The 57,671-nt window shown below is 59.1% G+C and carries 43 protein-coding genes (1 of these 43 running past the window's edge); 23 read left to right on the top strand and 20 right to left on the bottom strand.

Translation table 11 applies throughout. The annotated features are described in order from the left end of the window. The 4 genes in view from WKV53_RS27295 to WKV53_RS27280 are tightly spaced (at most 9 nt apart) and all read left to right on the top strand, a layout consistent with a single transcriptional unit that may run on beyond the window. On the top strand, positions 1–426 hold the 3' portion of the coding sequence (locus WKV53_RS27295) for a hypothetical protein (RefSeq protein ID WP_341408020.1). The gene continues 192 nt to the left of window position 1, outside the view; 426 of the gene's 618 nt are visible here — the last part of the coding sequence; its start codon lies beyond the left edge, outside the window; its stop codon occupies positions 424–426. A gap of 8 nt (positions 427–434) precedes the next feature. Next, on the top strand, positions 435–1,208 hold the full coding sequence (locus WKV53_RS27290; RefSeq protein ID WP_341408019.1) for a hypothetical protein: 774 nt from the start codon (positions 435–437) through the stop codon (positions 1,206–1,208). A 9-nt stretch (positions 1,209–1,217) separates the two neighbouring features. After that, a complete protein-coding gene (locus WKV53_RS27285) occupies positions 1,218–2,186 on the top strand; it encodes a CsgG/HfaB family protein (RefSeq protein WP_341408018.1) in 969 nt (322 codons plus the stop codon). 5 nt (positions 2,187–2,191) lie between these two features. After that, entirely contained in the window at positions 2,192–6,775 is a 4,584-nt protein-coding gene (locus WKV53_RS27280) for an ankyrin repeat domain-containing protein (protein ID WP_341408017.1), read from the top strand. A 22-nt stretch (positions 6,776–6,797) separates the two neighbouring features. Here WKV53_RS27280 and WKV53_RS27275 read toward each other — a convergent pair whose 3' ends face one another. The 4 genes from WKV53_RS27275 to WKV53_RS27260 form a co-directional block, all read right to left on the bottom strand. Beyond that, entirely contained in the window at positions 6,798–9,233 is a 2,436-nt protein-coding gene (locus WKV53_RS27275) for an endonuclease (protein ID WP_341408016.1), read from the bottom strand. A gap of 248 nt (positions 9,234–9,481) precedes the next feature. Continuing rightward, entirely contained in the window at positions 9,482–10,942 is a 1,461-nt protein-coding gene (locus WKV53_RS27270) for a DUF1501 domain-containing protein (protein ID WP_341408015.1), read from the bottom strand. A gap of 4 nt (positions 10,943–10,946) precedes the next feature. Further along, positions 10,947–14,465: a PSD1 and planctomycete cytochrome C domain-containing protein gene (locus WKV53_RS27265; RefSeq protein ID WP_341408014.1), complete on the bottom strand. Its 3,519-nt coding sequence runs from the start codon at positions 14,463–14,465 to the stop codon at positions 10,947–10,949. A gap of 401 nt (positions 14,466–14,866) precedes the next feature. Further along, on the bottom strand, positions 14,867–15,466 hold the full coding sequence (locus WKV53_RS27260) for a GAF domain-containing protein (protein ID WP_341408013.1): 600 nt from the start codon (positions 15,464–15,466) through the stop codon (positions 14,867–14,869). Positions 15,467–15,689: 223 nt separating this feature from the next. On the opposite strand from WKV53_RS27260, the gene WKV53_RS27255 reads away from it, so the two are divergent. Next, on the top strand, positions 15,690–18,359 hold the full coding sequence (locus WKV53_RS27255; protein ID WP_341408012.1) for a bifunctional YncE family protein/alkaline phosphatase family protein: 2,670 nt from the start codon (positions 15,690–15,692) through the stop codon (positions 18,357–18,359). A gap of 125 nt (positions 18,360–18,484) precedes the next feature. After that, positions 18,485–19,741, top strand: a complete 1,257-nt coding sequence (locus tag WKV53_RS27250) for an oligogalacturonate lyase family protein (protein ID WP_341408011.1) — start codon at positions 18,485–18,487, stop codon at positions 19,739–19,741. Between the two features lie 21 nt (positions 19,742–19,762). Here the strand turns inward: WKV53_RS27250 and WKV53_RS27245 are convergent, their stop codons facing one another. From WKV53_RS27245 to WKV53_RS27235, 3 genes are read right to left on the bottom strand one after another with little or no spacing between them, the layout of a single operon-like run. Continuing rightward, positions 19,763–20,398 (bottom strand): flavodoxin family protein, encoded by a 636-nt coding sequence (locus WKV53_RS27245; protein WP_341408010.1) that lies wholly within the window; start codon positions 20,396–20,398, stop codon positions 19,763–19,765. Next, positions 20,395–20,823 carry a GNAT family N-acetyltransferase gene (locus tag WKV53_RS27240; RefSeq protein ID WP_341408009.1) on the bottom strand — a complete coding sequence of 143 codons (429 nt, stop codon included), beginning with the start codon at positions 20,821–20,823 and terminating at the stop codon, positions 20,395–20,397. The genes WKV53_RS27245 and WKV53_RS27240 overlap by 4 nt, the downstream gene beginning before the upstream one ends. A 26-nt stretch (positions 20,824–20,849) precedes the next feature. Then, positions 20,850–21,299: a hypothetical protein gene (locus tag WKV53_RS27235; RefSeq protein WP_341408008.1), complete on the bottom strand. Its 450-nt coding sequence runs from the start codon at positions 21,297–21,299 to the stop codon at positions 20,850–20,852. 98 nt (positions 21,300–21,397) lie between these two features. On the opposite strand from WKV53_RS27235, the gene pdxR reads away from it, so the two are divergent. The 6 genes from pdxR to WKV53_RS27205 all read left to right on the top strand — a co-directional run bounded on the left by pdxR (position 21,398) and on the right by WKV53_RS27205 (position 28,272). Next, the gene (gene pdxR / locus WKV53_RS27230; RefSeq protein WP_341408007.1) at positions 21,398–22,891 is read left to right on the top strand and encodes a MocR-like pyridoxine biosynthesis transcription factor PdxR; all 1,494 of its coding nucleotides are present in this window, start codon (positions 21,398–21,400) and stop codon (positions 22,889–22,891) included. A 169-nt stretch (positions 22,892–23,060) separates the two neighbouring features. Continuing rightward, the gene (locus WKV53_RS27225; RefSeq protein ID WP_341408006.1) at positions 23,061–23,960 is read left to right on the top strand and encodes a hypothetical protein; all 900 of its coding nucleotides are present in this window, start codon (positions 23,061–23,063) and stop codon (positions 23,958–23,960) included. 19 nt (positions 23,961–23,979) lie between these two features. Next, positions 23,980–24,507 (top strand): type VI secretion system tube protein TssD, encoded by a 528-nt coding sequence (gene tssD / locus WKV53_RS27220; RefSeq protein ID WP_341408005.1) that lies wholly within the window; start codon positions 23,980–23,982, stop codon positions 24,505–24,507. Between the two features lie 135 nt (positions 24,508–24,642). Further along, positions 24,643–25,734 carry a YifB family Mg chelatase-like AAA ATPase gene (locus WKV53_RS27215; protein WP_341408004.1) on the top strand — a complete coding sequence of 364 codons (1,092 nt, stop codon included), beginning with the start codon at positions 24,643–24,645 and terminating at the stop codon, positions 25,732–25,734. A 166-nt stretch (positions 25,735–25,900) separates the two neighbouring features. Then, complete coding sequence (locus tag WKV53_RS27210; RefSeq protein ID WP_341408003.1) at positions 25,901–26,641, top strand: SDR family NAD(P)-dependent oxidoreductase; 741 nt, start codon at positions 25,901–25,903, stop codon at positions 26,639–26,641. 143 nt (positions 26,642–26,784) lie between these two features. Further along, entirely contained in the window at positions 26,785–28,272 is a 1,488-nt protein-coding gene (locus WKV53_RS27205) for an esterase/lipase family protein (RefSeq protein WP_341408002.1), read from the top strand. Positions 28,273–28,384: 112 nt separating this feature from the next. Here the strand turns inward: WKV53_RS27205 and WKV53_RS27200 are convergent, their stop codons facing one another. From WKV53_RS27200 to WKV53_RS27180, 5 genes are all read right to left on the bottom strand, one after another. Beyond that, the gene (locus WKV53_RS27200) at positions 28,385–28,828 is read right to left on the bottom strand and encodes a hypothetical protein (RefSeq protein ID WP_341408001.1); all 444 of its coding nucleotides are present in this window, start codon (positions 28,826–28,828) and stop codon (positions 28,385–28,387) included. A gap of 25 nt (positions 28,829–28,853) precedes the next feature. After that, positions 28,854–30,056: an amino acid ABC transporter substrate-binding protein gene (locus WKV53_RS27195; RefSeq protein WP_341408000.1), complete on the bottom strand. Its 1,203-nt coding sequence runs from the start codon at positions 30,054–30,056 to the stop codon at positions 28,854–28,856. A 25-nt stretch (positions 30,057–30,081) separates the two neighbouring features. Then, a complete protein-coding gene (locus WKV53_RS27190) occupies positions 30,082–30,471 on the bottom strand; it encodes a nuclear transport factor 2 family protein (protein WP_341407999.1) in 390 nt (129 codons plus the stop codon). A gap of 70 nt (positions 30,472–30,541) precedes the next feature. Beyond that, positions 30,542–31,363: an alpha/beta fold hydrolase gene (locus tag WKV53_RS27185; protein ID WP_345789692.1), complete on the bottom strand. Its 822-nt coding sequence runs from the start codon at positions 31,361–31,363 to the stop codon at positions 30,542–30,544. Between the two features lie 188 nt (positions 31,364–31,551). Then, positions 31,552–32,205, bottom strand: a complete 654-nt coding sequence (locus WKV53_RS27180) for a hydrolase (protein ID WP_345789691.1) — start codon at positions 32,203–32,205, stop codon at positions 31,552–31,554. 376 nt (positions 32,206–32,581) lie between these two features. Here WKV53_RS27180 and WKV53_RS27175 point away from each other — a divergent pair, with 376 nt between their 5' ends. Continuing rightward, on the top strand, positions 32,582–33,811 hold the full coding sequence (locus WKV53_RS27175; RefSeq protein ID WP_341407996.1) for an alginate export family protein: 1,230 nt from the start codon (positions 32,582–32,584) through the stop codon (positions 33,809–33,811). A gap of 87 nt (positions 33,812–33,898) precedes the next feature. Here the strand turns inward: WKV53_RS27175 and WKV53_RS27170 are convergent, their stop codons facing one another. Together WKV53_RS27170 and WKV53_RS27165 are read right to left on the bottom strand one after the other, a co-directional pair. Beyond that, the gene (locus tag WKV53_RS27170; RefSeq protein WP_341407995.1) at positions 33,899–34,921 is read right to left on the bottom strand and encodes an LLM class flavin-dependent oxidoreductase; all 1,023 of its coding nucleotides are present in this window, start codon (positions 34,919–34,921) and stop codon (positions 33,899–33,901) included. Positions 34,922–35,040: 119 nt separating this feature from the next. Next, the gene (locus WKV53_RS27165) at positions 35,041–35,763 is read right to left on the bottom strand and encodes a nuclear transport factor 2 family protein (RefSeq protein WP_341407994.1); all 723 of its coding nucleotides are present in this window, start codon (positions 35,761–35,763) and stop codon (positions 35,041–35,043) included. 226 nt (positions 35,764–35,989) lie between these two features. Between WKV53_RS27165 and WKV53_RS27160 the strand changes: the two genes are divergently transcribed. Beyond that, positions 35,990–36,883 carry a LysR family transcriptional regulator gene (locus WKV53_RS27160; RefSeq protein ID WP_341407993.1) on the top strand — a complete coding sequence of 298 codons (894 nt, stop codon included), beginning with the start codon at positions 35,990–35,992 and terminating at the stop codon, positions 36,881–36,883. 763 nt (positions 36,884–37,646) lie between these two features. Beyond that, positions 37,647–38,639 carry a hypothetical protein gene (locus tag WKV53_RS27155; protein ID WP_341407992.1) on the top strand — a complete coding sequence of 331 codons (993 nt, stop codon included), beginning with the start codon at positions 37,647–37,649 and terminating at the stop codon, positions 38,637–38,639. Positions 38,640–39,230: 591 nt separating this feature from the next. Here the strand turns inward: WKV53_RS27155 and WKV53_RS27150 are convergent. Beyond that, entirely contained in the window at positions 39,231–39,452 is a 222-nt protein-coding gene (locus tag WKV53_RS27150; RefSeq protein WP_341407991.1) for a hypothetical protein, read from the bottom strand. Between the two features lie 560 nt (positions 39,453–40,012). Between WKV53_RS27150 and WKV53_RS27145 the strand changes: the two genes are divergently transcribed. Beyond that, positions 40,013–40,342, top strand: a complete 330-nt coding sequence (locus WKV53_RS27145; protein WP_341407990.1) for an integrase core domain-containing protein — start codon at positions 40,013–40,015, stop codon at positions 40,340–40,342. Positions 40,343–40,489: 147 nt separating this feature from the next. On the opposite strand, the gene tyrS is transcribed toward WKV53_RS27145, so the two are convergent. Genes tyrS through WKV53_RS27130 form a run of 3 tightly spaced genes read right to left on the bottom strand, consistent with a single transcriptional unit; the run spans position 40,490 to position 44,599 of the window. Continuing rightward, the gene (tyrS, locus tag WKV53_RS27140) at positions 40,490–41,791 is read right to left on the bottom strand and encodes a tyrosine--tRNA ligase (RefSeq protein WP_341407989.1); all 1,302 of its coding nucleotides are present in this window, start codon (positions 41,789–41,791) and stop codon (positions 40,490–40,492) included. A 25-nt stretch (positions 41,792–41,816) separates the two neighbouring features. After that, positions 41,817–43,625, bottom strand: coding sequence for a radical SAM protein (locus WKV53_RS27135; RefSeq protein ID WP_341407988.1), 1,809 nt, complete (start codon positions 43,623–43,625; stop codon positions 41,817–41,819). Beyond that, positions 43,622–44,599, bottom strand: a complete 978-nt coding sequence (locus WKV53_RS27130) for a radical SAM protein (RefSeq protein ID WP_341407987.1) — start codon at positions 44,597–44,599, stop codon at positions 43,622–43,624. Before WKV53_RS27130 ends, WKV53_RS27135 begins: the two co-directional genes overlap by 4 nt. Positions 44,600–45,878: 1,279 nt before the next feature. Here WKV53_RS27130 and WKV53_RS27125 point away from each other — a divergent pair. From WKV53_RS27125 to WKV53_RS27110, 4 genes are all read left to right on the top strand, one after another. Beyond that, positions 45,879–46,685, top strand: coding sequence for a hypothetical protein (locus tag WKV53_RS27125; RefSeq protein ID WP_341407986.1), 807 nt, complete (start codon positions 45,879–45,881; stop codon positions 46,683–46,685). Positions 46,686–46,697: 12 nt separating this feature from the next. Next, entirely contained in the window at positions 46,698–47,396 is a 699-nt protein-coding gene (locus WKV53_RS27120) for a hypothetical protein (protein ID WP_341407985.1), read from the top strand. 163 nt (positions 47,397–47,559) lie between these two features. Next, on the top strand, positions 47,560–48,603 hold the full coding sequence (locus WKV53_RS27115; protein ID WP_341407984.1) for a hypothetical protein: 1,044 nt from the start codon (positions 47,560–47,562) through the stop codon (positions 48,601–48,603). Between the two features lie 103 nt (positions 48,604–48,706). Further along, the gene (locus tag WKV53_RS27110; RefSeq protein WP_341407983.1) at positions 48,707–49,987 is read left to right on the top strand and encodes a hypothetical protein; all 1,281 of its coding nucleotides are present in this window, start codon (positions 48,707–48,709) and stop codon (positions 49,985–49,987) included. 201 nt (positions 49,988–50,188) lie between these two features. Here the strand turns inward: WKV53_RS27110 and WKV53_RS27105 are convergent, their stop codons facing one another. After that, positions 50,189–51,448 (bottom strand): DUF707 domain-containing protein, encoded by a 1,260-nt coding sequence (locus WKV53_RS27105; protein WP_341407982.1) that lies wholly within the window; start codon positions 51,446–51,448, stop codon positions 50,189–50,191. Next, positions 51,429–51,665, bottom strand: a complete 237-nt coding sequence (locus WKV53_RS27100) for a hypothetical protein (protein ID WP_341407981.1) — start codon at positions 51,663–51,665, stop codon at positions 51,429–51,431. The genes WKV53_RS27105 and WKV53_RS27100 overlap by 20 nt, the downstream gene beginning before the upstream one ends. A 913-nt stretch (positions 51,666–52,578) precedes the next feature. Here WKV53_RS27100 and WKV53_RS27095 point away from each other — a divergent pair. The 3 genes from WKV53_RS27095 to WKV53_RS27085 all read left to right on the top strand — a co-directional run bounded on the left by WKV53_RS27095 (position 52,579) and on the right by WKV53_RS27085 (position 56,901). Then, positions 52,579–54,825 carry a hypothetical protein gene (locus WKV53_RS27095; RefSeq protein WP_341407980.1) on the top strand — a complete coding sequence of 749 codons (2,247 nt, stop codon included), beginning with the start codon at positions 52,579–52,581 and terminating at the stop codon, positions 54,823–54,825. Between the two features lie 318 nt (positions 54,826–55,143). Then, a complete protein-coding gene (locus tag WKV53_RS27090; protein WP_341407979.1) occupies positions 55,144–55,950 on the top strand; it encodes a hypothetical protein in 807 nt (268 codons plus the stop codon). Between the two features lie 225 nt (positions 55,951–56,175). After that, positions 56,176–56,901 (top strand): hypothetical protein, encoded by a 726-nt coding sequence (locus WKV53_RS27085; protein WP_341407978.1) that lies wholly within the window; start codon positions 56,176–56,178, stop codon positions 56,899–56,901. Positions 56,902–57,671 lie beyond the last annotated feature (770 nt).

Below are 57,671 nucleotides of genomic sequence, written 5' to 3'. Positions count from 1 at the left end.
GCCTGTGTTTCGTTGTGGGTGGTGCTTCATCGCAACGCACCGGTCAAAGCGCCGCGTGCGGTGGTTTATACCAATGCCGATCTCAGCGACTTCTTCGTCCAGGGGCGTTCTTTGTTCGGCGAGCGACTGACGGCTGTCACGGTGATCAATGGCGAGCCGACATGGCAGCTATCCGAGCCAGGTGAGGCGCAGGTCCGGCAGCCGGTGGTTGCCATCGTCCGCATCACCGACTCGAGAGGATCGCAGGTTCAAGTGGCGGCCTTGCCAGGCATGCCGGTGAACATTCCCTTCGATGGAAAGGATCTGCAGATCGAGTTCCTGCCCACGGGGAACGATCAACTGCTGGTCACGGGGCCTTCGCTGGTGTGGTCGAGTGAGCAGGGGGCCAGTCCGCTTTCTTCCTCTGCGATCGCACCCCTGCCATAATGATGAAAATGAAAACGTTATCGCCGCTGTTGGGACTGGTCGCCTTGTTTGCCCTGCTGGCAGCGGCGACCGCGGGTCCATCGCTTTCGCTGGTGAAAACGGGCGAGGAAGAAGTGGCACCGCTGGGGCCGATCCATGTGGCCGGGCCCGGCCCACATGCCATTCCCATCGCGGTCCGTGGGGTGCCGGGAGCGACCTTTTCATTGAAGGGCGAGCTGTTTCGCCGGCTCAGCGCGACGGTGGCTCCGGTGGCCGTGTTCGATTGGAAGAAGGAGGCTGCGATTCCTTCTTCCGGCGAACTCATCGTCCGGCCCGAGTTCTCCTTTGAGGCGTCCAAGACCTCGACCTCTTACCTTGCTCGGTTTCATCAGCCCGGGTTTCCGGCGCTTGCCATCATCGCGCATCCTGCGGATTTCCTGGAGCCCTTGCAGACGCTGGCACAAGGCCGGCCGCTCCAACTGGCGGGTGCTTCCGATGACCTGCGGAGAGTGCTGCAAGATGCGGGAGTGCGAACGGAGGCGGTCTGCTCCGATGCCGTTTCTTTCGAAGAGAAGTCCATCATTCTCTGGTGCAGCGAACCGGGTCCCGCTTTCGCGCCTCCGAAGGAAAGTCGCCTGATCATCACCGATCTCCTGGAACCGGGCCGTGAAGTCTGGAAGCGCTCGGCCGAGGGTGGCTGGGTCATTCACCTACATCCCTCCGCCCTCACGTCCACGCGCCTCGCGACCACCACCGGGCTGGCCCACTTGTTAGAACTCACCACTCGCGAACCGATCCCCTGATTTGCCATCATGAAACTCTCTCCATTTCTCGCCATCGGCTGGACCCTGGCTGCGACTGTCCTGGGGCAGCAGCCGGCCACGCCTGCGGCTCCCGCATCGACGGAGCAGCAAAAAAAGGAGCCCATCCCACTCAATGCCGCGGTCTTCGATTTCACTGAAGGGTCCGACAAGGTCAAAGGACTCGGTGAATCGGTGGGCAAGCTGTTGAATGCCGAGCTCTCCGCTCAGCCCGGCATGTTCCTCGTCGAGCGCGCGGAGATCGACAAGGTCCTCTCCGAGCACGAGATCACTCTTTCGGGTGCAGCGGAGGCCGGAAGCGCGGTCAAGGTCGGCCAGTTGACGGGTGCGCAAGTGCTCGTCACCGGCCGGGTGTTCAACGTCAACAACGATACCTATCTGGTGGCGAAGGTCATTTCCGCGGAGACCAGCCGCGTCTATGGCGCGACCTCGAAATACGGAGCCGGGGGTGATCCGGCCGTGGCTTCGAATGAGCTGGCAGGGAAGATCGCCGAGCTGGTCACTGCCAAGGGCGATACCCTCGTCGCGAAGGCGATGAGCTTCGAGGACCGGGTGGCCGGTCTCAAGAAGGTGGTGGCGGATGTTCAGGAACTCCCGGCTATCTACGTTCAGGTCAGCGAGACTCACTTGCGGCAGCAAGTGCCGGATCCTGCCTGCGAGACCGAGATCCAGAAGCTGCTGGAGGCTGTTGGCTTCCGCATCGTGAAGAACCGGGCCGAGGCGAAGTTCGCCATCACCGGCGAGGCCTTCAGCCAGTTTGCGAGCCGGCGAGGCAACCTCGTCTGCTGCCGAGCCCGGGCCGAGATCAAGATCGAGAACGTCGCGACCCATCAGCTCGTGAGGCCTGACCGGCGCACGGTCGGCGCGATCGATCTGGCGGAGGAAGTGGCCGGCAAGTCGGCGCTGCAAAAGGCCGGACTCGAACTTGCCGATGCGTTCATCCGCAACCTTCCCCGCTGACTATCATGAAACGCACCTCCCTGGCGTTGGCACTGGCCTACTTGATTTCGTCCATGGCTTTCGCCCGGATGTGGACGGATACCCAAGGCAGGAAGATCGAAGGGGATTTCGTCCGGATGGCGGATGAGGCTCATGTGGTCGTTCGCAAGGAGGGGAAGGAATTGAACCTGGAGGTGGCGCAGCTCGGTGATGAGGATCGCGAGTGGCTGGAGAGCCAAGGTGCGGTGATCGCGAAGCGGCCGGCTACCACGGCGCTCACGCTTGCGATCCGGGTGGAGGACATGGCTACGGCGCAGCGGAGCATTACTCCGGAGCTGGTGAATCAGCCTGATCTGGGTGGCTATCATCCGCTGACCTATGCGGCCTACACGGGCAAGCCGGAGTTGGTCGAAGCACTGCTCAAGGGAGGAGCGAATCCCAACGTGGTGGAGCAAGATGGCACGACGGCGTTCTTCGTTGCCGCGATGCTGGATCAGCCGGAAATGATCCGCGCACTGAAGAAGCATGGCGCAGTCTATCCGGCCAAGGATCTTCACCGGCAACCGGCAGGGGCGGCAGTCCGAGCGGAGGCATTGGCGAGCTTGAAGGTTCTATTCGAGCTTTATCCCGATCTTGATCCGAATGCCGGATGGCCGTGGCCGGAAGCGTTCTGGGGTGGGAAGTACGTCTCTCCCGGTGACCAGATCAATCCCTACTATGCCCGTAGTGCCCTACTCTTCGCCACCTATGTCGGCTACGACAAGATTGCCGGGGAACTGCTCGCCCATGGGGCCGATGTTCAAACGCGGACGACAACGGGCCAGGGGCCGCTGCATCGTGCTGCGGCGAATCCGCGAATCTCGACCGAAGTCGTGGCCGCACTTCTCAGCCGCGGGGCAGATCCCTTTCAGCTCTGCTCTGCGCCCCACTTCAGCCCTCGCACCCCGCTGGATTTCGCGGCCGCGGCCGGCTCGATGGAGAAGGTCCGTCTTTTGACCAAAGTCCAGGATGCGGGGAAGCACGTCCCTGAGTATCGATGGGCGGCGATGCTTGCCGCTGCGGCGGGCAAGCGGGACATCATGAACTTCCTGTTCCGCGAAATCCGTGAGGCGCCTCCGACGCTGGAGCAACTCACCGCCCGATTCACCGCAGCGCGTCAGGCGGGGCCGGAAGAGCATCAAACGATGGTGCCGGTGAACATCGTCGATGAGCCGCTTCCTGCGATCCACCCCGATGGCAAGGACAAGCCCGCTGCTCCCGGATCGGTCGCCGTGGTCGCGTCCCGCTCGCTTGCCAATCATGTCGCCCTGCTCACGAGCGAGCTTTCCTCGATCGAAGGAGTGACGCTGTTAGAGCGGGATCAACTCGGCGAGGTGGCCAGTGAGAAGTTGCTTCAAAAGCTGTCCGGCCAGAACAACGAAGCGGAAGGCCTGGATCTCGGACTCATTCCTGCGGATCAACTGGTATTCCTCTGGGAAATGAAGGTCGCGGACCGGCGCTTCATCAAGGTCACGGTCCTCTCGGCGGCGACGCGAGCCACGGTGCTCCGCCAAATCGTGGAATACTCGGAGCCGAGCGAGGAGTGGGTGAAGAATCGCCTGGCACCGGTGCTGGACGCGGTCCGCCGGGGGAAGATCGCCACGGAGCAGAAGGGGACCGCGGTTTCCCTGATTCCGCTCACACCGGTGAATCGCACCCGCGAGTGCCTGGAGCTGGTTCGATACGTGAATCTGATGCTGCCCGGCCGGGTCATGCGTGAGCCCGGAGTGAGCTTGCTGACGCTGCGGCAGATGCAGCCGCTGGAGGCCGAGAATGCCCTCACCGGCCAAGACTCCTACTGGAAGGCCGCGTGGGTGATCGAAGGAAGCATGTCCACTGAAGCGGCCGGTGACGTTTCGCTGGTGCTCTCGGCGTCGTCACCGGCGCAGGCGCGGCGTGAAGATGTGACGGTGCGCGGGAAGACCGGCGAGCTGGCAAGCTTGACCGAGAGAGCTTGGAAGGAATTGGCAACGAAGCTCGATCTCAAGGCGGGTGATCCGGTGCCAACCGCGGGCGGAACAGGAGCTTCACCTGATGAAGGAAAGTCCGTGGCACAACAGGCGGGATGGTTCCTGGAAGCGAAGTACCCACGCGATGCCTTCGATCTTGCCAATGCCTCCTACATCCTCGGCTACCGCGATCAGGAGCTGCTCCGGACGATGACCGAGGCGGCGATCGACCGGCTGCCGATCCAGCAGAAATACGGCTGCGATCATGTGAGGAAGGATCCGCGGGTGATCGATCCTGGGGTGCGTCTCAGCTATGCCTCCGCGCTGCCCGAGTTCCTGGCGTTGTGCGATTGCGCGAGGCTGTATGTGGCCGGACTTGACCGGCAACTGGTCAGTCAGGTGCGGCCTTGGGGCGGGGCAAGGTCGACGGTCTACAATGAGATCATCGCGCAGGCGCTGGCGGAGCTGAAGTTCTACCGCCTGATGATGGAAGATTGCCTGGCTGAAGACCGCTATGGGCGCGAGTTCGAGCAACTCGATCAGGAGATCATCCAGCTCACCCGCGAGTATTTGAAGCGTTGCAAGGGCCACGCCAGTGAAATGGACACACTGCGGAGTCTTCTGGCCCGGGGCTCCGGCGACAGCTTCTACGTCCGCCATGCAGCCGGGCTATTGGAAGAGATCTTCGGCCGTCTCACGGAGATCGCCGGGCAAAAGCCAGCGCATGATGACTTTCGCCATCTGCTCAACTGGCTTGGCGAACGCTGCGGCGATCCGGAGCGAGACTGCGGCCCGGAAGATCCCTTCCGCGTCTTTGCCATGAAGCTCGCTGGAATGGATGGCATCGCGAAGGCGTGGCCGCTGGAAGTCGCCGGGGTGCAGGCAGCCTGTGCGACCGAAAGGGCTCTGCGGGTTCAGTCTCTCCGGCGGATGCTGGCGGTCTCCACGGATCCCGAACGATCGAAATCCCCTCTGGACGATTCTCGGCGCGAGTGGGGTCGTTTTTTCGGCTGCATGGAAGCGCCCGGATGGGAATCCGTGTTCAACAAAGGCTATCTGCTCGGGCCCGGCGGGATCGATCGCCTGATCGCGAAACCATCCGGCGACTTTACGAGCACCGGTGAATTCGCCCGCATGGCGGCGTGGTATCATGACCTGCTGCGATGGCCGCGCATGGAAGCGTCCGCGCGGGAGAAATTCCTGCTGGAGAGGATCGACCATGCTGCAGCGCGTGAAGGAAAGGAACACCTGACGCCGGCGCAATTTGCTGCGATCTGGGATCACCTCCGGGAGCAAAACCTGCTGACTCCCAAGGAAGCCGAGGCTTTCGCGAAGCTGGTGCCGGCTGAAGCCAAGTCCGGCCCCGCTCCTGCGGATGATGGCCCGCTGCCACTCACGCATTTGCTCACGCTGCCGGAAGCAGGGAACATGGCTCAATTCGCGCGCACCACCCAGGCTGCGCTTGACCACGACCAGCTGTGGTTACCCGCGACCTACTACGAAGCTGGCGGCGATGTGCGCAACAAGCAGACTCCGCCGAGCTGCCGTCATGTCATTCACGTGATCCAGCTGGCGGACCGGATGGTGCGAACCATCGAGCTACCGAAGGAGAATGACTTGGACAGCGAGTGGGCAGCCCCCACCCAAATTGCGCCGATCGATCCCTCGCTGGTCCGGCCGGTGTTGCTTGGGGAAAAGCACGCGTACTTTCTCAAGTGTCCGCGCCCGGGCCGGTTGTATGCGATCGACCGGCAGAGCCTGAGGGTTTCCACCGTGGAGCTGCCGCTGCCGAATGTGATCGCGATGGGTTTCCGGACTCGGGGAGATGTGCTCTATCTTTCCGTGGCTGACCAGTGGCAGCCGCAAATCGGCAATGTGCGATTCGACGCCAGCTCCGTGGTCGCCGTCACGGGAGAAAAGATCACCGACACGCTGGTTTCCACCCAGCGCAAGCCGGCGCAGATGCCTCTCGATCATCCGCATACCTGGATCGACCAGATTGACGTGGGGGACCAACGGCTGGTTCTCATTTCGGGCATCGAAGCCGACTACATCGATCCCACCTTGAGCAAGGCAGCCGCTTTCTCGTGGGACTCTAACAGCTGGGCGGCCCTGACCGCCTCCGAAAGGGGCAAGGCCCGGAATGAATGGTATGGCCATTACCATCCGCTATTCCTCACGCACCGGAATTTGACCGCGGGTAGCAACAAGGTCTTCATCACCGAGGATCCGTTCGACGGCGAGGTGCCGGCGGCGATTGCGCTGGTGAAGGATGCGAATGCGGCCATGGACTTCCGCGCGGCATGGCTGACCCAGCCGAGCAGGACGGGAAAATTCCGCACGGTGCCAGTGGTCGCCACGCCGGTCGAAGATCCGCTGATGAATCGCAAGATGTTCGCGCTCCGGGTTCCTCCCGAGCAAAGGAAGTCGGGAGAGAAATACCGTTATCCGACCGCGAACGAGGTGATCAAGGAGGGCAGCTACAACGTGCGGGTGCTTGGGAAGTGGAAGGACCAGTATCTCGTTTTTCTTGCCGGGGAGAAGACGGTGACGATGCCTGCGATCTGGATGGTGCCGGAGGCCGCACTTCAGCAGAGGGTGAGCAAGCTGCCCCCGTGGTGACAGGGGCAGCACGCCGGTCCTGCTAGTTCGCGAGTTCGACGCGGAGGCGGATGAAGCGCCGCGCCGCGCCAGTGGTCGCGATCCGGTATTGGCGGCGCTCACAGCCGGAGGGGACACCGCTTTGAGACACGCCGGCAGTCGTGGGGCTGACGATGGTGATCAAGCCCGGAGTGCTGAAGTTGGCGAGATGGGTGACCGCTTCTCCGATCACGCTCAAGTGAGGATCATCCACGCGCACGATCGCGGTGAGCACGAGATCGCCGGAGTCGGTCGTCAGGACCGGGGAGACGCTGCTGGCCTGCGGACTGGATGCTCCGCCGACGCCATAGGCGAGGATCAGATCATCGGTGGGTGTCGCACCTCCACTCCAGCTGGCAAAGGTAGTGCCTGCGCTGTTGAAGGTGAGCACCAGCGTCTTCACGTCCACGCCACCGTCGTTGCCGGCGAGGATGTCGACCTCGTGAACTCCGGCTTCGGTGGGAGTGCCGGAGATGACGCCGGTCGAGCCATTCAGCGAGAGGCCATCAGGCAGTGACTCGGTCTCGAAGAAGGTCGGGCTCTGGCTGGCGGTGATGGTGTAGCTGAAGGGGGTGCCGACTTGGCCGGAGGCGGCGAGCGTGCTGGTGATGACCGGTGGTGGAGGGAGCTGCCAATCGAGGCGGAAGTCGTCGATGGCGAGGCCGTGGTCCGTACTGGCGTGGTCGATATCGCGCCAGCGGAAGGTGATCCATTCACCAGGGGCGAGCTGGAGGTTCACGTTGGATGACAGGTGGACCGAGTTGGCAGCGGCATTGCCATCCAGGGCGGTGCCGGCTCCTGAATTGATGGGCGAGGTGAAGGTGAGGGCACTGAGTGAAGTCCAGCCGGTGTCGCTGGTGGGAGTCAGGCTCGTGACTGCCGTTGAGCCTTTCTGGTAGGAGAAGGTGATGGCCTGGGCGGCGCCGGCGCCACCGTTTCGCCACTGTTCGCCGGTGTAGGCGAGCGTGGTTAGCGTGACGGTGGAACTGGTCCCATTCCGGAAGGTGACGCCCCAGGCGAAGCTGCCGGCTGCGGCATTGGCGGATCCGAGAGAACCCAGGGCGCGGTCGGCGGCCGAGGTGCCATAGCTGTAGAGAGCGCCCGCCGTGCCCGAGCCGCTATTCGCGACGATGGTGGTGCCATTGCCGGAGCGCTGGGCATACCAGCTTTCGATGGTTTGGTTGTCCGTCCATGTGGGCGAACCGGTGTCGGGCAGTGAATTGAAGTTCTGCTCGTAGTGTCCGGGACCGGTGATGAGCGTGGAGGACGAGCCACCTCCCGATGGCGGATCCACATTCACGATGGTCACCGCGGTCAGGCCGGTATCGTAGCCTGCGGCCTCTGCTTTCACGGAAACCGACTTGTCGCTGTCGAACACTCCATCGATGAGCGCGTTTGCCGTGAAGCCGATGGAAGTGAGGCCGGTGGGAATCGTGACCGAAGGTGGAATGGAGAGCTCGGTATTGGTGGCATCACCGATCTTTGAAAGCGTCACGATGACGGGTGAGCCAACCGCAGCGGGAATGCTCACGGTGCCGGAGCCAGTGGCTCCTTCGTTCAAGGACGGAGGCGTCATGGTGATGGTGAGCACCGGCGATACGGGCGCCGAGCCGAAGACCTGGGCGACCATTTCAGGGTGATCGATGAAGGGGTTCCGGTTGTGCTGGAACTGGGTGTAGATGAGATGATTTCTGCGGCGCTCCGTTTCGCTGACGGGGTCTGCCTGATTCCACGTGATGAGGGTGGCGAGATTGCCGAAAACGCCGTTGTTCACGTTCGCGATGTTGGCGAGCTCCAGATCAACCGTGCCGGTGTCGCGGCCATCGTAGCGGACGGCCATGTAGAAGATGGCGCGTGCGAGGTCGCCCTTTTCCGAAGGGCGCGGCGTCCAGATTTCGCCTTGGGTTCCATCGGGATCGTAGAGGCACTCCGGGCAATTCGGTGGAGCGGTGGAGCCGGGATTGGCTTGATCGTAGATCCGGTTGCCACGCGATGCGTTCACCGAGCGGCGGCAGGAGCGGAGATTGAAGAGGTCGGAGGTATCGGGGCCGGTGTCCTCGACGCCGAAGGACTTCGGCCAGCAGTGCTCGCGTTCCCATGAGGCGCTGGTGCCGGTGTTGCCGTCGCCATTGGTGTCGGACTTCGGCCAGCTCGCGCCGCTGTAGACCAGGATGACGTTCGAGCTGTTGTTCGGATCCTCGTCGAGGACCTTGAGCGCGTCCCACACATCGGTGCCGGAACCGGTGTAGGGGATCACCGTGTGGGAGCGGATGATTTGATTCAGCTCCGACTTCAGTGCCGTGCCGGTCAGGCCGGTTGTGGAGGAGTAGTAGCCGGCAGGGGGATTATAGGCGGGATCCTGTGAGAGGGCGATTCCGGTCAGCCAGACAAGGAGGAGGCCGATGAAGCGAAGGCGGTGCGGGAGGCTGGATAGCGACACGATGCGGCGAGGTTCGAAGATTCGAGAACCCGCTCCCCGCATCGGGGGCCCAAGGACGTGCTTGGGGGAGAAACGGCAATGGCTGAGGTCGCGTTCCTGACGACGGGGGCCGCCCTGAAACGAGACCGGTGGACCATGCAGGTCCGGCACGCGAGAAGCAAGGCGCGCGCCAGTCCCGGGCGTGACAAATCACTCACGCTCATGGTGTTCGGGTGAATACCGGATGCCTGCAAGGAGGCGAATCCGCATCACGCCATCAGGTCCTTCACCACGTGGCCATGGACATCCGTGAGGCGGAAGTGGCGGCCGGCGTAGAAGTAGGTGAGGCGCTCATGATCGATGCCGAGGCAGTGGAGCATGGTGGCCTGCAGGTCGTGGACGTGGACGGGCTTGTCGACGACCTGGTAGCCGAGGTCATCGGTCTCTCCGTAGCTGAGGCCGGGCTTGATGCCGCCACCGGCCATCCAGACGGTGAAGGCGGAGGGGTGGTGGTCGCGGCCGAGGGCGCGACCTAGAGTAGGATTGGTCTCGACCATCGGGGTGCGGCCGAATTCACCACCCCAGACGACGAGGGTTTCGTCTAACAGGCCGCGTTGCTTGAGATCGGTGACGAGGGCGGCGCTGGCCTGGTCGGTGGCCTTGCACATGCTGCCGTGATTGCCCGCGAGGTCGGAGTGGGCGTCCCAGCCCTCGTGGTAGATATTGATGAAGCGCACGCCGCGCTCGACCATGCGGCGTGCGAGCAGGCAGGCGCGTGCGTAGGATGGCTTCTTGATGTCATCGATGCCGTAGAGCTTCAGCGTGGCCTCGCTCTCGCCGGAGAGATCGGTGAGTTCCGGGGCGCTGTGTTGGAGACGGAAAGCCATCTCGTGCGCGGCGATGCGGGTGGAGATCTCGGGATCACTGACGCTGGCGAGTTGCAGGCGATTGAGCTGTGAGACGACGTCGATGGTGTCGCGCTGGAGCTTGTCATCCACGCCGCGGGGGCTGGCGGTATTGAGGATCGGGTCGCCGGAATTGCGAAAGCGCACGCCCGAGTAGACGGTGGGCAGGAAGCCGCTGGACCAATTCGCCGCGCCACCGCTGACACCTGCGCCGGTGCTGAGGACGACGAAGGCGGGCAGGTTGTTGTTCATCGAGCCGAGGCCGTAGGTGACCCATGAGCCGATGCTGGGGCGGCCGGGCTGGAGGAAGCCGGTATTGAAGAAGATCTGCGCGGGGGCGTGGTTGAATTGGTCGGTCTTGACCGATTTCACGAAGCAGAGGTCATCGGCGATCTTCGCGGTGTAGGGGAGCAGCTCGCTGATCCATGCGCCGCTCTGGCCGTGCTGGGCGAACTTGAAGCGCGATGACATGACCGCGGCATCCGGGCGGATGAAGGCGAGGCGCTGGCCGCTGGTGACGGAGGGCGGGAGGGGCTTGCCATCGAGCTTCGCGAGCTCTGGCTTCGGGTCGAAGAGATCGAGCTGGGATGGCGCGCCGGCCATGAAGAGGTGGATCACCGACTTGGCCTTGCCGGGGTAGTTCGCGCCGATGGGTGAGGTGGCTGCAGTGGTGGCGGCTGCGGCGCTTTGGAAGAGTGCGTCGCCTAACAGCGAGGCGAGGCCGATCTTGCCGACGCCGAGGCCGCATTCCCTGAGGAACCAACGGCGGCTGACGTCATTGCCCGGGAGATGCTGTCTCGCGAAGAGGGAATTGTGGCAGTTCATCGGATCAGTTCCGGGTGATGGTTTCGTCGAGATTGAGGAGGATGCGGGCGGTCATCATCCATGCGGCTTCGTCGTCGGTGGAGCCGGCGGGCATGAGTTCGGCGGTCTTCAGTTCGCCTTTCTTCAAGCGTTCGACTTGGCCGTTGTAGAAGGTGACGAGCATGTCCGTCTCGCTGGCCTCGGGCGGGCGGGTGAGGCAGCGCTCGAAGATGTAGGTGACCTTGTCCGCATGCGTGCCCTGGAGTGCGGCGACTTTCTTGCCGAGCACTTGGGCGGCTTCGTAGAAGACCTCGTCATTGAGGAGCACCAGTGACTGTAGCGGGCTATTCGCCATTTCGCGGCGGGCGATGCAGGCTTCGCCGGTGGGGGCGTCGAAGGTGATGGAGGTGGCGAAGGGAGCCGAGCGCTTCGCGAAGGTGTAGAGCGCGCGGCGGTAGCGATCCTCGCCCTGGCTGACGTCCCAGGACATGCCGCCGTAGGCGCCTTCGGTGACGCTATTCGGCTGGGGTGGCCGGACGGAGGGGCCATACATCTTGTGAGAAAGCAGGTCGGCGGAGCTGAGGACGATGTCCCGCACCATCTCAGCCTCCACCCGGGTGCGCGGGCCGCGGGCGAGCAGGCGGTTCTGTGGGTCCTTTTCTAACAGCTCGGGTGTGACCTTGGAGCTTTGCTTGTAAGTCGCGCTGGTGACGATCTGGCGGTGGAGCCGTTTCATGGACCAGCCGTTTTCCATGAAGTCCACGGCGAGCCAATCGAGCAGCTCCTGATTGCTAGGCATCTCTCCCTGGAAGCCGAAGTCCTCGAGGGTCTTCACGAGACCGATGCCGAAGAATGCCTGCCACTGGCGATTCACGGTGACGCGCGCGGTGAGCGGATGGCCCCGGGAGACCAGCCAGCGGGCGAAGCCGAGGCGGTTCTTCGGCTCCTTCGGGTCCATAGGTGGGAGGAAGGCGGGCACGTTCGGCGAGACGGGTTCCGCGGGCTGGGTGAACTCGCCGCGATTGTGGCGGAAGGTCTTGCGCGGGTGCTGTGGATCGCGCTCGGCCATCGCGAGGGTGGAGGTGGTGGAGAGCGGCTTCAGCAGCTCGCGGATGGCGTTGGTTTCGTTTGTCAGCTCCGGTGCATTGAGCAGGAACTGGCGGAAGAGCTCGGGGCGTGCGGCATCGATCTTGCGCTTGTCGCCGGTGACGAGGACTTCTTCCAGATCGTGGGGGAGGACTTGGGAGGGCGCCTTGGCTGGTTCATCGGTGGCGGAGAGGCGGAACTTGCCGAGGGTGGCGGCGTAGTGGCGGCCCATCCGCAACTCCACGGTGAGTTCGCGGGCACGGGGCAGGGGCTCGGCGAGATTGAAGACGGCCTGGCAATTCTCGCCGAAGCGGCCGGCGGGTCCCCAGCCGGTGAGGTCGTCTTCATCGATGGCGAGCTGTGGATTGCTGCTGTTGCTCGCGCTGGCGGAGGCGATCTTCAGCTCCTGGCCGTCGGCTTTCACGATGATGCGGTAGAGCAGGAAATCACCGCTCGGGCCTTCATAGTAGGTCTTGCCGGGGCCGTAGGCGGGCTGCCGCTTGTCGGCGAGCGCTTCCAACCGGATGGAGGAAGCACCGGCTGGGAAATCCTTAAAGGTGAGGACGAAACGGTCGTCCTTGGTGGTGTCGCCGGAGACGAAGACGGACTTGTCCTTTTCCAGCGTGAGGATGGGTTCATTCGAATCCATCTTCACGGGCTCCAGCACTGTCCACGGCACGGTGGCGTCACGGGTGCGATCCAGCCATGCGTCATAGGCGAGTCTAACAGCGTCCTTGTTTTCGGGCTTCTTGTCATCCGGTCCGCTGACCGAGATCCTAGGCCGACCGATGGTGTGGGAGCTGCCGTAGTCCTGCACCAGCTTCACCATGAAGTGAGGGGTGCGATGGGTATCGACGGGGGTCTTGAAGGTGAAGGTGGCATCCTTGTCCGTCTTGAGAGGCACGCCGTCTTTCTGAACTGCCCAGCCGGTCTCGCGTTTGCCATCGATGGCGGCGGACACGGGGTAACCGGGTTGTTCGACGGCGGCGCTTGCGCTGGCGAGTTCGACGCGCTGCCATTCGGCATTCGGTCGATTCGGGCGGGTGTAGACTTCGATTTCGCTCAGCACGAAATTCCCGTGGCCAGTCCTTCCGGGCCCACCGGAAACAATACCGGCATCCGCCAGGGCATCCAAGCGGATGCGATCGATCGTGCCGCCCTTCGCATCGAAGCAGAGCGTGTAGGTGTCCTTGGCAGCGCCGGGTGTGGAGAAGAGGGCGGATTGATCGGGAAGGATCTTCGCCACTTCACCGGACTCGCTGGTGACGGAGGTGAGCGTGGGAGCGGGTGGGGGAGGTGATGGCCACTTTTCCGGAAGCGCGGCGATGAGGTCAGCGACTTCGCGGTCCCGCTTTGACTGCCGCTCGGCCAAGGTGGGGTCCGGCAAGTCGTAGCGGATCTCCTCCGTGTTATCCATGAAGGCCATCAGCTGGAAATACTCCCGGTGCAGGATGGGGTCGTATTTGTGCGTGTGACACTGCGCGCAGCCCACGGTCATGCCGAGCCAGGTGATGCCGGTGGTGGCCACGCGGTCGGTCATCGCGTGATAGCGGAACTCGAGTGGGTCGATGCCGCCTTCTTCATTGAGCATCGTATTCCGGTGAAAGCCGGTGGCGACGATGTCGTCAGGAGTAGCCCCGGGCAGCATGTCACCGGCGAGTTGCCGGATCGTGAACTGATCGAAGGGCATGTCGTCATTGAGCGAGCGGATCACCCAATCGCGCCATGGCCAGATGCTGCGTTCGCGGTCCTTCTCGTAGCCATTGGTGTCGGCGTAGCGGGCGAGGTCCATCCAGCGGCGTGCCCAGCGTTCGCCATAGGCAGGGGAGGCGAGCAGGCGATCGACGAGTTTGTCGTAGGCATCGGGCGCGGTGTCGTTGACGAAGGCGTGCGTTTCCTCCGGCGATGGCGGCAGGCCGGTGAGGTCGAGCGAGACGCGGCGGATGAGCTGGTATTTGCCAGCTTCCGGAGAGGGCTTGAGGTGCTCGGCTGTTAGACGCTTCTGCACCAGCTGATCGATTGCTGGTTTGGTGTCGCCGGCTGGAAGGGTGACTTTGACCGGTGGGACGAAGGCCCAGTGATCCTTGTATTCCGCACCTTGGGCGATCCATTGACGCAGGATCTCGCGCTCGCTTTCCGGCATTTCCATCTTCGCGCTCGCGGGCGGCATGATGTCCTCCGGATCGGTGGAGTGGAGGCGCTTCACGAGTTCGCTTTCGTCCGGCTTGTGGGGGACGATCGTGGTCTTGCCGGATTCGCCGGCGCCGAGCGCGGCTTCCTTGAGATCGAGGCGGAGCTTGCCCTTGCGCGCGCCTTCATCGGGGCCGTGGCATTTGAAGCAGCGATTCGAGAGAATGGGGCGGACGTCCTTGCTAAAGTCGACCGTGGCAGGTTCCGCACTCAGGAGAGTGGGAAGCGCGAGAATGGAAAACGAGCAGATCGGCAGCAGGACTCTCAAGGCGGAAAGGAAACGGGTTCGGATCGTGGGCGTCGGGAATACCCAAGGGAGCAAAAATGCCTTTCATACGCGAGCCTTTAGCCGGGTCGGAAGAGGCGAACTCCCCGAATGAGAGCGGCAGCGAGGTCGCTTAAAAGAGAGCGTGAGGTCCGGAGAATCCGAGGGAATCAAGGCGCAGATTGCTCCCGAAAATCGATGGTTGCAGAAGGAAAGGCCACGACGGGAGCGGCGCTGGCATCAGCATTTGCACGCGGTTTGTCGGGCAAATCTACAGGGCGGGTTTGGCGATCGGAAATCCTCTCGGCGAGGCCCGCGGCGTAAGCCGGATGCAGGCACTTTGCGCGGTGGTGGTGAAGGAGAAACCTGCACCTCCAATTATTCATAGGTGAGCCCGACGACCCTCACAAATTCACCGTGTTGCCCGCCAGGACCGCCTTCAAGGCACCCGTGCTCACGAGCACCTGATAGGCCGACGCCGCGAAGGAGCTGAGGTTCTCCAGTCGCCGCTTGTCCTCGGCATCGAAGTGCCGGTCCTTCTCGTGAATGACTGCCCAGATCGTTCCGACGGGCTTCCCGTCCGAGTGGAACGGAATCAGGAGAACCTCTTCCAGCGGAGGAGAGATCGACTGGAGGTAGGTGAAGTGGCGCTCGGGGTGGATGAAAAGCACCGGAGCGTCGCGCTCCAAGACCGTGCCGCAAGGACCGAAGTCAGCAGGTGTTCCGCCCCCGATGTAGGAAGCCAGTCCGCCCACCACCGCAGGCCAGAAAAACCTGCCTTTCTCTTCATCGAGAAGGCTGATGCCGGATGAATCCGCATGGGTGTTTTCGAGGACTTCCGTGATCAGCTTGTCGAAGAAGGTCTTGGGTGCCTTTGCCACATCGTGAACCATCTCCAGCAGCGCTTGGGTCTCGCCATCAAGATCAGGTGCGCGATTCGGCCGCTGCTTGAGGCGCCCGGTCGCGATCACCGATTCCAGGTCGCAGGGGGATTCCGTGTTCATGGTTCTGGGAGTAAGAGACTTGTTACCCGATGCCGTTGGGAGGGGAAGCATGGAGTGGGTAATGTGGTGGTGTTCGGATGAATGGGGTGGGAGGTGGTGTTGCGGAGCCTTTCAAATTCGTTTGCAACTTGTTTGTCGCGAACCGCGGCTTGAGGGGGGAAGGAATCCACGGGGAGTTTTCGTAGCAATCACTCTGAATCACCTGCCAATGGCCCTCTTTCCCATGTCCACGCTTCCACACACTTCCGCGGCTTTTCTCACGATCATCCGGCATCACTCCCGTGTGGCATTGGCGATGCCTTCGCTCTGCGGATTGCTTGCATTGGGAGGGATCGCGTCCGCTCAGGAAGCAACGCGGACGGCGGGGCCGACGGAGTCCGGCTTTCTCTTGCCGAATGGCTGGCATCTCACGCCGGTGGGAAAGCACTTCGAGACCACGGACATGCCGCTCAATGTGACTCCGCTCAGGGATGGCAAGCGGGTGCTGATCGCGACCAGCGGATACAACCGGCACTTCCTCTACCTGGTGGACATCAGCGGCGAGCAACCGGTGCAGCTCGCGAGGACGGGCAGTCGGCAGAGTTGGTTCGGCCTCGGGATGGATGAAGCCGCGGGGAAGGTCTGGTGGTCGGGCGGCGGCTTCGGAAGGCTGCACAGCTTCGACCTGAAGGACGGGCGTTTCACTCGCACGAGCCCGCCCGAGCCCACACCTGCCCAGGAAAGGGCGGCAGTCAGGGCGAAACCGGAAACCAAACCCGCGCCGGAACCAGCGGCTCCCGCCAAGCCCGATGAGAAGAAGGCGGGCGACGCGCCGCCGGTGGATGAGAAAGCATTCCGCTCCGGCGTGGCGCTCGATGAATCCCGCGGCCTGCTTTATTCGCTGGATGTGAATCTAGGACGGTTGGAAGCGATCTCCTTGAAGGAGGATGACCAGGGCAAGGCGGGGGAATCGAAGGTGCTGGAAGTCGGTGGGAGGCCCTATGACGTGGTGGTCGGTCCGAAGCAGATTTTCGTAAGCGATTGGGCAGGGGACAAGGTGCTGGTGATCGATCCTGTTGCCTTTCAGGTCGTGAACAAGATTTCAGTGGGAGATCACCCGAATCAGATGGCGCTTCACAAGGATGGCCGGCTCTTCGTTGCCTGCTCGGCGAGTAATACGGTGAGCGTCGTAGATACCAAGCGAGGCCATGTGATCGAGACCATCCACACGGCGCTCTTTCCGAAAGCGCCGGAGGGCAGCACGCCGGCATCGCTGGCGCTGGCGCCGGATGGTGACACGCTCTACGTGGCGAATGCGGATAACAACTGCATCGCGGTGATCGATGTGGAGGAGCCGCGGCAATCGGGTGTGAAGGGCTTCATTCCGACTGGCTGGTATCCCTCGGCGGTGGCGGTTTCGCCGGATGGGAAGAAGCTGCTGATCGGCGTGGGGAAGGGGCTGCGTTCGCATGCGAATCCCATTCGGGATAAGGCGCCCGAAGAGGACGAGGATAAGGAGGAAGGAAGCCCCAAGAGAGGCCGGGGGGCATGGAGTTTCCCTTACATCGGCACGCTGATGAGCGGCGCCCTTACCGTGCTGCCGGTGCCGGATGAGGCGACGCTCAAGGACTACACGGCGAAGGTCTATCAGAACTGTCCCTATTCCGACGAGCAGCTGACCGCGGCTCCGCATCCGGTGAAGACGGCGATTCCGACCCGCGTCGGAGATCCGAGCCCGATCAAGAACATCATCTATATCATCAAGGAGAACCGCACCTACGATCAGGTCTTCGGCGACCTCGCTGCCGGACCCAATCCGAAGGGCAATGGGGATCCCGCGCTGTGCATGTTCCCGCGGCAGGTCACACCGAACCATCACAAGCTCGCCGAGGAATTCGTGCTGGTGGACAATCTCTACTGCAACGGCCAGGTGAGCCGCGATGGGCATCCGTGGAGCACGATGGCCTATGCGACCGACTATATTTCACGCGATTGGCACCTCACCTACTCGAAGCGCGAGGGCGTGGAGGATGATGATGAGGGTGAGCTTCAGAATGCGCCGTCAGGTTACATTTGGGATGCCTGCGGTCGCGCCGGTCTGACCTACCGCGCCTATGGCGAATACGGCAAGCGGGTCAGCGATGGAAATGGCGCCACGAAGATGGAGGGCCGTGTGCCCGGCCTGATCGGCCACATTTGCGCGGAGTACGGGATTCCGAAAGTGGCAGGCAAGAAGGACCGTGACACCGACAAGGCCGAGGTCTTCCTGGCGGAATACGACAAGTTCGCACAGGAGGGGACGATGCCGCGCATGATTGTCATGAGCCTGGGAGAAGACCACACGACCGGGACCACGGTGGGAACTTTTACTCCGAAAGCCTGTGTCGCCTCGAATGACCTAGCACTCGGGAGGATCGTGGATCACATCTCGCGCGGCCCGCTTTGGAAAGAGACGGCGATCTTCGTGATCGAGGACGATGCTCAGAACGGTCCGGATCATGTCGATGCCCAGCGCACCGTGGGCCTGGTGATTTCGCCGTATACGAAGCGCAAGGTGGTGGACAGCACGCTCTACTCGACCGTGAGCATGATCCGCACGATGGAGCTGATCCTGGGGCTGGAGCCGCTGAGCCAATACGACGCCGCGGCGCGGCCGATGTTCAATAGCTTCACCGATGTCGCGGATCTCACGCCCTACACGCACGAGGCCGCGCAGTTCGATGTGGAGGAGAAGAACACCGAGCTCTCCTACGGCTCGGACCGCTCGAACAAGATGGACTTCAGCGAATATGATCGGGTGGATGACTTCGAACTGAACGAGATCCTCTGGCACGCCACGATGGGGAAGGATGCGCCCACTCCTCCGGCGGTGCGGCAGGCGATTGCGTTCCGGTCGGCTCCGGTGGGGAAGTAGACGGAGACTTCTTTTTGGGGTAACCCGAAACGGTAGGGAAAGCGGCGATGGAGCGGCCGGAGGAGAGCCGTATTGCGGTGATTCACGGTCTCCGATAAGCTATTTCCAAACCCACCGGCTCAATCATGCATTTCTCGCGCTCTTGCGGCTTCCTTGCCATGCTGGCTGGCTATTTGTTGGCGGCCATTTTCCCCATGGCGGTCGCTCAGGAAGAGCCAAAGTCCTGGGTCGATCCGGATACTGGGCACAAGGTGATCCAGCTTACGAAGGAGCCGGGTTCGGCGAGCCTTTACTTCAATGAGAACGGCTACACGCCGGACGGGAAGCGGATGATCTACACGACGCCGGGCGGGATCTCCCTTCTGGATCTCACGACCTTCGCTGCCAAACAGGTGGTCCAAGGGGATGTGCGCGCCATTGCTGTCGGCAGGAAAACCCCGACGGTCTTCTACGTGAAGCGCGGGGAGAACGCGCTCTACTCGACCCAGATGGATACCGGTGAAACGCGCAAGATCGGCGATCTCCCGAAGCGCGGACGGATCGCGACGATCAATGCGGATGAGACGCTGGCCGCGGGGACCTATGTCGAGGGCGAGGGAAAGGATTACAATGAGCCTCGTCCGGGAGTAGCTGCGGCAGGTCAGCAGGGACATTCGCTCGAGGTGCCTCCGAACAAGGGCGAGATGATGGAGGAGCGGCTGGCGGCCAAATTACCGATGGCGATGTTCACGATGGATCTCCGGACGGGTGAATCGCGGCCGATTCTTCACAGCACCGATTGGCTGAATCATCTGCTCTTCTCACCGACGGATCCTGCAGCGCTGATGTATTGTCACGAAGGTCCGTGGCAGAAGGTCGACCGGATCTGGACGATTCGTGCCGATGGCAGCGGGAATACGCTGGTGCACAAGCGAACGATGGCGATGGAGATCGCCGGACACGAGTTCTGGAGCGCGGACGGGAAGACGATCTGGTATGACCTGCAAGTGCCCAAAGGGCAGGTGTTCTACGTGGCTGGTTACCAGGTCGAAACCGGGGAGCGGACCTGGTATCACCTTGATCGGAACGAGTGGTCCATCCACTTCAATACGAGTCGTGACGGGAGCCTGTTCTGCGGCGATGGAGGGGATTCAGGCCAGGTGGCCAAGGCACCGGATGGTCGCTGGATTTACCTTTTCCGGCCGGAGATGATTCACTCCTCCGGAGCGGAGTCGGCGGGGCTTGTCAGGCCCGGCGTGTTCCGGGCGGAGAAGCTGGTGAACATGTCGAAGCACGACTACAAGCTAGAGCCGAATGTGAGCTTCACGCCGGACGGGAAGATGATCGTGTTCCGTTCCAATATGCTGGGGGACATCCACGTCTATGGGGTGAAGCTGGAGTAGCCTTAGCCATCTGCGCCGAGCTTAATGCGATTTTGATCCGTACAGCCTGACGACGACTTCGGCGACGCGCCTACCGAGACATGTGGCGGTCAGGCGGTCTTCGGCATTCGGGGTTTCGGTCGGAGGTTCGAAGAGGGCTTGGCCTGCGGCGCCGGTGAAGAAGCCCAGGCGATTGATGCCGTGGCCGGAGACGGGAGATTCAGCGACGCCCACCCAGATCATGCCATGCTGGAGGGAAAAGGTGGCGCAGGTCGCGAGCATGTTGCCCTTGTCCCCGGCGGGAAGGCCGGAGACGGTGAATGCAGCGCCAACCTTATCGACCCACCGGCGGTGGAGGTAGCGTTCGCTGGTGGTATCCATGAAGGATTTCAACTGCGAGGAGACGCAGCCCATGAAGGTGGGCGAGCCGATGATGATGGCGTGCGACGCATCGAGATCGGCGAGGATTGCTTCATTGAGCCAGCGTCCTTCGTGAATGTCCGAGCCCAAGATCCGGTGCTCATGCACGATGACGCCTTCGACGGCGGATGCACCGAGCGCGACCGCCTTTCCCATGGCCGCCGTGTGGCCATTGGGCGAATGGGTGACGATGGAAACAATGAGCGGAGCATCATTTGAAGACGGCGCTAACAGTGGGGATGTCAGGGTTGCATTCATGAGGGTTGGAGATCGTTCTTGAAATGGTGGCAAGCGAGATGGAATCCCATGGAATGATAGAGCCGGTGAGCTGGATGAAGCGTGAAGCCGCTATCGAGTTGGACGTTGTTGCAGCCTGTCTCGCGGGCATGAGCGATGATCCATGACAGCAACGCCGCGGCCTGTCCTTTCTTTCGATGGCTGGCGGCAGTCACGAGATCGTCGACGTAGAGGAATTTTCCCCAGATCAGGAATTCCGTGATGCGATAGCCTGCCACCGAGGTGATCGCGCCACCTTCGCGGACTGCGACGAGGCGGTAGCCATGCTGCTCCTGTCGGCGGACCTGAGGGAGGAACTCATCGAAGTTCAGGTGTGGCCGCAGTTCTGAAATCGTAGCGAAGCAGGCCGTGATCTCAGCATCGGTGACGGGGTGGTGGATTTCCATGGGAATGCGATGATCGGATGATGGAATCATGATTCCGTGCTCCGCTCCTTCCGGGCCACGATGGCGAGAAGGAGCGCGGCCGAGGCGGCAGAGAAGACGGAGTAGTCAAGCGGTGGCTTTGCTCCGAGGGAGATCGTCATTACCAAGCCGAAGGTGAGTAGCAGCAATCCTGCGAGGACAGCCGCATACGGGGTAAGGCGCGGAACGAGTAGCCCGATACCCAGCAGGATCTCGGCTGCGGTGGCGACCGCGGCCAGCGCTCCCTGAAGGGAACCGGGCGCGAAGAAATTCAGCGAAGCGGAGTAGGCAACGAAGTTTTCCCAATTTCCCCAAGCGACTCCTTTCGCTCCCGGTGCACCCCACAGACCGAAGCGATCCGCCGAAGCGGAAAGGAATCCCGCGGCAAGGGCGACCCTTGCGAACCAAAGGACGATGGGGACAATACGAGATGGGATTTTCAGGGGAGCAACGTTCATAGAGATCACCTCGGACGTCAGGAATGTGTAAGTAAAATGGCCCAGCTTGAAGAGCCACTATGGCTATTTCGATTGTACCACTTTAAGGTGCCTTCGAGATGGCCCGCTTTCCCTTTCAGAGTGATTTCCCGCTTGGTCCCCGCCTTGCCGAAGAAACGCTGGTGTCGTGGATCTGCAGGGAATTCCGGAGGGGCATTTCCACAGGCCGGCTATTGCCGGGATCGCGCATTCCGCCGAGCAGGGTGTTTGCCGAGCAGCATGGGATGGCGCGAGGGACGATCTTGGAGGCCTTTGATCAATTGATCTCCGAGGGCTATCTGACTACTCGCCGTGGGTCGGGAACAACGGTGAGCCCGGAGCTACCCGATCCGGCGAGAGAGCGTTCTCCGGTATCGGCCGAGAAATCGCGGGAAACATCACGACCCGGGCTTTCACATCGCGCAAAGCGACTGCGGCACCTTCCCGTCTCACCGTTTCCACTGGATTTCTCGGATGCCAGGCCGAAGGCATTCCGAGCCAATCAGCCGAGCGTTGCGCATTTCCCCATTGATGAATGGAGTCGGCTGAGCTCGAGGCGCCTGCGCAGGGCATCCGCGGAGATGCTTATCGGTGGCGACGTGCTCGGCTATCCGCCGTTGCGGGATGCGCTAGCCGCTCATCTGGGCAGTACCCGCGGCATCCATTGCACGGCGGACCGGATCATGATCGTTTCGGGCACACAGCAGGCATTGGATCTGGTGGTGCGGATCGTATTGGATCCGGGAGATAAAGCTTGGATCGAGGATCCCGGTTATCCGGGAGCAGGGACGGTGATGGAGTCGTGGGGAGTCAAGGTGATCCCTGTGGACGTCGATGCACGGGGCCTGCGAGTGGAGAAGGGTCTACGCGCGGCGGGTGATGCTCGACTCGCCTATGTGACGCCGGCACACCAGTTTCCGCTGGGCGTGGTGATGGCGCCGGAGCGGAGGCAGCAGCTGCTCCAGTGGGCTCGTGAGAGTGGCGCGTGGATCTTCGAAGATGACTATGACAGCGAGTTCCGCTTTTCCGGAAGGCCGATCGCGGCGCTGCAAAGCCTGACGCCGGATGACAACGTGATCTTCTCCGGAAGCTTCAGCAAGATGCTGTTCCCCTCGCTAAGGATGGGCTTCGTGGTGTTGCCGGATCGATTGGTGGAACCGATGCGGCAGCTCCGCTCGCTGGTGGATCGTCACGGCCCGACGCTGAACCAGGCGGTGCTTTGCGACTTCATTGCGGAAGGGCATTTTTCACGCCATCTGCGCCGCATGCGGCAGATTTACGCCCAGCATCATGAAGCATTGCTCGAATCCGCAGCAGCGAATCTAGCAGATCTGCTCGATGTGGTGCCGACCGAGACGGGTTTGCAGACGATTGGTTGGTTGGCAAACGGGCAACAAGACCGGGACATCGCGCGTCTGGCGGCTGCGGCAGGGATCGACGTGACGCCCTTGTCGAACTATGCGTTCAAGTGGCGAAAGAGAAATGGGCTGCAGCTCGGCTTCGGATCGATCGCTCCGAAGGAATTGCGACTGGCAACGGCGAAGCTGGCGCGGGTGCTGAAGAAGAATCTCTAACAAAAAGAGTGTGTGGGTCAGCGAGTGTCCTGCTCAAATGCTCCTGCTTGAGGCTGACTCTTCGTCCGAAGTGGTTAGATGCCGGTCTTCTTCCCGTGCAGAAAGCCCGAAGAATGGAAGTTGCTTGATTTGACTAGCTGCCACAGATATCCGGGCAGTCTTCATCCACATGAAGCCTCCCTCCAGGCTCTGGTGTCTAACCAGTCTTCTTCTATCAGGTGTCGCCGTGCTGCATGCTGGCGAGCGTCTCACCGTGGATGGCTATGCCGTCCCGACGAGCGGCGGGCTTTTGATCTCGGTGAGGGCTACTTCCAGTCCGGCTTACGCTATACCCACGGCTCCCTTGGACCGCTACTTCGTGCCGCCCGGGCATGTGCGCTGGGAAGTCGAACTCACCGGCGCGAGGAATACGGAGGGGGTGCCGCAGGCGACGGCGTTGCGGAGTGTGCCGGACGACTACTTCTGGCCCTCTGGAGAGGAGTTCTCGTCAGCCCGCTTTGCCGGACGCAGCAATAGGATGAACCCTTTCGAAAACCCGCTCGATCCTCTGGGCGTGGCTCCTGGCGCTCCGCCGGACTACGATCAGGATGGCGTGCCGGATCACCTTGACGCGTTTCCAAGCGACCCTGGCGAGTCCGTGGATACGGATGGCGATGGGGTGGGGAACAATGCCGATCCCGATGATGACAATGACGGAATCCCGGATGCGTGGGAGATTTCGAGAAGTCTAAATCCTTTGGCCTCCAATGCGAGACTCGACTCGGATCTCGATGGCTTCACCGACTTGGAAGAATACGAAGCTGACACCAATCCGCTCAGCGGAGGTTCCCGGTTGAAAGTGAACCCGAGCATTCCCAGCCCGGGCATGGTCCGGCTGAGCTGGACCGCCATGCCGGGGCGCAGCTATTCGCTCTGGAGGCTGCCCGCGCTGTCGCTGCAGCCGGTAATCGTGGCGCAGGATATCACTGGCGGGCCCGGTAATGGTCCGGTGACCCTCTCCCGTGACTTCCCCGCGAGCTCTTCCCGCGACTTTTATTTCCTGAAGGCCTCGATCGCTCCCACTCCCTAACCTCACACTTGGACCCATCATGAAAACACTTCTTCTTCTCGTCGCCGGCCTCGTGCTGGCGCTCTGCCCGGCGCAGGCCGCGGATAGCATCCACGTCATCATCAAGGGCAAGAAGCAAGGCGTCATCAAGGGCGAGCTCAGCGATGAATCGATCGAAGCGCTTGCCTACCAGCATGAGATCGTCTCGCCGCGTGACCCTGCGACGGGGCAATCGACCGGCCGCCGCCAGCACAAGCCGCTGACCATCGTGAAGTCGATCGATAAGTCGACACCGGGTATCTACAGCATGATCTCGACCAACGAGATCTGTGACGTGACGCTGAAGTTTTATCGGAAGGATCCGAAGGACGGCACTACCAAGAACTACTACACCATCATTCTGAAGAACGCATCCGTCTCCAACGTCCGCGGCTGGAAGCCGAATGTTCGTGATCTCTCCGCGGACCGCGCTGGAGATTTGGAGGAGGTTTCCTTCACCTATCAGTCGATTGAAGCGACCTATGAGGGTGGCTTCTCGTATCAGGACGATTGGGGCACAGGGGTTTGAAGATCGCAGCTGCGGCGCTGGAAGGGCGTGTCGATCCCGCTATCAGCGGGAGTGCGGGTCGTGCCTGAACGCTTGATCCCCTCGACGTTTCGTCTTGTCACCACCGCGAACGCCTAGCAGCTTTAAGGTGTTCGCATGATTACCCGTCTGTATTCCGCCGCCCTCCGGGGAGTTGATGCCCTGGAGGTGGAGGTCGAGGTCAATGCCCGTGACTCGGACAAGCCGCTCACGCTGATTGTCGGCTTGCCGGATGCGGCGGTGCGGGAGTCGTCGCAGCGGGTGCTGTCGGCGATGGCGGCTTCGGCTCTGTCGCTGGGGCTGGGCACCAAGACGGTGAATCTGGCACCGGCGGATTTGAAGAAGGAGGGGCCTTCGTTTGACTTGCCGATCGCGTTGGCGATGGCGGCGGCTTGTGAGGGCGTGAAGCTGGTGGCGGATGATTTCATGGTCGTAGGCGAGCTTGGCTTGGACGGCACGGTGCGGCCGGTGAAGGGCGTGCTGGCGATCGCCTTGGAGGCACGGAATCGCGGGCGTCTAAAGCTGATCGTTCCAGAGGCGAACATGGCGGAAGCGGCGATCGTGGAGGGGGTGGATGTCTTCGGCGTGACCTCGCTTCATCAGGCGTGGAAGTTTCTGAATGGCGAGGAGGCGATTGCGCCGTTCCGTCTTGATCGGAAGGCTTATTTCGAATCCCACCGGACCTATGAGGTGGACTTCGATGAGGTGAAGGGGCAGCACCATGTGAAGCGGGCCTTGGAGGTGGCGGTCGCAGGTGGGCATAATCTCTTGATGGTCGGCCCTCCTGGCACCGGGAAGTCGATGTTGGCGAAGCGCCTCGCGACGATCATGCCGGACATGACCGAGGACGAGGCGATCGAAGCGACGAAGATCCATTCGATCTCTGGCAATCTCGATCTCAAGCGCGCCTTTCTCACCACTCGGCCGTTCCGCTCGCCGCACCACACCATCTCCGATGCTGGCTTGTTGGGTGGTGGGACGAATCCGGGGCCGGGTGAGGTGTCGCTGGCGCATCATGGCATTCTCTTTTTGGATGAGCTTCCGGAGTTCCGACGCCAGACTTTGGAAGTGATGCGTCAGCCTTTGGAAGACGGGCACGTGACGATCTCGCGTGCCGTGGGCTCGTTGACTTTTCCGGCGAGGTTTATGCTAGTGGCGGCGCTTAACCCGTGTCCGCAGGGATTCGCTTTGGGGCGATGGGCAGCATGATGGCTGGGTGGATGAAACGAAGTCCCAAACCCGAACATCCCTAGGAACTCAGCTCTTGAAATGTGGGCTGGAAGGGAACGCTTACACTCTCGCTCCACTCGGAAGGATGAGTGGCCCAATTTACTAAGTAATAGGCTGCGTCGGATCGATTCGATAGACTGGACCGATGGACGCATTGAAGTGCAAACGAGCACTAGTCACGGGAGCAAGCAGGGGAATTGGAGCTGCCATCGCAAAGGCATTGGCGGCTGAAGGCGCCAGCGTTGCCATTACCTATGAAAAATCGGCGGATAGGGCCGCGGAGGTGGTGCGCGAGATCACGGCGGCTGGAGGCAATGCGGTGGCCTTCGCCGCAAACAGTGCAGATCCCGAAGCGGTGCGTGCCTCCGTGGATCGGGCGGCTTCGGAACTCGGTGGCTTGGACATCCTGGTCAACAACGCGGGTGTCGGGCGACAGGGCAGCTTCGAGGAAATGTCGTTGGTGGATATTGATGTGCTGCTAAATGTGAATTTCAAAGGGGTGATTCTGGCCAGTCAGGCGGCTATCAAACATCTCGGAAAGGGAGGGCGCATCATCAGCATCGGCAGCGGTCTGGGTGAACGCGTGCCCTTTGGAGGCGTGACGGTCTACGCCGCAACAAAGTCCGCGCTGCGCTCCCTGACGGCGGGTCTCTCCCGTGAACTTGGGCCTCGCGGGATCACTGTGAATCTTATTCAGCCAGGCTCAACCGATACGGATGCAAATCCCGCAAATGGTGTGGGCGCTGACGCACAAAGAAGCGCGATGTCGCTGGGCGAATTTGGAACTCCCGAGGACATCGCCGCCGCTGTGGTTTTCCTGGCGGGGCCCGGGGGGAAACAGATAACCGGCACCACCATTACAGTGGACGGCGGTGCGCTCGCCTGACGGGTTGGCGGGTAAAAACCGTGCGCCGAGCATGTGGGGGTTTCCCGATTTCTTCGTGTCTCGAATCACTCCCGGGTCGGCCTATCGGGTAGCTGACGCGCCGAACGCCTATGGACGGCCTTATTCACCGGAGAACTGCTTCAATGATCCCGAATTCGAAACGCCTGCTCACGGTAATTACCGCGGCGCTCACCCTGTGGGTAGTCACGTCGTGTGCGTGGCAGCCCCGTCACCCGCGGGTCGCCTTATCGGACTCGATCCGGAATTTGGATTTCGCTTATCGCCGGTTGCCCCAAAGCCTGCCCGCTTACAACACGGCGATGCGGGAGGTGTGCGAAACCTTGTCAGCCCGCGGGTCAGCCCAAGCCACGCGGGACCTTGGAGAGGCAGGCGTTGATTTTTCGCAACCTCATGGAGGGCTTGCGATTTCCAGCATTGACCTGCCGTTAAGCCATCCTGTCCCGGAAACCGGTGCCGCAGGCGTTCCCATAGTACTGAAATATGAGCCGCCGCCGGGATCCCTTTATCCTCCCGAAGGCCTGTTCGTTAATGGAACGGCGATCTATGAAAGGGAGGATGGGCGTGGGAAGGTTTCGATCATTACCGGATCCGACATGGTCCGTCTCGGCAACCATCGCTATCAAGCTGCAATCGCACCGCTGGGCGCCGGCGAACGCATGGGCCTCCTTGGCAAAAAGTTCGCGCGATCGGGCTTCAAAGACATGTTGAGGCCCTTGGCCAGCGTCAGGAAGCCGAAGATCTACCTCCTTGATCCCTACGATCCTGACAAGATTCCGCTGCTGATGGTTCACGGGCTCCAATCAACTCCCTTGGCTTTCTCGGCCATGGTGGATGGTCTTCGAGGAAACCCGGAGTTCCGGAGCAAATACCAGATCTGGCAATTCCACTACCCGAGCGGAACGCCGGTGTTGGAAAATGCAGCATCGCTTCGCGCGAGCCTGTCCGCAACCATCGCGAAGTTGGATCCACAGGGGACCAGCGTCGCCTGCCATCACATCGTGCTGTTGGGGCACAGCATGGGCGGCGTCATCTCCCACACGTTGGTCAGCTCAAGCGGGGACGACCTTTGGTCGAGCATCTTCACGGTTCCGGCGTCTGAACTCTCAGGCGATCGGGAGACGATCCGGTATCTCGACCACGTCTTGCATTTTGAGCGGGATCCCAGGATTGCGAGGGTCGTTTTCATGGCTGCTCCCCACCAAGGGAGCCCGGTCTCGACCTCGGTTGTTGGAGCGATCGGGAATATGCTGACACGTCTCTCGCCGATGGAAGAATTTCGCATCAGTCGCCTGGCGGCTGACAACAGCAAGCGAATGAGGCCCGAGGCCGCTACATTCTACGGTGGGGGCCGGTTCTCATCGATCCGGACGCTTTCCCCGAAGGCACCGGCACTGATCGCACTTTCAAGACGGCCGATCCACATTCCTTTCCACAGCATCATTGCCCAAGAGAGCCCCGGGCCTATGCAGGAAGGATCAGACGGGGTGGTTCCCTATTGGAGCAGTCATCTGCCAGGCGCTCGCTCGGAAAAAGTGGTTCGCTCCGGTCATAGCGTCCTGGGCAACCCGGATGCGATTCGCGAAGTCAGCCGTATCCTTTTGGAAGAATAACCCAGGGCTTGGAGAATGATCAGACGGCAGCGTTGCCGAGCATGCGCTTGGTCATGAGAGGGCGAACGCAGCACCCTTCCCGAAATAGCTGTCTGAGGCCAGCACGACTCCATCAAGTCGTATATCGGTCTAACTCGGCACGGCACTCCGAAGCGAAACCGCGAAGCGGATGATCCGAGTCTCGAATCATGGCCGGAATTTCCTCGATCGGGATATTCTTGTCCATATATCTGTCGATCAGAAGCCTACAGAATTCTTCCGCAGAATTGACGATCGCGTCGGAGGAGACCAGCCGGATCCTCCCAAGAATCGTATAGAGATTCACCAGCGTTTCCGGGTGATCCAGCGAATGTTCGGTCGCATCAGCTGTCAGTTTGAATCCTTCTGCGATAAACTCGCCGTAGAGCACCTCCCTGCGCCTCAACTCCAATTGCGAGCGCTCACGGTGGTTCTGGTTCCGTTGCGTCATCCAGGTGGTGAATATCGAGGCGGAGGCGCCGGCGAGCGAACCCATGACTGCGGACAAGGCGCTGACCAAGGAAGGATCGATTGTCATGGCGGAGTGGCCGGAGATGGGGAGGCTAGGATGGTAATTTGGCCCGGGCGTAAGGGTAGATCAGATTTCCCGAAGCAAACTCATCCGGAGCTACGACAACTTGTTTGCCGGGCATCTTGAACTCGTTCAAATCGTAGCGCGCGATGTTCTGGAACTGAACTTGGAGAACCCGAGGATGCGCCCACTCGCCGTTCTCACCAAATTTCACTTCACCCACCACGGTTTCAAAGATGGCGTTCCGGCTATAGGCGATCAATGCGGCGTCATCGAGGCTGCCGGTCGCTGTCACGGCTTGTTCCAGCACCTGCAATTGCGCATAGGCCTGAGGGGCCATGTAAAAGCCGAGTGGATCAGCTCCGGATGAGGCCGCCTGGGATTGGTATTCCTCAATGAAATCCGCGACTCCCGGAAACATCATCTTGGGCACCGGCAACCAATACTCGTAGTTAACCACGCCGTTGAGCAGGGGACCCAGGGTTGCCTTTACGGACGCGCTCTGCGGGCCGATCATGGAAGCGCCGACCATCTTGGGCGTGTATTCCCAGGCATTGATCGCGCGTACGAGGCCGATCGAATCGGAGAGATACGAACAGATGAACAGTAGATCGGGGACGACTTCCTCTATCTCGTTGAGCAGTGGCGCGAAATCGGTGGTGGAAAGCGGATAATTTCGCTCCAGAACCACGTCGAATCCATGCGTCCTGGCATTGTGCCGGGCTCCGATGATCGGATTGCGCGAGAACTCGGCATCGGCCGAAATCAAGGCCACTGTCGTTGGCCTGGGAGTCTGAGAGGAAGCCAGTTCGAAGAACCCCTCGGTCAGGGCACTATCCGGATGTGGACCGGTGGGAATCATCGCGAAATAGCCGGAATGGTTGCTAACGCCATTGACCCCCAGTCCCATCAATCCGACGAAAAATCGATTTCGCGCGACGATGAGCGGCATGGCGGGCGCCAGCGTTCCAGTGCCGTACCCGCCGATCACAAGATCGACCTTGTCCTCATCCATCAACCGCTCATAGAGACCGGAAACCAGCGTTGGGTCGGCGCGGTCGTCATAGCAGACGAATTCGACCGGCCGACCGAGGAGGCCGCCCCTGCGGTTGATGTCATTGCGCCAGATCTCATGGGCGAGTTGGGCCGACCGGCTGTTGTCAGCGACCGGGCCCGTTAGCGACAAACAATATCCAATGCGCAACGGCGCCGGGTTTGTTGGTTGGCTGGACATTTCAATCAGGATTTCCGGTAGAGTTTCATCCGTTCCCAGGCTCGAGGAAAACGAAGAGCGAATGGATCCGGTTCCCCTCAAAATGAGCGATGTCCATGCCTGTGATCGCCGCAGGACCTTCGGCAGGGCCCAGCCTCCATCTCAGGCGGCCGACTTGGTGATGGCCCATGGCAGCATCTAGTGCACGGAAGTCGAACTCCGGCAGCACTCCTGCCAGCAGCGAAGTCACGGCGTCGTGGATCGCCGTATGTCCTGTTGCGGATGCATGAGGCTCGTTGAGAACAGCGTCTTCGGTGTAGAGGTCATGGATTGCCTTGAGGCGCTTGTCCGGGTCGCGTTCGCCGAAAACGCGGACTAGGTTTGCCTGCATCAAACCATCGTAGTCGGTGGGGTCTGGCTTTTCTGAATCGTTCATTGGCTTGTTTTCGCTTCTGTTTCTGATGGGGATGCGACGGGACAACCGCTTTCACTCGTTCGAGGGGTGATCAGGAACTGATGAATTCCAGAACGCCGGCGTTGAAGCGGTCCGCATTCACCTCCGCGAGACCATGTGATCCGCCGGCATAGACGTTCAGAGTCGCATCAGGCAGGAGTTTGACGGCAAGATGAGCGGAAGCCTCGATCGGGACGATCTGGTCATCATCCCCGTGAATGATCAGGGTGGGGCGATCGATCCGTCTAAGATCTTCGGAATAGTCGATCTCCGAAAATTCGTGGACGCAGTCGTATTGACCTTTGATGCCGCCCTGCAGGCCGATCCGGCGGAAGTTCTCGCGGAGGCCCTCGTTGGTTCGAGCGGGATCGCGATTGAAGCCATAGAAGGGAATGGTCAGGTCGTAGAAGAATTGGGAACGGTTCTTCGCCGTATTCTCGCGGATGCCGTCGAATGCGGAAAGCGGGGTGCCATGCGGGTTGGCATTCGTCTGCACCATCAGCGGGGGAACGGCGCCCACGAGGACAACCTTCGCGACGCGCGCGGTGCCATGACGTCCGATGTAACGCGCTACCTCGCCGCCGCCTGTCGAATGACCGATTAGAATCAAATCGCGCAGATCCAACGATTCGATAAGTTCCGCTAGATCGTCTGCATATCGGTCCATGTTGTTGCCCTCCCACGTCTGATCCGAGCGGCCATGACTGCGGCGGTCATGCGCGATCACGCGGAAGCCGCTTTGTCCGAAGAACAACATTTGCTGATCCCATGCGTCGGATGACAGAGGCCAGCCGTGGGAGAAAAGAATCGGTTGGCCCGAACCCCAGTCCTTGTAGAAGAGACGGGTTCCGTCGTCCGTTGTGAAGTGGCTCATTGATTTTTTCCTTCTGATTTCGATGTGATTGATGGGTGCGCACGCGTGCCACTGAACGAGGGCTTGGGATCCTAATGGGGTAGTCCGCGCCGGTTTCAACGAACACGACGCGGACTAGTATTTTCGTTGTCAGAGCATCACGGCCGCCGGGCTATCAAGCGGGTTGGTAGCTATATGGGCCCCGAAACTCATTTCGACGCCTTTTGGCCGCTCGCGAGGAGTTGCAATTCCCATGCGAAGGCGACTCCGGTGCCACCGCCATGTTCCGCGAGGACACCGGCAAGCAGGCCCGCTGTTTTCTCGCGCGCCCAGTCACGCTGCCATTCGGACAGCACTGCTAGCCAGGTGATCGGCACGGCGCCAGCTTGCACCAGACGGCGCACGGCCATGTCGTGCGACTCCTTGCTCGCGCCGCCTGAGGCGTCGGTGACCACAAAGACGTCGTAGCCCTCGCCCAGAGCGTGGATCGCGGGCATTGCGAGGCAGACCTCTGTCCACAGCGCGGCTAGAATCAACTGCTTTCTTCCGCTCTTCTTCACCACATCGGTGACGTTTGTATCTTCCCAAGTGTTGACCCAAGTACGGTTGATCGGCTTTTGATCGGGGAAGACGTCCTGGAGGCCCTTGATGATATAGCCGCCACGCTCTTCGAGCACGGTGGTCAGGATGGTAGGCACCTCGAAAGCCTTCGCGCCTTTGGCAAGACCGATGACGTTGTTCACGATCATCGTCGGCTCATGGCTGTTGAGGTTCGCGAATTGAAAAGGTTGGTGGTCGATCAGTACGACAATGCTGTCTTCAGGACGGAGGAGGGCTTTGAGGCCGGTCTTGTTGTCACTCATGATGGTGGTTCCTTTCAGGTGGGTAGGTTTTGATTTGGTTACTCGATCCAGATGGTGCGGCGGGATCTTTTCATGATCCCGGTGCACCTGTGCAGGATGCCGAGCACGCCAGGAAACAGGTAAGACTTTGTTGGTTGGGTTGCTCAACCTTTGAGGTGGGGAGGGATGTCGCCTGTCCCGGAAGGATGGGTAGGCCAACTAACAAAGCATTAGCCGTCCTGTCCGGTGCCGATACGCTGCCAGCTTACTCTCCGGTGAAGGAGCGCGATCCGGAATCCCTGAAATGTGAGCGGACCGCATACCGAAAACGAAATCCGACCCCGGACCTCCTGCCATGCGGCCCACCTTTTCCTCCTTCTGCGTCTTCATCCTCATCATGCCGCCGGCAAGCGCGGGCGTCGTGGGGGATGGGTGGGAGTTTTCCATCGACGGCAACGCGCGTACCGTGGTCGAGAGCTATCACAATCTCTACTTCGACATCACCGGCGAGGGGGATGACAGCTGGGTGCATCAACGGGTGCAGGCACTGATGGAGCTGGAATACGGAAACACTTTCAAGATTGGCAGCGAATTGACCTGGGGGGACATGTGGGGAAGGCAATCGAAGCTCGGACCACCGGATCAGGACGGAGGAGATTTCCTGCAGCTTTTCGCACAGGGAAGATTTGTCACGGGAGAGGGAGATTCCCTGCTGATCAAAGCCGGAAGGCAGACGCTGCGATACGGATCGGCGAGGCTGCTTTCGACGCGAGAAGGCGCCAACCAGAGGCTGGCCCATGACGCTTTCTTGCTCTCGTGGGAGCGCCCGGAGCAGTTCAGGATTGATGCTTTCGTCGCGGCTCCGGTAACGACAACACCGGGATTGTTCGACAACAGGTCGCACCCGGACCAGACGTTCTTCTGGAGCATTTACGCGGTCCTGCCCTCGCCATGGCAGCAAGAAAGCCACTATGACCTGTATTACATCGGCCTGAGCGACAAGGAATCCGTATTCGTTCCGGGCGGGCGGGAGTTGCGGCACACTGTCGGGGTGCGATGGTGGGACGACACCTGCCCGTGGATCTGCAACACGGAGACAACCCTGCAGTTCGGACACGCCGGGGAGCGCGACATCCTGGCGGGGGCGTTGAGCCTGGGAGTCGGGCGGGTGCTGGACGCGCCCATGAAACCGACGCTGATGCTGCGGGCGGACGCCATTTCCGGAGGCGATGACAAGGGCGCCTTGAACACGCTCCATCCGTTGTTTCAGGCAAACAACTACTTCAACCAGGGCGGCTTCATTTCACCTTCCAATCTCTACAATCTCAACCCGCAGATCATGCTGCAACCCCGTGCCGATGTGGGCGTCACCCTGGGTGTGAACTTCCAGTGGAGGTTCAGCGATGACGATGCCATCTACGCGCCCCCTCTCCGGCCGATCGGCAAGCCGTCCCCCGGCGTGGACAAATACCTGGGAACTGCATTCAATGCGGCGGTCACTTGGGATGCATGCGAATCTACCCAACTGGCGCTCAGTTTCACCCATCACGAGGCGGGGCCGTCGCTGATTGCCGCGGGCGGCAAGAACGTTGATTATTTGCAGACCGCTCTGAACTTGAGGTTCTGATCGCCGCACAGTGAGACGTGATGCGCCTCCAAAAGGAAGTTTATTGATCGCGGCAATTTGGTCCCCTTCGATCCGATGGTGCCTCTGCTATTTGAAAACCGGCACCACCTTCGTTCCGATGAGCTGGATCGACTCCAGCAGCCGCTCATGAGGAAGGCTGGCCGCGCTCATCTGGAAGGTGATGCGCGAGATCCCGCCGAGCTTCTCATCATAAGAGGCGATCTTCCGCGCGACGTGTTCCGGATCGCCCACGAGAAGTGCTCCTTGCGGGGAAACGCCGGCCTTGAAGTGGGCCATGGTGGTGGGTGGCCACCCGCGTTCCTTGCCGACTTCGTTGAAGGTGTGCATGTATCCCGGAGCCAGATCCTCGACCGCTTGTTGCATCGTCCCGGCCACGTAGCCGATGGCATGAATGCCCACAATGAGCTGTTCAGGAGGGTGGCCCGCCTTTCTGCCCGCCTCTCGATAGAGGTCAATCAAGGGGCGGAAGCGTGCGGGCTCCCCACCGATGATGGCGACCATCAAGGGAAGTCCGAGAGTGCCGGCGCGAATGAATGAAGCCGGCGTGCCGCCGACACCGAGCCAGATGGGTAGAGAGGCCTGGACGGGCCGTGGATAGACTCCTTGCCCGGTGAGCGGTGCGCGGTGCTTCCCCGACCAGCGGACTTCGGTGTTGTCGCGGATCCTGAGAAGCAGATCCAGCTTCTCCGTGAAAAGTGAATCGTAGTCCTCGAGGGAATAGCCAAACAAGGGGTAGGCATCCGCGAAGGACCCCCTGCCGGCGACAATCTCGGCGCGTCCTCCGGAGATCAGATCAAGCGTTGCGAAGTCCTGAAAGACCCGGACTGGATCGTCGGCGCTAAGAACGGTCACCGCACTTGTCAGGCGGATGCGGTTTGTCCTGGCTGCGGCTGCGGCGAGAATGATGGCAGGAGCTGAGTCGGCGAAGTCAGCCCGATGGTGCTCGCCGATTCCGAAAACATCGAGGCCCGCCCGGTCGGCGCATTCGATTTCCTCAAGCACGTTCCTGATGCGCTCCGCGGTGCTGATTACCTGGCCTGTGATCGCGTCAGGCGTGTTGATGACGAAGCTGTCGATGCCGATTTGCATGTGCGACTTAGGAAAGCATTAAAGGATCATTGCAGCGATTTGGCCTCGCGAACCGTAGAGGGGCAAGTTGGCGAAGAAGCGCCAACTTGCCCAACAAGATTTCAACCCGGATCAGGCCATCACTTTCCTTCCCCGGGATCAAACATGGCGACTCCGCTTTTCGAGTTGGCAGCGGAAACGTCGGTTTGGAGGACGTCCCAGTGTTCTGCAATCTTGCCATTCTCGACCCGGAAGATGTCGACAACCACCTGCGGTTCTGGACCCCAGCCATGGAGACGACCGTGAATTGCCACCAGGTTGCCTTCGGCGATCATCATACCGGGCTCGTAAGATACTTCCGCGGACAGGCCTTCCACAACCTTTTGAAGCGCGTCACGTCCCTGGGGGACGTGGGGATTGTGCTGGATATAATCAGGCGAGAGAAGCCGCTCCACGGCTGATGAGTCGTGTTGCTGGAAGAGCGATAGCATCGAATCGAGCACCAGGGCCTTGTTCCGCTGGGGTTGATCATTGAGGCCTCGGTCGGCGGGTCGAGTGATCTCGATGGTCCCGGTCATTCTGGTGAATTCTCCCGAATTTCTGGTAACGTGCGAATGGACAACCTGCCGGTCATAGTCGTGGACCTCAGCCACCGTCGCACCGTCGCGTTGCTGCCAACTCACGGCGAACAGGCTGTTGCCAAGCGGAACCACTTGAATTTCTACCTTCTCAACGGTGGCATCGGAACCTTCCTTGATCTCGAGCCTCAGCTCTCGGGTTGAAAGTAGCTTCATGCTGGCCTTGTAGGTAGGATAGACGACATCCATTTCCAATCCGACAGGGAAGTGGTCCAAGGCCGTCATCTTGTTATTGGAGAGGGTAGAGGTAGCGGAGGGATTTTTATGCTTACTCATGCTGGCGTTTATTTCTTGGTGGAGGGACTGCGATTTATTTGCTGCGGGAAGCCGGTGGGTAAGGCCCGTTGGATACTTCCGCGAAACATGGCTACGCTAACAAAGGCGACGCAAGCGGCCCAATGCTTAGTTACTTGGCTTGCTCATCCTTCTAGGTTGGGCTACCCGGTGGCCCATGGAACTCCGCCATCTCCGTTATTTCGTCGCTGTTGCCTCTCATGGCTCGTTTAATCGCGCGGCGGTGATTCTGAACATCACCCAGCCACCGCTCAGCAGGCAGGTGAGGGACCTGGAAGAACAATTGGGTGTGCCCCTTCTCGTGCGAGGAACCAATTCGCTGAAGCTTACGGAAGCTGGCGAGCTGTTTTATGAGGAAGCGCGCGAGGTGCTTGCTCGCGCAGATGATGCGGTTCGCCGCGTGCGGGGCCAGGCAGGGAAGGAGATTCTCCGGGTGGGCTACGCTCCTTCGATGACGACTGGCATCATGTCCGCGGCGTTGGCGAGGTTTCAATCGGCCGTACCGGGCGTGCGGATCGAGTTGGCGGATCTGTCATCGCGGGAAATCAATGAGCTGGCTTCCGAGGGCAGACTCGACCTCGTCGTAACTCCGGGGGTTTCGGTTGCAAAAGGAATCCCGGGCTTCCAATTCAGCGAACTGCGCCGCTTGGGACTGGTGCTGGTCCTTTCGGAGAGGCATCCGCTTGCGAAGCTAAAGCGGATACCGGTAGCCCGGATGCATCAACTGCCCTTGGTCGGCCTGGCGAAGGACAATTTTCCAGAGTATGTGCCGACCGTGCGAAGCATGTTCAAGCCCTTCGGGGTTTCACTGCGCTTCATTTCATTGGTGAGCGACGGCGTTTGCACCCTTTTCGAAGATTTGGAAGCGCGCAATGCTGCGGCCATCTTCGCCGAGGGAATTTCGGGCATGATGCCCCGGACACTCGTGATGAAGCCGTTTGCTCCGAAGTTACCGGGTGCCCCGGTCCTGATCGGCCTTCCCGCATTGCGCCCCAAGCCACATGCTGAGACTTTTGCGCGACTGCTTATTGAAGAAGCGCGGACCCGATAGACGACCTTCTCCAGACCTGTTCATCTTCGGTTTGCCAGCGATGCTAGTAGGCCATCGAAGTTTCAACTACCCAGGCATTTCGTTTGTCTGACGAGCGCGACGACGAGGTGGAAAGATCGGACGTGTGACTTCACGTCTGCCATCGCCCTAGAATCCGCAACGGACCGGATTGCCATAGTAGACGGAAAGTAAGTCGGTTGCCTGCTTTTTAGCGGTGTCTCCTCCGAGCGAAGCCTTAGCCGCAGTGGATTGCTTTGGGGAGACGGGCGGCAGGAAACTTTGCTTTTGTTCAGCCGGCCCGAGGAACCTAGTCGTGCCGCCATAGTCGAATAGGTCGCACTCCTCAACAAAGTCGATCTGCAGCCCGCCCAAGGCAAAGGGTGAACCGGGACAGCGCTCCGTGTAGGGCTCGGCGTTGGAGTTTTTGGTTAGAGTAGGAGGTCCTTGCTCGAAACAACAGGCCTCGGGGTGCTGGCGGAAACCGAATCCAGCGCGAAAGCTCGGTTCGTCCGAAGCCGGAGAAGTCCGGCCGAAACATGGGCGTTCAATCGTCGAAAAGCAGTTCCGATTTCGTTTTTCTCAAGGGTTGGCACGTCCAACGCCTATGGTTGGTCGCGTACAGTTCACTTTATCTGCGATGCAGCCCGGAGGACAACATGTAATAGACGATACTTGACGTGTCACGACCTAGCGGGTAGCAGCCTACTATTTCCCACGGAATTCCCCGTGACTTCGACCCCTTATCTAACCCCTCTTCGGGAATATGAGAGCCATGCTATCACATAGTGCGTTTTTTGAGGAATCGCCGATAGAGCACCGCAAGCCATTCGACGTCGGTCGAAATGGGGTCGAGATCACCGAGGCTCCGCCCCATCACCGCTCCTGCTCGAGCGGTCCTGACAACGGAGCCCTTCAGTGGCTGCGCTCTATCCGCAACGCAAAACTCAGTCATGGAAGCTCTGACGAAGTCGGCCAATTGTTTGATTGGAACGCAAAGGGACAACCACGCTTCATCCACCTCCTCGGTCACGGAGCAAGCGGTATTTTTGAGGTCGGTGACGGCCAAACGGCAATCACGACGAAGGGTACACTCCAATACTATAATGCGCTGTACTGGTTTGATCGCATGCAACGCATCTCCAAGTGGGATCCGAATGGCCAACCAAGAATCCCTGCTGACGATGTGGAGTGGTCCGGGGGGCTTATGCTCGAAGGTTGCGGTGTTGGAGACGGCTACATAGGCGTTCGGTTCTTGAAAGAGCTGGCCGATTGCACCAGACGGGAGGTGTTCGCTTTCACTGGGCTAATCTCGGTTTCCAGAACTACAGTTACGTTTGAAAAAGGAAGGGCGTGGATTCGTCAGCGCCCCTTCGCAAATACGCAACAAGTGGAGATTCAGTACCTTCACGAAAGCTTGGTCCGAAACACGAACTTGGAAATGACAGGAATCGGTGAAGAGAGGGAGCCGGCGGACATCGCAAGCGTAGAAGTAACCAGCTTGCTAGAAGGAAAAAGCAAGGAACAATCAGGGAGCTCGTCCATCGAGCTGATTAATCAACTCTTCTACTCGAAGAGCTTCACCCCCGAAGGGCTTCCGCTCGGTATTCTCACCCATCGCATTCACATTAACTATAAAAACCGTGAACCGTTGAACGTCGAAGTTTACGCGGGTCGCTTCGCTTCGGTAGCCGAAGACCTTGCATTTATAGTAGGGCCGAAATTTGAGGATACGGTTGCGAAACATCTCGAGGCGTAGGCACGGCCTTCAACGCCAGCCATCTCCTTGTTTCCTTGCTGAATTATGAATCCGAATTCAACTGAAAACCAACTCATTCACTACATCGTTCCGGTATATGGCGGCGCATGCGGGCCGCATAACACCCGAACTCTCTACTATCGAAATATCCACCCTACTTATAAAATAAGAATCAAGGTAAGACACCATTGGATGGTGGGGCCTGAATATCACGAAGAGATTCTGTATTTTTCGCTTTTGCCAAATCCTCAAGGGAAACCCGATCTCCCGGACTCTCTAGACGCAGTCATGGGATGCCCAATCCCCGGCCCTACGATGCAACTTTTCAACTGGGATGTAGTGACGGCAGATCCCTTCTAATGCCTTTTAAACGATTGTAGACTCTAACAGAAGTCATCATGTCAAGGTGCCTGTCCTGAATGGCATTAAATCTAGCCAGAGCGTCGTAAATACAATTGATTGTCCCTGCGAGATTAAAGGCCGTCTCAATCCGTCGGGTTACAGTAAAGCCCGAAAGAAGAGCATTCGCCGCGTAGTGTCCAGAAACTCGACTGCTCCGGAACGGCCTGAATTTCAATGGTCTGAAGCCGGCTAATGCCAGCTCGCTTCTGAGCTGTGCAACGGCTGTCGCTCTGCCAAGCTTTTGCGATGGGGATCGGAACTCTCATCCTGGTTGGCTTGGCTGGTTGGATCAACCGACAGCAGCAGGACGTCATCGAATACCTCCAAGAGGAGGTTCGTGTGCTCAGGAAGTTGCAGGGCAAGAGGCGCCTGAGGTTTAGCGATGAGGCTGGCCCAGAAGGCGAAGCGCATTGGCTTGAGCGGGCTCATAGAGATTGCCGCGATCGTTTCGCCGCAGACCCTCTTGGCCTGGCATCGGAAGCTGATCGCGGCAAAGTACGATTCGAGTGGTGAGCGTCGGCAGGTTGGTCGTCCTCCGACAGCTGACTATCTACAAGCCTTGGTCCTGAGGATGGCTGAAGAGAATCGGGGCTGGGGCTATACCCGGATCCAAGGTGCCCTGGCAAACCTCGGCCACGACCTCGACCGTGGCACCATTGCAGGCATCATAAAGAAAGCAGGGGTAGAGCCAGCACCGGAACGAGGGAAGGGGACTAGCTGAGCAGAGTTCCTGAGCGTCCATTGGGAGGTCCTTGGCGCTGCTGACTTCTTCACCGTGGAGCTGTGGTCTTGGGGGCGTCTCACCCGCTATCACGTGTTCTTCGTGATCCGCCTTGCGACTCGAAGCGTCCACGTAGCAGGAATCGTCCCGGAGCCTGACGGAAGGTGGATGCCAAGTCGGCCGGAATCTGACCGATTGCCAAGAGGGGTTCCTGCTGGAGTGCAGATTCCTGATCCATGATCGTGCGACCGTGTTTACCCGGGAGTTCGTATCGATCCTCAAGTGTGCGGGCGTGGAGTCGATCCGTCTTCCAGCCAGGTCGCCCAACCTGAATGCATTCGCTGAAAGGTTCGTGCGGACGATCAAAGCCGAGTGCCTCGACCATCTGATTCTCGTGGGAGAGCGATCGCTCCGGCGGGCGGTTGAGGAATTCTGCTCCCACTACCACGACGAACGGAATCACCAAGGCCTGGAGAACAAGCTCATCGAGGCAAGCTTCGTTCCCGGTGGGGCGGGAGAACTGAACTGTCGGGAACGGCTAGGAGGTCTGCTCCGCTACTACCACAGAGAGGCAGCATGAAGAGCAGAGATCGAATTCTGGACAGTACGAGATCAAGCCAGGCAAAGCGCGCTATTGAGTCGCCTTCCGAAGCCAAAGGCAGCCATCCATTCTTGATGTAGAACGCGAGCAATGCATCCTGAGGAGTTTCGGGATCGGAGAGGATGACTACCTGGAGGAAGAGTGGCGTGTGGATTGGTCAAAATGCACCAAGAACCTGCGGGATTTCCCCACCGCCACCACCAATGCGTCACGTCCGGCCGAGTAGCCAGCCAACTCTTCCTCAGCCGCTGAGAGCTTCTGTCCGTTGACGCTCACCGCTCCTTGGGTAATGAGCCGCCGCGCTTCACTTTTCGACTTGCACGCTTTAAGCAGGACGAGTGTTTCAGCAATCAAGCACGGCTCGGCAGCCGACACCCGAACCGTCGGCACGGTGCTTGCCAAGACATCCACGACGTCATTGCTCAACTGCCCAAAGTCATCGGAGAAAATCACGGCGCTCACACGGCGGGCTAAATCGGCTTGTTCTGCACCGTGCACCCTTGCGGTGAGATAGTCCGCCAGAGCCTTTTGAGGCAGCCGCAGTTCTGGGCTGCCTTTGGCCAGTTCCTCTACTTCTTGCTCGGAGTAGTCGGTTAGCCATCTAAGAAAGCGCGGCGCATCATCATCGGTGGAGTTCCACCAGAACTGATAGAAAAGGTAGGGCGAGGTCAGCTCAGGATCCAGCCAGACGGCACCTTTCTCCGACTTGCCGTATTTCTTTCCCTCCGAGTTTGTCAGGAGAGGCAGGGTAAGCCCATGCACCGTACTTCCCGCCACGCGCCGCACCAAATCCACTCCGGATACAATGTTCCCCCACTGGTCCGAAGCTCCCATCTGGATCGTACATCCGTAAGTCTGGAACAGATGAAGGAAATCGTAACCTTGAAACAATTGGTAGGAGAACTCGGTGAATGAGATCCCGTGGTCACGGTCTTCCAGTCGTGAACGAACTGATTCACGGGTGAGCATCTGATTCACCGAAAAGTGCTTCCCAATGTCCCGCAGAAACTGGAGGACCGGCATCCCACCATACCAATCGCCGTTGTTCACAACGATTGGCTCCGGGCCTTCGGTCCGAGCAAACAAGCCCTGTAGCTGTGCGGCGAGCATCCCGATTCGCTTCAGGACGCTGGCCTCGTTTTCCAGCTTTCTCTCCAGATCCTTTCCGGAGGGATCGCCGATCAAACCCGTCGCCCCTCCTAACAGGATTATGATTTGCCCCCCCCGCCGGCGAAACCTGTCCATCGTCAAAATGGGAATCAAGCTTCCCGCATGCAAACTGGTGGCCGATGGATCATATCCCACGTACAAGGTCGGACGCTCGGCCGCGGAAAAATCCGGCTCTACGAGTTCCGCCGTCCTCTGCTTCAAAAGTCCGCGCGCTTCGAGCTCCTCAAGAAACGGCTTCTCTAACTGATTGACGTACATAGAAAAAGGGTCTTTCTCGCGATCTTCAGTTCGCCTCGCTTAGGGTCGACTCTGCGATCTGGGAAAAAGACTCTCTGCTCGATGAGAGTGAAACAAGCGCAATACATTCTTCGGCGGTCCGGAACAACAGATGCCGATCCCAGAGTCGCTCGATCGCCGCATCGAGTTCTTCAGGTGCGACATCAGAGAACTTCGAGCGAAGCTCACGGCGGCTCCGCAACTTCTGGCAAAACTCAAACAAGCTGATTTCCAACGCATTCGAAATCTCGACCTGGTAACATTCATTCCCGATCTGGTGGTCGATCCTTACGAAATTCAACCCACGGCGAGCCCGCCTCCTCGGCTTCAAGAGCCACATGCTCCGCCACTCCTCCAGGAGCTCCAAATAGGGGCCGTGATCAGGATCCTGCACACCATCGGCGCGCTCAAAACCGAAACCGGCATTGAATGAAATCAGCATGCCAACCCGGGCGGCAATTTCGTCAGGATAGCCGATCACCTCGTCGGAAGGAAGCAGGCGCTTGATCCCGTACTTCTGGTAGTCGTTCATAATCGCGCTGCCAACGGAAACCCGGAACTCCGATAGCCGGGGCGGCTGGAAATACATCAATCGTCGCATATTCTCTACGGATTCTTCCAGATTCTGCTGAACCTCAAAGGGAGAGCGGTAAATATTGTTGTAAACCAGCTTGATTCCGCGCTCGGCACAGTAGCGTAGAAGCTCCACATATTTTGCCAAGCTCACCCCTTTGTTGAAGGACTTCAGCAAACCGGGACTAAACGACTCTATCCCGATTTGAACCGTCTGAACGCCAGCCGCAATCATTACATCGAATTGGGGAACGCGCACTAAACCGGAGAGTTCCACCATGAAGCTCAAATCGTAGCCCAAGTTGCTGATTTCCTCAAAGATCGGCGCGTTGAAGGCCACGTCCGGATCGGAGGTCACAAAATCGAGGATCTGGTAATCTTCCACGTATCGTTGGATCTCCTTAACCACTCGCGTCGGAGTTTTCGTGCGAAATCCCCCCCGGGTCGGCAAGCCCTCGATGCAGAAGCTGCATCGGCCCCAGCGGCACCCGCGGACCATCTCCACTGTGGCCCGGGGAGTAATACTCCTGCTGCGGGCCTTGAGCTGAACAAAATAGTCGGAGTAATCAGGAAAAGGCAGGTCATCGATGTCGCCAATCGACTCTATCGAGGGGTTCTCTTGAATGATGCCGTTGACTTGGTAAATCACTTGGGGAACTTCCTCAATCGGTCTATCCCCACGGATGTGCTGGCTGAGTCTCCACAGAGCTGATTCGCCTTCGCCGACAACGATGAAATCGATCCACGGAAAAAGGGCCAACGTGTTGCGTGCCGGCTCCCCGTGCAGAGCGAGGCCCCCTAATACGAACTTGGTATCCGGCATGCGCTCCCGGACGGCTTTAGCCGTCGCAATTGACCCCAAATACTGCATATGCGTGGTCGTGAACCCAACCAGCGCAGGCCCGAGGGCGACGATGTCGTCCGCCACCGATTCCGTGAAGGCCCGGATTCGCTCCAAACAGCTCCGGGGATCCATTTTCCCTCCGGATTTCTCGTAAATCCTTGCCCCAATGGCTTCGGAGCACTCAGGGAAAAGCAGCATTCCATAGAGATGATCACCCAAGAAGCGAGAATGAATCAGATCGATCTCTTCATCTGAAAAGAATCTGTCGGTTCCCAAATAGTAGTGGCGTCCCAAGGCATCGATTCCTTTTGACGTGAGAAACGACTTCAGGGCTGCCACCTGAACCGACATCATATCGGCGAGATTCCACGGCAAGGCCGCAACCAGAACGGAATTCATAAACGCTCAATCAGATGCTTGTGGCCGTCAAACTGTTGGCACGCATTGCACCACTGCTTGCGGAAATCCTTATCATTGAGCATACGGCTGTGCACGTCCAGAAAGGCGCTGCCCTCCAACGGAGCGCGGTTAAAGGGCTGGACTTGGGGAAGGTAGAAACAAGGCCGACATGTGCCGTCCGCATGAATGACAAGGCTGGTAAGCGGAACATCACACAGCTGGTCCTCCTCCTCATAGTCGGCATTCTCCGAAACGCATTGGAAGAATTGCGCCTTGCGCCTCAGATTCCCAGAGGACTGGCCAAGCAGCTTGTGTTTCTCGTCAGCCTTGATGATCCATTCCAAATCTGCCGCCAAGGCGCTCGCTTCCGAGGGCGTCACTTCAACCTGCTTTAGGGTCTTGCTTCGGGTAAGTCCGGAGCGGCCAAAGGAATGAGGCTTGAAATCGGGAACGCGGAAGAAAATCCGGTTCACTTGTAGCTCGATCGCCAATTCGTAGATGAGGCGAATGCTCGCGATATTGCAGGCCTGCAAAACACAAGAGATTGCCAAATCAGCCGAGGTTTCAACCCTTAGTCGCCGGATCCAACCCACAGCATGATCAAACAAGTCGATCCCCCGGCTTCCACGATAGGTTTCCCGATCCGCCCCATCCAACGAAATCATGTAGTGGGTTACGAGGTCCCTAATCTCCTCGAAGCGAGTCTCCAAGCGTGTGGTGCTCGTAGTCAAGGTTGCTGTGGCTCCAGCCCTGCGGACGGATCTCACAATCTTCCCTAGGTCGGGGTGCAAGCTTGGCTCTCCTCCTGAAATGCAGACCACCGAGACTCCGTTCTCCTTGATGAAGGAGGCAACCTTCTCTTCCACGAAGTCTGAATCAATGAACTTCGGATTCTTGGTCAGCCAATAGTCGCACAGCGTACATCTGGAATCGCAGGCGTCCGTAACGAGCAAGAAGATCCGATTAAAATACATAAGAGGCCACGCTCAAACTACTCGCTACCATTAGTCGGAAAGACCCGCCATTCCGATTGATCTCAGTGCGGCAAAACTGATCCGCTTGAAAATGGGGAAGAGCTACCCAAAGATCCACGATACCCAATGACACCCATCATAAAGCAAATCCTGAAGGGTAATTACGTTTAACCGCCCGATTCACGGAGGGGCGAATGAGCGCACCCACACGATCGGGCTAGTCACACAAACGCCATTGGGCCAGATCTCTTGGATCACTAGTCCTCCGTGCCTGGATAGTATGCCTTCGGAGCATTTTCGAGGGGCACTCCGATGGCCGCGGCAAGTTTCGCTGCCGGGGAATCTTTGGTGACCGTGCCCGAGGTGGAGGAGGCCAGATCAGTTGATCTGCCCATTTCCCCAGCCAGACTTGATGACTCCAAATGGACTTCGCTTTTCTCTTTCATTGCGATTCACGCTTATGAGCAAAGACTGCCGCTGTCAATGTCCTAATTGCTCATCACGGGTGGAATCAACGCGACTTCGGGAGACAGGCCTCCGAGTTCCGCTCCGAACCCAAACACTATCCCCTGAAGAGAGCGCGGGACACTTGAGATCCTTGAAACCTTTCGAATAAAGGGCGCTTGAGGGCAGCCGAAGCTTCTTCCGAAGCATATCCCAAGTTGGCTTTGCCGCCAGATTGCAATGCCAACTTTTCCACGATAGCAGGGGCTTTTGTGTTGACGCCGACTTGGGCCCCATCTTAGACGAGGTGTGATATGAACAAAGAAGAACTTCCTTCGCAAGACCAGCCATTGTCCCGGCCTCCCATCACCCGGCGGAGCTTTGTGAAAAAGACCTCCGGGGTTACAGCCGCCACGGTGCTGGCATTTCACGGTTTCACGATCTCCGCGTATGCGGTCACCTCAGGCACGATGAAGTAAGGGATTTCGGCACGACCAGCCAGAAGCACGAAGCTGCGTGCCAAATGCCGCTATGCGCTAGGAGCAAAGATGTCAGGCACCTTAGAGGCTCTCTTCGTGACTTGGGATGGTCGCCAAGCAGAGTCTCCGTTGGGACGAAGGAGGAGTCGACCGACGATCGTTTGCAGTTCCCCTGCCTGCGCCCCTGACACACCTATTCCTTCATTCCTCTCTCTGGCATCTCTCGGAGTGCAGGACGGTGGCTTAGAGGCTTAGAGGTGCCCTGGCCCGGAGGGGTGGGCCATTTCCTTCTCACAATCATGCAAGACAGACCACTTTGAGCATTGTATCGGGTTATGGTGTTTGATTCTGAGCTTATGAAGCCAAAAAAGCGCTTTCTCGCATATACCATCGCATTTGACCTTAAAGGTGTTTCGGGCTGTCGGATTCTCGCCAAGCTCCTAACATCATCACTTTTGCGGACGGATTTTGATGGCGATATTGTCATCTTCCGCAATTCCCCCCAGCCGATCTTTATGATCCCGAAAGCGGGGGTCTATGAGGTCTTTATCGATGCCGATCGGCAGGACGGCGTCGAGCTGGCACACGAGGCTTGGCGCCAAAAATTTCTGGTTCGCCATCACTTCCCCGTAAGGGTCGAGAATTACGAGAAAGTTGTGTTTTTGGATGCCGATAGTTTGGCCCTTCGCAATATCGACCACCTTTTCGATTCAAAACATGACATTCTATATGCCCCGGAAAGGGGACTTCACGCAACGAGCGCACAGTTCTCCTGCTTTTTCAAAGAGGATGATCTCCCCTCACTTTCAGGGTGGGGAGTGAACAGCGGCACCATTGCCGTGCGCTCCGATCGATACTATCAGGTCATGGAAGATTGGGAGCAAATCGACCGTTCCGAGCCTCCGCAGCCGCGCTGCTGCAGTGATCAGGGAAGTTGGAACTTCCTCTTGAAGAACAAGCAATACAGCAAATGGCCTTTCGAGCGGGGCGAACTTCTTTTCCCCATGTATTTGCACACGCGATATGTCGAGTATTCGAAGGCTGCCCTCGTCCATTGCCTGGGCGGAAGCCTGGCGGAGAAAGTTAGATTCACCTTCGGTCTCTTCGCTTCCACGTTCTACTGTGATCCCACGGGACTGATTGTGGATATGTTAGATCCCTAAACTCAGAGGAGCATGCCTTCAATCAATTCACTCTTTCCTTTCCGAGCCTTCATGAATCGCGGTGATCGCCCTGAGCGGCGGTTTTCCACTTACGAGGAGTTCGACATCAATGGCCTTGACGTCGCGAGATGGGCTTCAATTCGGTTTGAGGATCTGAGGACGCACGTTGGTTATCCAACCGCGCGGCATGCGAGCCATGCGATCACCCTCAGGACTTTGCTCCGCCACGCATGGCAGCTGAGATCAAATGTCTTGGTCTTCGAGGACGATCTGGTCATCAATTCCGATCGGCTAGGCACCTTGGAATTGGACAATCTGCCCGAGGATTGGAAAATCCTTTATTTCGGATGCCTACACACCGAGGCCCCGGTTCCTGTCTCAAATTCTTTGGTAAAGGTAGCCGCGGCCTTGGATACCCACGCTTTCGGAGTGCGCTGCGAGTGTATCCCGGATTTGTTGCGACTCCTTTCTCCACGCAACGTAAATTACCGGAAGCATCCTCAGCCAACGGACGTCCGCATGCTCGATTTTCAGCGCGAGCATGCTTGCTACGCCGTATTTCCCAACGCCATCGGGCAGGCTCCCCTCGAATCTGACATCAACGGCGGGGTGAACCTGAAGTACCACGAGGACTGCAGTCAGGCCTGGAATGCGGAAGTTTTGGAGGGGCTTGATATGGAAACTTCTCCCGTTCTACTCCATGAAACTTAGCAAGTCGCTCACAAGGCCGCTCTTCGTTCTGGTCTTGCTCGCTTCCGGATTCTCTCTGGGCAGATGGACTATGGATCCTCCTGTGCGGTCAGCAGATCAAGCGGAGTCGAAGGGCCCCACCAAGGGCTCAGTCCGCCCAACCTCGAAGGAGAGAAAGGGCGACATGGAGAACTTGGAAGAGCGAATTCACAGGATAAAGCAACTTCAGGGAGCAGAGGTCAAACAGTTGACTCGGGAGGTTTTGCTGGAACCGAACGCTGCCAACAAATGGTACTTGCTTGGGCTCTTGTGTCAGAACATCTCCAGTAGCAATTGGAAGGATATCGAGCAGGCATTCAAGGACGAGAGTGCCGAGCGAGGCACCGCACGCCCTAGGGAATATGCCGTGTTGATGCAAAGCATCGGGGCGAAGGTGGGACGGGAAGCGGTGGAGAATTGGATGGGGAATCCGATTCTAGCTTCCATGGTGGTTGAAGGTTGGTCCCTCGAAGATCCCGACCGCGCCCTTCAGTTTCTCGATTCACTTGATGAGAGCAAGCGAAAGCCCCTCGAAACGGCGACGTTGAAGGGCATGGCGCGCAACGATCCTCGGACAGGATTTGAATACGCGTTGAATTCGCCTGCTAGAAACGACGAATTCCTGGAGATTGCCTTGCAGTCTGCCACGGAAAGTCTGGGGTTGACCGGGGCCGTCGATCTTCTGAACGCCTCTTTGGACAAGCTTGAGCAGAGCGGTCAAGAAAGCAAAGTGAACCCGGCGTCCTATTTCGATGTGATCGCCCGGAAGGTTGGGTTCATGTCGAATCGCGCTGGCGACCCGAAGATCCTCTGCGATTTCCTAATGGGTTCAAAGGAATCGTACAAGATCCCGGCCGATATCCTTGGTGAGGCCGCTGGCAGTCTTGCTCGGAATCAGCCAACTGAAGCCTTGGCATGGTGGCAGAAGATGGTCCCCGAAGCGGACCGCGGCAGGCCCAATGCACCCGGCTTGGGGGGGCTTTACGATGGGCTGATGAAGGATCCAAAGCAACTCGAAGACTGGCTCTTGGCGCATACCAGCGATTCGCTCTACGATGGCCTCGCCTCAAAAATGCTTTCCGACAAGCGAACCTCGGCGGGATTGTCCGACAAACTGCTGGCCAACATCAACAGTAGCGAGTTGAAGGAGAAATTGTCCAAGGAAAGAGAGGAGACTAAGGACAAGTAAGCCCTCCTTGGCGAAGCACAATCTCAGCGAGAAATCAATTGCCTGGCCGGGAAACCAATCCTGCAAGCCTTTGCCTGACGGAATATCCTAGCATTGCTCTAACATGTCGAACTGGGTGCAGCGAAATCTTTCCGGGGATGAAGCGACGACGATTTATCCGGTCCAGCTTCAGAATTTGGGCAATGCACGGGTGTTGAGTGCCAATGTTGAAGCGCTGCAATGTGACTTTCCTAACGCCTTCGGCAAGATGTCGCCGCCGGAGATCCGCCATTGGCTCGGGGCGAATTTGGCGATGCTTACAAGCCGCCAGCTGATCGAGAACCCGGCTTTCCAAATCTTGAAGCGTAGCCCTGGCGAGTATCCTGAACTTACCGGGATGCGCCACCCGTTGATGGGGAGGTGTACTTACTTCTGTCCTCCGGATTTCGATGATATGACATTCGAGTTGAAGGGTTCTGGGGCGTCCCCTTCCTTCTGGCTGCAAGATCGTCCCACGCACGATGGCCTGCAAGATCTCACCCGCGGCTTTGTGGAGTATGTGGCATCACGAGTGGTTGACCGGATCGCGAACCGAGTGGGTAGCTATGGTAATCCCCACTCGGGCTGGCGGCCGGCGAAAGTCTATGCGCTGATTGAGATTCCAGTTGAAATCTTCCGTGAGAACCGCATGGCTCCGGCGGTGATCATGGTGAGGGAAGCAAGCTTCCGGAGCCGCTGCGATCTCGTTCACGGAACGGATGAGAACATCACAAGGATGCTGGATATGGAATACACGCTGAGGACCTTCGGCCTGTCCTTGCTTTCACATCCCCTTTATAGCGTGAGTGAGCGGGGCGCTACCCGCTACAATGAGGACGGAACGATGCAAATGTTCTTTCGTGCAGACGACAGGGAGCACAAGAACTCCCTCCGCGAGTTTGCGGTCCAAGTTTGTGGTTCGGAGGAACTGGAAGCCTATATCCTGAATATCCAACTCAATTCCGAAACCGCCGGAGGCCCCCGCAATATCGTGGTCGACTTCGAGCACATAAAGTCGCGGGGAGACTTGGATGGCCGCCCGGCAGTCATTCCAGTCGCGGAAGCCCCTCTCAACTTTGGAGGGATTGTGGAGCGAGAAGCGTTGCAGGATGTCCCTCGCCGCGGAGGTGCGGATCGGATTTCGGAACTTTTCGCGCTGGCAGATGCCGGGAAAGTGATGGAGAAGTTCTATTGGCCGAGGTGCGATAGCTGCCGGTCACGGCTTCCTTCGATTGGCGGACAAGTCCTTGCTACATACGAACATCTCCGTGACTCGCCCCAAGAGCTTGCCGGGGAGATCGAACAAATCGTAAACACTGCGATCGCACGAGTGGACGAATGTGAAGTTCTAGACGAGGTCTTCTGATTTCGAAGGGATCCACAGCCGTATCCGTTTCATCGTCCTCACCAAGTTTTCCGGAGATAGCTTCTCGCCCGCTGGCGTCCTCCCAAGCGAGGCAAGGCCCAGCCACTGACCGGCGCAAGGATTTGACCTGATTGACGGCATCAGTCTGGGGGGACGGTGCGGTGAAACTCCACCAGAAGGATTAGAGGCGAAATTCGCACCTTACTCGAACAGCCACCCGTACTCGGTGTGCGGGTGGGCGAAGAGCCCTTGGCTGTATAAGAAGCACTCGAACTCTCCCTGAGACTTGCTGTTAAACGATTGCACAGCGCGAGTATGCACCACGGGAAGCGCATCCACAATGCCCTTCGCCCCCACCGGGATATAGTCGTAACCCCATCCGCTGTGGCTGCCAGGATCTACATATGAGTAGACCGTCCGCCACGCGTCCCGCGTGAATACTGGTGCCATGATTTCCACGAAATTCGTGAGCCTTCCCACGATCCTCCTTGGAGCTGTTCCCTCCGACCCTCGCCATGGCGGACACGGCTTGCGGGACGTGATCGCGTGGGAAAGACAATGGGGTGATTCGATCGCCGGCTGCGCCATTGCCAGATGGTTTATCTGCATGATCCTGACGAACCTTGCCGGATCGAATCCTTTGATTCCCAAATCGTCGTCCCAGAAGAATACGTAGTCGTAGTCCGCGACCACATCGGGGTGGAGATTGCGGTAAGCCAAGGGCCATTTGTAGTCTCGGTCACGGATCGCCCGTACATCCTCCGGAATTCCCAGTTCCGCCTCGTCGTACTGTAGCAGGAGGCAATCCGCACCAGCATTCCGGAAGACGTCCAGCGTAATTGGCAACAGACTCGATGCCGGGGCGCCGACCGGCGAAACGTAGAGCATGCGCGGCGGGACGGTAGCGGGAGTGAGACGCACGGGAGCCAAGTCACGCTGCGCGGTTGGAACGGGGAAATGCAACATCCCCGGCACGTGTTCCACCGGTCCCCGCCAATGCCAAGTCCGCTCACCGTACCATCGCCTCTGCCGTTCTTCCGGTGTGAAACTCCCCAAGCCGCCAATGTCCTCTATCTTGAGCTCCGCCAAGCTCACCAGCGTCGGAATCAGTGCCTCAGGATGCCCTTCCCAGCCATTCGCAATCCCGGCAAGGATCGCTTCCGCCGCACGGCTGCTGAGACGCATCAGAGGCAGCAGCGCGGCAACCCCTTCGGTCACTGCCACGGGCTGGCCTCTTTGCTTCAAGGAAGGCCACCAATTCCAAGTAGGGTCCTCCGGTCCTGCCCGCACTACGGTGGCCAGGAGGTCCGCGTCACACCGTATAAAGGCCCCGCGAAAATCCTCCCAGTTTCCGTCGAGATGCACTTCCGGGTCGATGAACCAGCGATACTCCTCACCGGATATCAGGAACTCTTCCAATTGTTCTTTCGTTCCGTTCATATTATGGATCGCAACGGACATCTTTCTCTACCGTGTCCAGTGGTAGGCCAAGTGCTTTGCTCAACCGCTTTGTAACATGGACCAACTCGTCCTCCACCCGCAGCCTGCGCGCGGCACATGCCCTGCCGTTCCGGGAAATCCGTGCATAGAGGTCGAGATCTTCTTCCAGCCGTGCGTGATGTTCCAGCAGATCGGAAAGATCCGCCGCAACCGGCACGAAATGGAACCAGAGCTCCATCTCGCCCCACTACAAGCACAGGCCGTCCGGTGGCCAACAGCCACTTGAGGCGAGCAGAGTAGCCTCGCCCGGGGCAATCGACCCAATATTTGAAGAGCCGGTGGTCCGGCAGCGAGACCTGTCTGGTTTTTGAAACGAGAGACATCGGATCAATGCGGCTCCGCTCGACATCAAGCCGATCCGGATAGGCTTTCGCCAGCTTTCCGCGCACAGGATACTGCATGGTGCCGATCGAGAAGACCTTTGGATAAGCCCATTCCCGCTCGTCCTCCAGCATCTCTTCCATCATAGCCTCTGCATCCGGCACGCCGATCTGCGGCCAGCAAAACGCATAGGTACAGGGAAATGGCAACCAGGGTCCATTATTGCCTGTCAGTGTGGCGCTGCAAAAATTTAACGCTCTCATCGCGAGATCCACCGAGGGCGGCGAATCCCCATAAAAAACCGAGCCATCTCTCCCCTCAAAAAGGTGCGGCCAGTTCAGCACTAAATCCTGTAAGAACTCGAACGCGCAATCCCCACGGTTTTCGTATTGGGTCAGAAGCGTCTTGTGGATGCGTCCACCTTCCACATGGAATTGAAGTTGGTTTCGGTGCATGCAATCGAGGAAATGCGGGGATTCCAACAAGACTATGCTTGATATAGGCCCGATTTACCCATATCTGATCCCCTCACAAACCACAGGAGCAAGGCTCCAGGCTCAATCAGGTAATCAAGTGACACGATGGGGTGAACTTTGGGGAAACTTTGGCTCAAGATGTTCCGAAAATAGACGCTGATGATCCGGCCAACGACAGCTTGCTGGGGTCGCCGCGATGGCAATACCCCACCTAATGCTCAGATTTCACCACGTGTCTCGCCGCGGCGAGACAATGACAAGCAGATAATGCACTCGGAATCACCTTTCCCCGTCATGAGTAAGGGTCCGAACCCGATCATCTTCCGTGGCATGGTCCACCACAGCCTGCGTCCTGCGGCGGATAGTCTGCGCGAGCATGTCACCGGACCGTTGGCGAAGCTCGGAGATGTGGATATATCCTTCCACTCTTGGGATTCAGTTCGGATCACGCCTCCCTGGGCAGGCGAAAGCGGCGTGGTAGTTGATGCGGCGGAAGTTTCCCGCTGGCGGCCGGAGGCGAAGGGGGGAGGCGAACCCTTGGACGATTTCGAATGCACGATCGGCAAAGCCATCGAGATGGACCGAGGATTGGAGCCGGAGAAGACTGCGTTGCGTAAGGCCCTTGGGCCGAGGCAAGAGCCGGACACAACAGACAGGCCTATAAAGGAACGCTTCCTCATTCTAGCGCGCCAAGACAGTCCGGCGGCACGGCGATTGCGGCAGCTCCTCTCTCCGCTTGGGCAGGCGGAGATAATCCTTGATAGCCCGGGCGAGAACGGCATCTGGTATGGCGACGACGTGGTGAAGGGATACGGAGGACTGATGAGCAACTCATCCCCTTTTCCCATCATTACAGCATGGTCGCGCGCGATGTATCATCTCGAGAGGACCCTTCAGCAGGACGAGGCAGTCTGGTTCGTGGAGGATGACGTGGCGGGAAACCCCTCTTTCTTCGAGGCGCTGGTAAGGGAGACCGCAGCTTCCGGCGCGGATTTCTCCGGCATTGATGTAGTCTCCCGAGAAAGCGATCCAGCTTGGGATCACTGGAATCTTGCTGAACCTTGGTTTCGTGATCCATGGCGCGCCTTCAAGCCACTCAGCCGCAAAAGTGCGCGGCTTATCCGCGCGGCGCTGGACTTCCGGGAGAAACACGGCTGCTTCACCTTTCACGAGATCCTCTTCCCCACCTTGGCAAATCAAGCGGATCTGCGCTGTCTGGACTGGATGCGTAGCCGCGACTTCCGCCGACTGCTTACGGTTTTTCGCTTCCGGCCGATTGTGAAAGAGGTCGCCGCCGGTGTCTGTCACCCTGTGAAAACGGAGCCCGCCCACGAATTGATTTGCACACACCCGCAGCCGCCATCGCCTCGACTGGAGCCTCTGAATCTTGCCGGTATGCCGCGGTTCTCCGTGGCGGCCTTCGCTGACTGGTCCCTCCAATGCGAAGAATATGCGTGGCTCGTGCGCTTCTGCAGACGCAGCGGCGCGCGGACGGTAGTGGAAATCGGTTGCGGGAATTCGACGCTTGCACTGCTCGATGCAGGATGTCGAGTGCTCTCGCTCGAAGCCGACCCCGAATGGCGGAACCACGTATGCCGGGGGCTTCACCAAGAGCGAGAAGTGGAGATCCGTGCACCACAGAAAGGTGGCATGCCGCGCCCCGATGACGTTGTTTTTCGACCGGACTTTGTCCTCGTGAATGCCATTTTCCCGGGGCGGGCTGGGAACTTGGAAGCGGTGTGTACCTTCGGGCTTTCCGTCGCGGATCAAGTGCTGCTCCACGATACGCGGGCGCGCAATGCCGTGGACCTATTGGCGGACCTGGAGGCGGCCGGATACCCTGTGCGTCGTCTACCGAGCTCCCGCGGCTTGGCATGCATTGGCCCGCGCCAAACGGTGGCCAGAAGCGGCTACTGGCGCGAGATTGCGAAGGGCTATCGTGGAATAAAAAATACGGGATGGTTCCGGGAAGATCTGGAGCGCTGGGAAATCTGGTTCGCCTCGGAGGAACCAGTGAGAGCACTTGAGATTGGAGCATCAGATGGCGTGAGCGCGAATGTGATGTTGGACATTCTCTTCACCCATCCCGCAAGCGAAGTCCACTGTGTTGAGCTCCACAATCCCGCCAACGAGCTTTCGGTGCAAACTCGAGAGGCCTTTGTGGAGAATCTTACCCGCCGCCAGGACGGACGAGGTATCGAACTCTACCACGGTAACTTCGCGGAAGTTCTCGCTTGGATGATTGCTAGCGACGACTACTGGGAGAGCTTCGACTTTATCCATTTGGCTGCCTGCGAAAATCCGCCGCATGAACTCCTGTCTGCCGCCTGTCAGGGCTGGAGCCTTTTGAAGCCAGGCGGCGTAATGGTTTTCGGAGGTTTAGATCACGGCAGCTCGGCCCCGCCTCATTGCGCTTGGTCTGCCTTTGAGGCCGCCTTCCGAGACCAAGGAGACGTTCTCTTCGAGGACAATTGCGCCGCTTTTCGCAAAATTGGAGCGGCTTGCACTGGAAAAATGACCAAGCCTCTCAAGGGGGACTAATCAGGGAGCTTAGGCGCGGCAGCAGCAATTGATCTAGGATAGCGTGCCGCACTCCGACGTCGTCGCGCTGAGGGTGGACAGCATCTTCTTTATTTCTCCTACGAGGACGCCGGTGGGAGCGCGGAACGAGCCGACGTCTGCGAAGCTTTGTTTAGGCCAATGAGGGGCTCTGGTTCCTCTCCGGGTATTTGTCCCGAGCGGGTGGGGAGGCGCTCCTCCGAGCGAGGGGAGCTGATTGCAGCGAAATAAGATTCGAGTGGTGGCCGATGGGTTGGACGTCCCCTGACGGCTGAGCATCTACGAGGTCTGGTGGTGAGGATGGCCCACGAGAATCGAGAGGAGATCATTTCAGCATTGCTCCCGTATCTGGAGGACTCCAGCGACTATAGCCGCTACTTGGATGCGATGGCAGCGAAGGGCAGTCCGTCCGCCTCCCTCCAGGTCGCGAAGGCACTATTGATGTCGTATAGCTTTTCCGGGGACCAGGGGCTATTGCGGGAAGCGATCGATGCGCTGAAAGTGGCTTGTGACAGTGAAGATTTTGCGAGCAGGCACATCTATGCTGCTGCCGTGGCGGCACAGGCTGTGAAGGATGCCGGCTCCGGCAATGCGAATTTGACCGCCGCTGTGAAATGGCTCGCGGAATCGGCGGACAAAGGGAAGCCGGTGCCTTACGACTTCAGGTGTCCGCTCGTGGGCGATATCTACGGTGTAAAGGAACTCTTTTCCCCGGCATTCTACGGTGCTGTCATCAATCATATCCTGGCAGTGCGGGTGACGTCGTCTCCGGTGCTCGATGCGATCTCGGGAGACCGGCTTTCCAAGCTCCCCGGTGCCGACAAGATCAAAACGGCGACAGAAGAATTCATCGACAAGCAAGCACGGCACAAGGAAACTCAGGACAAGTCGCGCGAACTGTGCAGGCTAGCCATCGCCTCCTACGAGCACATCTTGCGCGATGCCTTGACGGACGATGAGAGGTGCCTTGCGGAGCTGCTGCGTTACACCGCGAAGTCGGATACCGAGACGAACAGCCCCGTGGTGCTGAACGACTGGATCCACAAATCCGAAGTAGAATTCCAGCGCATCCGGAATCTTTACGTGGGGAAGCTAGGAGAGCTTTGATTCTACAACTGCTGCAAGTTTGCGGCGCGGATCACCCCGTCCCAGATCAAACACGATAAATCCGATCCGACGGCAAGCCTGACGGCCTATACATACGAGGTGGATGCCCGGAATGAGGCGAATGCCCAACTGCAGAAGGCGCGGGAGTTCCGGAAAGCTCAGGAAGAACTTGCCCGCCAGCAGGAGATCAAACGCGCGGCCGAAGCCGAGGAGACGAGAAAGAAATTGGAGGCGCTGGCTGCTCAAAGGCAGGAAGCCCTCAACAAGTGCCCTCCTGATCAGAAAATAAAGGAGCTCATCGGCGACTACTTGCAGGGCAGTTCTTCCCAAGGAGACGGGAGAATTGCATCTTTCTTCGATCCCTCGGGAGCCTTCTCGTTCGACAAGGTTCTAAGCCCCCAGGAGATCGAGGCGAATCATCAGGAGCTTCTCAAAAACAAGTACGAGAGCCTCACGATGCGAGTGCTTTGTTATGGGGCCCGGAATTTTCAGGGGAAGATTTGGACGGCCGATGTGGCACTGGCGGTTTCCGCATTCACCCGCGAAAACGAGGCGAAGCAAACCATCAGTTATCGCCGATATGAAATCGTTGACACCACCACGGGGCCGAAAATTAAAGGGGAGCGGGTCGTGGCGTATTTCTTCCTGCATGAGAAGGGCTATTCATTGTCATCGCCCGGCCGCGCCGTGGTGAATTCGCCGGATGGATTCCTGGCATTGCGATCGGAACCAAGCCGAACCAATCCCTCCTCCTTGATCATGAATCTCCACAATGGGGACACGGTCGAGTATTGGCCTGTGGCCTTCAAGGTTCACGATGCCGAGAAGAAGGCGGATATCGAATGGTGCTTTGTGAGGACGCAGGATGATGTGGGCGGGATGGTATCGATGCTCAACTTGCGGCCCATTTCGCCCGCTCCGAGCGTTCTGAGAGCTCTTCCACCAGAGTAAGGCTTCCGCCGCTAGGGATCGATCTGTGTTGCAGATAGTTCAACGTCTCATTTGGGAGCGCGCCTGCTAGGCTGTTTGGTGCCTCGACGAGCCCACCATTGAAGCGGGCTAAATCTCGTGTGCCTTCATCTACATCAAGATTGAAGTGTTAAACGTGCGACCAAGAACCGCCGGTCTGCCTCGAGGAGGTGCTGAGCGTGGCACACGCAGCAAATGATTTGGAGAAAATTCTCTAGTCCGCGTAGTGCCCAGAAACTCGATCGTCGCGGAATTATCTGATTTTCAGTATTCATCGAGCCCACCTGATGGGGGCTCACTTCTGGACTGTGCAACGGGTGTCACTCTGCCACCCTACTGCGATGGGGATCGGAACTCTCATTCTGATAGCTCTGGCAGGTTGAATCAACCGGCAGTAGCAGGACGTCATTGAGTATCTTCAGGAGGAGGTTCGTGTGCTGAGGGAATTGCAGGGGAGGAGGCGTAGGAGGTCCAGCTACGGTCAGAGGAGAAGGCTTGCCGCAAGATTTCTTGATCATGAGGTCTAGGCGCCTCGTCCTTCGCCAGCGGAGTGCGCCGACTCTCTTCTACGTAGACCCGGAGCTTTGATATACCCAAGGGGAATCTTTACGGAGCGCGGCCGAAAGCGAGTCGTTTCAAGCTTCTGGGGGCTTTCCTGGCACGCTGGCTTTACGAAAAGCCAGGCGGTCCTCGTAGGCTCCGGGAGCCCTTGGGCAGGGGAGGGAAGCACTGTCGCTTCGGCGTGGAGGGTG

This window comes from Luteolibacter sp. Y139, from assembly GCF_038066715.1.
In the GTDB taxonomy this organism is placed as follows: domain Bacteria; phylum Verrucomicrobiota; class Verrucomicrobiia; order Verrucomicrobiales; family Akkermansiaceae; genus Haloferula; species Haloferula soli.
Note: the sequence above shows the minus strand (reverse complement) of the source record. Positions and strands in the feature narration are given on the sequence as shown.

Bases quoted from the DNA above. Each gene is read 5' to 3' on its own strand.
- WKV53_RS27120 (WP_341407985.1), top strand. From the start codon at position 46,698: ATGCCTTCAATCAATTCACTCTTTCCTTTCCGAGCCTTCATGAATCGC.
- WKV53_RS27130 (WP_341407987.1), bottom strand. From the start codon at position 44,599: ATGTATTTTAATCGGATCTTCTTGCTCGTTACGGACGCCTGCGATTCC.
- WKV53_RS27205 (WP_341408002.1), top strand. From the start codon at position 26,785: ATGATCCCGAATTCGAAACGCCTGCTCACGGTAATTACCGCGGCGCTC.
- WKV53_RS27240 (WP_341408009.1), bottom strand. From the start codon at position 20,823: ATGGAAATCCACCACCCCGTCACCGATGCTGAGATCACGGCCTGCTTC.
- WKV53_RS27210 (WP_341408003.1), top strand. From the start codon at position 25,901: ATGGACGCATTGAAGTGCAAACGAGCACTAGTCACGGGAGCAAGCAGG.
- WKV53_RS27160 (WP_341407993.1), top strand. From the start codon at position 35,990: ATGGAACTCCGCCATCTCCGTTATTTCGTCGCTGTTGCCTCTCATGGC.
- WKV53_RS27255 (WP_341408012.1), top strand. From the start codon at position 15,690: ATGTCCACGCTTCCACACACTTCCGCGGCTTTTCTCACGATCATCCGG.
- WKV53_RS27250 (WP_341408011.1), top strand. From the start codon at position 18,485: ATGCATTTCTCGCGCTCTTGCGGCTTCCTTGCCATGCTGGCTGGCTAT.
- WKV53_RS27195 (WP_341408000.1), bottom strand. From the start codon at position 30,056: ATGTCCAGCCAACCAACAAACCCGGCGCCGTTGCGCATTGGATATTGT.
- WKV53_RS27270 (WP_341408015.1), bottom strand. From the start codon at position 10,942: ATGAACTGCCACAATTCCCTCTTCGCGAGACAGCATCTCCCGGGCAAT.
- WKV53_RS27245 (WP_341408010.1), bottom strand. From the start codon at position 20,398: ATGAATGCAACCCTGACATCCCCACTGTTAGCGCCGTCTTCAAATGAT.
- WKV53_RS27190 (WP_341407999.1), bottom strand. From the start codon at position 30,471: ATGAACGATTCAGAAAAGCCAGACCCCACCGACTACGATGGTTTGATG.
- WKV53_RS27285 (WP_341408018.1), top strand. From the start codon at position 1,218: ATGAAACTCTCTCCATTTCTCGCCATCGGCTGGACCCTGGCTGCGACT.
- WKV53_RS27260 (WP_341408013.1), bottom strand. From the start codon at position 15,466: ATGAACACGGAATCCCCCTGCGACCTGGAATCGGTGATCGCGACCGGG.
- WKV53_RS27150 (WP_341407991.1), bottom strand. From the start codon at position 39,452: ATGCGCTTCGCCTTCTGGGCCAGCCTCATCGCTAAACCTCAGGCGCCT.
- WKV53_RS27135 (WP_341407988.1), bottom strand. From the start codon at position 43,625: ATGAATTCCGTTCTGGTTGCGGCCTTGCCGTGGAATCTCGCCGATATG.
- WKV53_RS27185 (WP_345789692.1), bottom strand. From the start codon at position 31,363: ATGAGCCACTTCACAACGGACGACGGAACCCGTCTCTTCTACAAGGAC.
- tssD (WP_341408005.1), top strand. From the start codon at position 23,980: ATGAAAACACTTCTTCTTCTCGTCGCCGGCCTCGTGCTGGCGCTCTGC.
- WKV53_RS27175 (WP_341407996.1), top strand. From the start codon at position 32,582: ATGCCGCCGGCAAGCGCGGGCGTCGTGGGGGATGGGTGGGAGTTTTCC.
- WKV53_RS27215 (WP_341408004.1), top strand. From the start codon at position 24,643: ATGATTACCCGTCTGTATTCCGCCGCCCTCCGGGGAGTTGATGCCCTG.
- WKV53_RS27170 (WP_341407995.1), bottom strand. From the start codon at position 34,921: ATGCAAATCGGCATCGACAGCTTCGTCATCAACACGCCTGACGCGATC.
- WKV53_RS27200 (WP_341408001.1), bottom strand. From the start codon at position 28,828: ATGACAATCGATCCTTCCTTGGTCAGCGCCTTGTCCGCAGTCATGGGT.
- WKV53_RS27105 (WP_341407982.1), bottom strand. From the start codon at position 51,448: ATGTCCGTTGCGATCCATAATATGAACGGAACGAAAGAACAATTGGAA.
- WKV53_RS27180 (WP_345789691.1), bottom strand. From the start codon at position 32,205: ATGAGTGACAACAAGACCGGCCTCAAAGCCCTCCTCCGTCCTGAAGAC.
- WKV53_RS27280 (WP_341408017.1), top strand. From the start codon at position 2,192: ATGAAACGCACCTCCCTGGCGTTGGCACTGGCCTACTTGATTTCGTCC.
- WKV53_RS27110 (WP_341407983.1), top strand. From the start codon at position 48,707: ATGTCGAACTGGGTGCAGCGAAATCTTTCCGGGGATGAAGCGACGACG.
- WKV53_RS27095 (WP_341407980.1), top strand. From the start codon at position 52,579: ATGAGTAAGGGTCCGAACCCGATCATCTTCCGTGGCATGGTCCACCAC.
- tyrS (WP_341407989.1), bottom strand. From the start codon at position 41,791: ATGTACGTCAATCAGTTAGAGAAGCCGTTTCTTGAGGAGCTCGAAGCG.
- WKV53_RS27225 (WP_341408006.1), top strand. From the start codon at position 23,061: ATGAAGCCTCCCTCCAGGCTCTGGTGTCTAACCAGTCTTCTTCTATCA.
- WKV53_RS27115 (WP_341407984.1), top strand. From the start codon at position 47,560: ATGGAGAACTTGGAAGAGCGAATTCACAGGATAAAGCAACTTCAGGGA.
- WKV53_RS27235 (WP_341408008.1), bottom strand. From the start codon at position 21,299: ATGAACGTTGCTCCCCTGAAAATCCCATCTCGTATTGTCCCCATCGTC.
- WKV53_RS27090 (WP_341407979.1), top strand. From the start codon at position 55,144: ATGGCCCACGAGAATCGAGAGGAGATCATTTCAGCATTGCTCCCGTAT.
- WKV53_RS27290 (WP_341408019.1), top strand. From the start codon at position 435: ATGAAAACGTTATCGCCGCTGTTGGGACTGGTCGCCTTGTTTGCCCTG.
- WKV53_RS27125 (WP_341407986.1), top strand. From the start codon at position 45,879: ATGAAGCCAAAAAAGCGCTTTCTCGCATATACCATCGCATTTGACCTT.
- WKV53_RS27100 (WP_341407981.1), bottom strand. From the start codon at position 51,665: ATGGAGCTCTGGTTCCATTTCGTGCCGGTTGCGGCGGATCTTTCCGAT.
- WKV53_RS27165 (WP_341407994.1), bottom strand. From the start codon at position 35,763: ATGACGGCCTTGGACCACTTCCCTGTCGGATTGGAAATGGATGTCGTC.
- pdxR (WP_341408007.1), top strand. From the start codon at position 21,398: ATGGCCCGCTTTCCCTTTCAGAGTGATTTCCCGCTTGGTCCCCGCCTT.
- WKV53_RS27155 (WP_341407992.1), top strand. From the start codon at position 37,647: ATGAGAGCCATGCTATCACATAGTGCGTTTTTTGAGGAATCGCCGATA.